The following is a 54,726-nucleotide window of genomic DNA, read 5'->3' on the forward strand; positions in this document are numbered from 1 at the left end:
CGGGCCATAGGCGCGCGGGCCGTCATAGCGCCGCTCTTCCCGATATTCGCGGCCCAGCGCCCGGCCATGGCCGCGCCCCGGCCCGTCCCAGTCACGCCGGGCTCCGCGTTCCTCGCGCCGCTGCTCTGCTCGTTCCCATCGGCCACGACCCTGCGCGGTCGCAGAGGTCGGCAACGAGCCGGCGACGGTGAGGGCGATAGCGATGGCGATGAGCGGGCGTTTCATGGCGACGGCGGTTTCCGACCTGATCTCCTAAATGGACCGCGCCAACATGCGCCGCGGCGTCTGAACCGGTTCTGAACGCTAATCGCGGTCACTGTGACCGGGTTGCCGGAGCGCTATCGGCAACGCTCAGTTGCGCAATAAGTCTTAAGCGCCGCCTTGCCCGCCTTCTCTTGCGCCCCATCTAAGCGCCTTGCCCGTGCGCGTGAAAGGATTTCCCCCGTGCCGCAGCCGATCGACGTGTGGTTCTGGCCCACCCCTAACGGCCATAAGATCACCATCGCGCTGGAGGAGATGGGGCTCCCCTACGAGCTCAAGCCGGTGAACATCGGTCGCGGCGACCAGTTTAGGCCCGAGTTCCTGGCCATCAGCCCTAATAACCGCATGCCGGCCATCGTCGATCCGGACGGGCCGGGCGGCGCACCGATCTCGATCTTCGAATCCGGGGCCATCCTCCAGTACCTCGGCCGCAAGTCCGGCCGCCTCTACCCGGAGGACGCCCGCGTCCGCGTCGCTGTCGACGAATGGCTGTTCTGGCAGGTCGCCGGCCTCGGGCCGATGAGCGGCCAGGCCAACCACTTCCGCAACTACGCCCCGGCCGTGACCGCCGACCAGCGTCAGATCGCTTATGGGGCGATCCGATATACCAACGAGGTCCATCGCCTGTTCGGCGTCCTCGATCGCCGGCTGGCGGACCGCGAGTTCGTCGCGGGCGACTACTCCATCGCCGACATCGCGATCTGGCCCTGGGTCAAGCCGTGGCGCGGCTTCGGGGTCGACATTGCCGAATTCCCCAACCTTGCGGCCTGGTTCGCCCGGATCGAGACGAGGGAAGCGGTGCAGCGCGCACTGGAAAAGGGCGAGGCGGTCCGCAGCGGCCCCGCGCTCGGGGACAGCGGGGCCGACGCCGAAGCGGCCCGCAGGCTGCTGTTCGGCCAGCGCGCCCGCTGACGGCAACTCCCTTCGAAGATGAAGGGCCGGCAACAACGTCCTTAACCATGTGTTCAGTCGAACCCTGGTCTTCTGCGCTCCAGAAATCCGGATCAGGTCTTTGCGGGCCGTCCGGGATTGAAGGGACAGAGACATGCTGATGAGCATGCAAGCCGAAGGCCTTCCTCTGCCGACCCCGAACGCGACGGGCGACGAGCTCTTCCGTCTGGGCCTGCTCTATTCGACCGGGCAGGGCGGTGCGCCGCTCGACTATGTGTCGGCCCATATGCTGTTCAACCTCGCGGCCATGCGCGGATCGCTCGAGGCCAAGGTCTACCGCAAGGAGTTGTCCGAGGAGATGGCCTCCGACGACGTCGCCGAGGCCCAGCGCCAGGCGCGCGAGTGGCTGGCCCAGGGCTGACCCGCCGCGGTTGAACCGTTGAGGCGATCTGCGGGCGGTGAAAGCGCCGCCCGCTGTTGCCCGTCACCGACGCTTTCGCTATGCAGTGCGTCCGCCCCGCGCGGCCGGGAGACAACCCGACAAATCACTGGTGACGTGGCCGAGTGGCTGAAGGCAACGGTTTGCTAAATCGTCATACTCGAAAGGGTATCGAGGGTTCGAATCCCTCCGTCACCGCCACTTCCTTCTGAAGCGGTTAAAGGCCGACGCGTCTCACCAGGACACTGTCTCAGCCTTCCCCCGGTTTTCCAGAGAGCTCTGTAACCACGCCCGGCTTATCGAGCCGCTCTCGTATCCTATCTTCGTAACCACCAGGCCAGCGGTGAGGGGGGACCCTTGGGATAAACATTAGGTCCGGATGATCGACGCCGTCGCGCAGATAGCGTTCCGCGATTTGAAGGCGTCGAAGACCTTTCGCCAGCGCTTCCGCCATTCTCCTTCGACGAGGAACGGGCCAGAGCAACCCCCACAGCAAAAGCCAGGGCTTTCGATAGCGCGCGAAATCCCAGCAGTCCCCAGCCTTGAAGGACGTGCAGACACCTCCTTCGCCCGTCCAGACGGCGACTGAGACCCAAACGTCGGGCTTGCTGCCATAGCGGAAGTCGAACCCAATGTGCTCGATGCGGTTAGGACCGAGACGTTCGAACTCGAACTGAGAGTACTGGCACCCACCTCGTCGGGTGGGCTTGCATTTCCGAGAAACCCAGCTGAGCGCGAGTGCAGCTGGCACGAGTTGCGCCCGAACTGCTGCCGACATCGCCTTTGGCGACGCGTAGCCCGGAGGGTGTTTCCCTTGTCTCATCCAGGTTTGCGACCGCGCAGCGCATCTTGCACGCCATCCGCAACGTGCCCAATCCCCTGTTGGAGGCCGACCGCAGCGCCACCGGCCAACCGCCCGACGTCGTCGAAACTCCAGTGGTCGTACCTATAGCGCTTCCCCAGCTCCGCCTGCGCTTGGCGTTGGCGGTCTGAGAGCCTGGCCGTTGGACCCAGCTTGGCCTCTACGACCTTGCCGCGAGCCGTCTGATGATCGGCGAAGGTGTGCCCGTCTCCATCTAGTTTGAATTTCTTGCCATGCAATTTTGGCCAATCCCCCGACAGCAGCGTCCGGCCATCGGAAAGCCGCTCGCCGATCTTCCCTTTAGCTTCCTTCGGAAGACCGCTCACCGTCTTTGCTGCCGACTTGGCGACGCCGCCGAACGTCAACGCCGTCATCCCAACTTCTCCAGCGACAGCTGAGATCGGCCTATGCGCGCGATTGAAGTGGTCGATCTGTCGTTCCTGACCATGCAAGCGACCATACCTCTCAGCGAGTGTGCCTGCGCCGCCCCCTCCTGCCAGCGCGTTGACTCCCGCGGATATCTCGTCAGCGAAACCGAAGGTCGCTGTGTCTGCAGCGGCTCGAACCACCGCGTCGGTGATCTCCACCCCCTCCGCAAGCCCGGTCCTCACTTTGGCTCCCAAGGCCCTGAGGTCGGCGGTCGTCGGGGCTGATAGGTTCAATCCGCTCCTCGTCGAACTAGACCAAGCTGTTCGTCCGAGTTCCTCGTCCTGCTGCCGTCTCAGATGCTGCTCTTCCGCACTCAGCCTATGTAGTGGTCGTCTGTCGGTAGCTCCCATGATCCGCCTTCCTGTTGAGGTCAGACCATAACCCAGAAATCGGAGTTATGCGAACAAAAAGAGAACAGCGGCGGCTGAGCTGGGCGCTGGAGAAAATCAGCGCGCGCCAAACAGCCGGGCGAGCAGGCCCCGCTTCCGAGGCGGATCCACCGGGTAGCGGCCGCCCGGATCCTTCATGGCGCTGGCGAGGGGCTGGTCGCCCATCTTCAGCAGATCGCGCCGAACCACCTTGAGTTCGACGAGGTCGACCTCGCTGTCGAAGCTGTTGGGGTTAAAGCCGCAAACTGTGGCTGCAAGCTCCGTCGGGACGTCGAACATGAAATCGACCTCTGGGTCGTCCTCTTGGGCCGCGAGGAGCTTCGCCTTGATGCCAGGCAACACGGACGGCGGTTCTCCCCAAACATCCAGATGTTCCTCGCCGAACTCCGGATCGTGCTGGGCCGACCACAAGAGGCGTCCGTCTGACGCGGCGAACGCACCGCTGACCATCACATGCTCTTCAAGGTAGGCGCCGACGGCCGCGCCGCTCTGGGAAACGGCGGCGATGCGTTCCCGGCTTGCAAAGCCGCAACTGGACGACACCACGAAGAGCCAGCCATCCTGCTCGAAGGCCGCGAACTTCGTCGGCGGCGGGACAGGGACGGCCGGCTCAGGCTCACCGGCGTCCGCCAGGCCCAACCGTTCGAGCATGGCTGCACGGTCGACGCCCTTCGACGCGATCCACGACAGCGAAAATCCCATTGTAAGCCCTCCCTCGGCTCGAACCGTGACTAGAGAGAACCCTGGCGCTCTGCGTTGATCAAGAACAAACACAGAATACGGACTTCTGAACTCGCGCGGCGGCTCTGAGCGGGCGCTTCGAACCCTTGCGCCGCCTGGCGACCGGTCGGGGCCGGCGCGAGACAAGGGCCACCGGGTCCTGCTAGGCGTCAACGCAGTCAAGTCTTCGCAAACCGAGAGCCGATGAGCCGCTACTGGAGCGACCTGACCCGCACCCTGACGCCCTATGTCCCGGGCGAGCAGCCGCGCGTGGCCGACCTGGTCAAGCTCAACACCAACGAGAGCCCCTACGGCCCGTCGCCCCGCGCCGCGGAGGCTGTTCGCGCCGCCGCGTCCGAGGATCTGCGCCTCTACCCCGATCCCCAGTCTCTCGCCTTGCGCGAGGCCCTGGCCCGCCGTCACGGCGTCGGCGTCGACCAGGTGTTCGTCGGCAACGGGTCGGACGAGGTGCTGGCCCACGCCTTCGTGGCGCTGCTGAAGCGCGATGCGCCGCTGCTGTTCCCGGACGTCACCTACAGCTTCTATCCGGTCTACTGCGGCCTGTTCGGCATCACCTTCGAGACCGTGCCGCTGGACGACGCCTTCCGGGTTCGACTGGTCGACTATCGGCGGCCCGCGGGAGGCATCATCCTCGCCAATCCGAACGCCCCGACCGGCGTCGCCCTGTCGCGCGCGGAAATCGCCGCCCTCCTCGCCCAGCACGCCGACATTCCGCTGGTGATCGACGAGGCCTATGTCGACTTCGGCGGCGAAAGCGCCGCGCCGCTGATCGCCGACCACCCGAATCTGCTGGTCGTTCAGACTATGTCGAAGTCCCGGGCCCTGGCGGGCCTGCGGGTCGGTTACGCCTTGGGTGATGCCGGCCTCATCGAAGGGCTGATGCGGGTCAAGGACAGCTTCAACTCCTATCCGCTCGGCCGCCCGGCTCAGGCCGGCGCCATCGCCTCGGTGGAGGACGAGACTTTCTTCCGCCAGTCCTGCCAGGCGGTGGTCGCCGAACGTGGCCGCCTGACCGCCGGGCTCGAGCGGCTGGGCTTCGAGGTTCTGCCTTCCAGCGCCAACTTCGTCTTCGCGCGCCACACGACGGCGGCCGGGGCGGGGCTTGCGGCCGGTCTGCGGGAGCGGGCGGTGCTCGTACGTCGCTTCCAGGCCCCGCGCATCGCCGACCACCTGCGCATCACTGTCGGAACGCCGGCCCAGACCGACCGGCTGCTGGCGGCTCTAGCGGAGATCCTGGGCGCGCGCTGAGCCGGAACCGCCTCCGGCGCCGGCTGTTTATGGGCGGAACCTCTGGAAAGGCGCCGTCATGCGCACGCTCATTCTGTCCACGGCCCTGACCCTGGCGCTCGCGCCGGCCGTCCAGGCTCAGATCATCCGCAATCCGAGCGCACAGGAAGCCGCGCGCGACACCGCCGAGGCGGTCGCTCCGGCGCCCGCCAAGATCACCCCCGACGGCAAGACCGTCACGGTGAACGGCAAGAAGGTGAAGGCCAAGGTCAAGCCGGGCGCCGCGAGCAACCCGATCGAGCCGCCGCAGGCCCTCGACTCCGCCGCCGCCAACGTGCCCGCCCCGAAAAGGGCCGAGCAGTCGACGCGCGGCATGACCGGGGTCGCCAACTAGGCGTCGCGACCTAAGGCCTGCTGCAAGGCCTTCGCGATCGGCAGCTTGCGCACGCGCTTGCCGGTGGCGGCGAACACGGCGTTGGCCAGGGCCGGACCGATCGCCGCCGTCGGCGGCTCGCCCATGCCGCCGGGGTTGGCGGTGCTGGCGATCAGGTGGGTCTCGACGGCCGGCGCTTCCGACATCCGCACGACTCGATAGTCGTGGAAGTTCGACTGCTCGACCCGGCCGTTGGCGATGGTGATCTCACCGTGCAGGGCGCCGGAGATGCCGAAGATCACCCCGCCTTCGATCTGGGCGCGGACGCCCATCGGGTTGATCGCCTGGCCGCAGTCGACGGCGCAGACTACCCGCTTGACGACCGGCAGGCCGTCTTCGCCGATCTCGATCTCGGCCACCGTGCCGAGATAGGTGTTCCAGGCGTTCATCACCGACACGCCCTGGAACCGGCCGCGGGGCAGGGGCTTGCCCCAGCCCGCCTTCTCGGCCGCCAGCCTCAGCACAGCCTTGGCGCGGTCCTCGCGCAGCAGTTCCAGCCGGTAGGCGACCGGATCGGCCTTGGCCGCATGGGCCAGTTCGTCGATGAAGCTCTCGACCACGAAGATGCTGCGCAGCGGGCCGACGCCGCGCCACCAGCTGGTGGTCACCGGGCTTTCGGTACGCGCGTATTCGACCCGGTTGTCGGTCAGGTTGTAGGGCGTCTCGACCGCGCACTCGACGGCGTCGGCGTCGACGCCCTTGAAGTACTGCGGATACAGCCGCGCCATGATCGACGAGCCGGCGATGCGATGCTCCCAGGCGACGGGCCGGCCATTGGCGTCGACGCCGGCGGCGATCTGGTCGACGTAGTACGGGCGGAAGAGGTCATGCTGGATGTCCTCTTCGCGCGACCAGATGACCTTAACCGGGGCCGACACCTGCTTGCCGATCAGGATCGCGCGCTCGACCATGTCCGCCTCGAGCCTCCGGCCGAAGCCGCCGCCCATCAGGAAGTTGTGGACGGTGACCTTCTCCTTGGGCAGGCCCGAGACCTTCACCGCGACTTCCTTGGCATCGTCCGGGACCTGCGAGCCCAGCCACACCTCGCAGGCGTCGGCCCGGACGTGGACGGTGCAGTTGGTCGGCTCCATGGTGGCGTGCGCCAGGTAGGGCTGTTCGTAGTTCGCCTCGATGGTGCGGACGGCGCGTTTCTTGGCGGCCTCGACGTCCCCGGCCTTGCCGGCCTCGGCAGCGCCGGCCTTCTTCGAGGCGGCGACCAGTTCGGCGACGATGTCGGCCTGGTTCAGCTTGGCGTTGGCGCCTTCGTCCCACTGTGCGTCGAGCGCCTCCAGGCCCTTTTTGGCGGCCCAGTAGTTGGTGGCGACCACGGCCACGGCGTCGGGCATCCGGGCGACCTGGCGCACGCCCGGAATGGCCTTGGCGGCCGCTTCGTTCACTTGGCCGAGCTTGCCGCCGATCACCGGGGTGATCGCCACGGCGGCGACCAGCATGCCGGGCAGCTTGACGTCGATGCCGTAGACGGCCGTGCCGTTGACCTTGCCGGGCGAGTCCAGCCGGCGCGCGGGCTTGCCGATCACCTTGTAGGCGGCGGCGTCCTTCAGGACCGGCTTCTCCGGCGGCTTCAGGGCCGATGCGGCGGTGACGAGGGCGCCATAGCCCAGCTCGCGCTTGCTGGCCGCGTGGATGACCTTGCCGGAGCCGGTGGTGCAGGACGCCGCATCGACGCCCCACTGCTTGGCGGCCGCTTCGACCAGCATGGCGCGGGCGCCGGCGCCCGCGTTGCGCACAGGGTTCCAGATCTCGCGCGTCGAGGTCGAGCCGCCGGTGCCTTGCGAGACCTTGCCGAACAGACCGGGCTCGCCGTTCGGGATTTCGACCTTCACCTGCGACAGGTCGACGTCCAGTTCCTCGGCGAGGACCATGGTGATCGAGGTGTAGACCCCTTGGCCCATCTCGGTCTTGGGCAGGATCAAGGTTGTCTCGCCGGTCGGGGCGATGCGGACGAAGGCGTTCGGCGTAAAGGCCGCGGCTTGCGCCTTGGCGCTTTCGAACTGGAAGCCGATCAGCAGGCCGCCGCCGGCGGCGGCGCCGGCCGTCAGGAAGCCGCGGCGGTTGAGGGCGGCCTTGCCGGCCTTCGGACGGTTCAGGGTCTCGGACATCTGCTCCCCCTCAGGCGCTGGCGGCTTTGTGGATCGCGGCGCGGATCCGCGGATAGGTGCCGCAGCGGCAGATGTTGCCGCTCATGGCCTCGTCGATCTGGGCGTCGGTCGGCTTCTTGTTGGCCGTCAGCAGCGCCGTGGCGGCGACGATCTGGCCGCTCTGGCAATAGCCGCACTGGACGACATCGAGGTCGAGCCAGGCGGCCTGGACCTTGCGGCCCACGGCCGTGCTGGCCACCGCCTCGATGGTGGTGATCGCGCCGTTCCCGACCTCGCTGATCGGCGTCACGCACGAGCGGATCGCCTCGCCGTTCAGCATCACCGTGCAAGCGCCGCATTGCGCGACGCCGCAGCCGAACTTGGTGCCGTTCATGCCGAGCAAATCGCGCAGGACCCAGAGAACGGGCATGTCTTCCGGAGCGTCGACCTGATGGGTCTTGCCGTTGACTTTGATTCGATAGGCCATTGACCGAGTTCCATTAGCGCCAGCGGGCGACGTGTGATCACGATTGGTAGAACGCGTGTCGCCCTTCGGCAACCAGGACCGACTCTCAGATACGGTCGCGGAACGCGTACCAAAGCATCCCCAGGACGTGCAGCGGCGCGCGCAGCGCCGCCCCGCCCGGGAAGGCCGGCGGCCGCAGGTCGGCGAGCGCCTGGAACGCCCTGTCATCCCCCAGAATGGCCTGGACCAGCACCTTGCCGGTGTAGGTCGACAGAATCGCCCCCTGACCGGAGTAGCCGTGGGCGAAATGGATCGAGCCGTCGCGGCCGACGTGGGGCATCCGCGTCATGGTGATCGAAACCAACCCGCCCCAGGCATGGTCGATGCGCACGCCCCTCAGTTGCGGGAAGACGCCCTCCACGTAGGGCCGGACGAACGACGCCATGTCGCGCGGCGGGTTCGGGGTGTAGCGCTCGCCGCCGCCGAACAGCAGGCGCCCGTCGGCGGTCATCCGGTAGTAGTTCAGCACGAACCGGGTGTCGGCGACCGCGACGTCGTGGGGGATCAGCTCCCGGGCGTTCGCCAGCGGCTCGGTCGCCACCACATAGTTGGCCACCGGCATGATGTGACCGGCGATCTTCGGCTCCAGCCGGCCCATCAGCGCATCGCCCGCCAGGACGGCATGCCGCGCGAGCACCTGGCCGCCGGCGGTGCGTACCAGAACCCTCGCGCCCTTCTCCAGGGCGATCGCCGTCGACCCCTCGAAGATCTGAACCCCCGCATCCTGCGCCGCCGTCGCAAGCCCCAACGTATAGTTCAGCGGGTGGAAATGGCCGCCCAGGCGGTCGAGGAGGCCGCCTTCATACGGGCTGTCGACCTCGCGCCGGGCCTCTTCCGCCGACAGCAGCTCGGCGTGCGGATAGCCCATCACCGTGTTCAGGCACTCGACCTCTTCGGCGAGGTCGCGCATGTCCGCCGGCTTCACCGCGGCCGACAAGTGCCCGGTCAGCTTCAGGTCGCAGTCGATCCCGTGTCGGGCGATCAGGTCGACCATGAGCGAGCGGGCCTCCAGCGCCAACTCGAACAGCTCGCGGGCCCGCTCGACGCCGAAGGTCTTGACCAGGGTCGGCGCCGACAGCCGCATGCCGGGGATCAGGTGGCCACCGTTGCGGCCCGACGCGCCCCAGCCGATCCGTCCGCCTTCCAGCAGCACCACCGACAGGCCGCGCTCGGCAGCGTGCAGCGCCGCCGACAGGCCGGTCGCGCCGCCGCCGACCACCACCAGGTCGGCCTCGATCGACCCGTCAAGCTTGGGGAACGACGGCGCGGGCCGGGCGGTGGCGGCATAGTACGAGTTGGCCATGGCGAGGCCGTCGTTGAATCCTCTCCGCTGGTCGCTGGCCATGCTTCCACCTCCGCCTTGGCGCGGACCTACGACGGAAGCGGCGGCGGCTTCAAGCCGGCCGCCTAGACCTTCAGCAGCAGGTGATCCCGCTCCCAGGAGCTGATCACGCCTTCGAAGGCGCTGAGCTCGTGGGACTTGATCCGACCGAACGCCTCGACGAACGCGGGGCCAAGCAGCTCGGCGGCCGGCGCGCATGCCAGGAACCGCTCGAGCGCCTCGTCGAGTGTCCGGGGCAGGGTGCGCGGATAGCGATAGGCGTTGCCCTGCACCAGCGGCGTCGGCTCCAGCTTGTCGCGCAGGCCGATGTAGCCGCAGATCAGCGATGCGGCGACGGCCAGATAGGGGTTGGAATCCGCCCCTGGCAGGCGGTTCTCGATCCTCTTGTTGGCCGGATCGCTGATCGGCACGCGCAGGCCGCAGGAGCGGTTGTCGTAGCCCCATTGCAGGTTGATCGGCGCCGAATGGCCGGGCCGCATCCGCCGGAACGAGTTCACGTTCGGGGCGAACAACGGCGCGACGTCCGGCAGCAGGGTCTGCAGGCCGCCAACGAAGTGACGGCAGGCGTCGGTCAGCTCGCCGTCCTTGGTCGCGAACAGGTTCTGGCCGGTCGCGATGTCGGCGGCCGAGATGTGCAGGTGCATCGCGCTGCCCGGCTGGCCCTCCATCGGCTTGGCCATGAAGGTCGCGTAGACGCCGCGCGCCAGCGCCACCTGGCGGACGATCCGCTTGAAGACCATTACCTGGTCGCACAGGTGGATGGGCTCGCCGTGGTTGAAGTTGATCTCCAGCTGGGCGGTGCCGGACTCGTGGATCATGGTGTCGAGGTGCAGCGAGGCCGTCTCGGCGCTCTCGTAGATGTCCTCAATGATGTCCTCGAACTCGGTCACCGCCTCCAGGCCGTAGGGCTGCGGCGCGGTCTCGGAGCGGCCGGAGCGGCCGAGCGGCGGGATCAGCGGCAGGTCGGGGTCGCTGTTGACCTGCGTCAGGTAGAACTCCAGCTCCGGCGCGATGGTCAGTCGCCAGCCGATGTCCTCATAGAGCTTCAGCACCCGGCGCAGGACGTGCCGCGGCGCGATCTCCCAGGGCTCGCCCGCATGGTCGTAGGCGTCGGCGAACACAAAAGCGGTCGGCGTCTTGAAGCCAGGCGCCACGCACAGCGAGCTGATATCCGGCCGCAAGATGATGTCTGGGTCCCCGAAACTTTCCTCCGAATCCCCGTCCGCATAGTCGCCGGTCACGGTCAGGGTGAAGACGCTGCTCGGCAGCCGCAGCGATCCGGTCTCCGCCGACTGCAGGAATTTCTGCGCCGGCCACACCTTGCCGCGCAGCACCCCGTTCATGTCGGGCACGAGGCATTCGACCTCGCTGACGCCCTTGTCGCGAATCCACTTCCTGAACGCGTCGCTCATATGTCCTCCGGTGCGGCCAGCCGCCCCGGCTGCGGCCGACGCGGGACGCACCTGGAGGCGTCGGCGGCGTCGGCTCCGGCGCCCGCGGTCATGGCCAGCGGGTGCGGTTGCGGGCCGGAGGATGGTCGGCCCGGGGGCGTGACCGCGTAGGGTCACCCGCCTTTCGTGCCGCAATTCCAGCGCGAACTCAACGGGGCCGCACCGCTTGGCGAACAGGCTTGGCCGTGCGCTAGATCACCGCTGATTCCGGCGCAGGGAGGCGGGCCGAGGCAGTCGTGGTCTTCAGTTCGGTCGCCTTCATCTTCTATTTCCTGCCGGTGTTCCTGGTCGGCTACTACGCCTCCGGCTGGCGCGCCGGCGCGCTGCTGGTCGGCAGCGCCGCCTTCTACGTGTGGGGGGAGGGGCCCTACATCGCCCTGTTGGCCGGCCTGATCGCTCTCAACTACGCTGGCTCGCTGATGATCGCCGGCGCGCGCAGCGATCGGCTCCGGCTCGCCTGGCTGATCGCCCTGGTGGTCGCCGATTTCGCCGTGCTCGGCTGGTTCAAGTACGCCGGCTTCGTCGCCGGCAGCCTCAACCAGGTCCTGCCTGGCGACCCGCTGCCGGCTATCGAGACCACCCTGCCACTGGGGATTTCCTTCTTCACGTTCCAGCTGGTCAGCTATGTCGTCGACGTCCGCCGCGGGACGGTGCAGGTCGAGCGCGATCCGATCCGCTTCGCCGCCTACATCTTGATGTTCCCGCACCTGATCGCCGGCCCCATCGTCCGCTACGCCGATATCCGGGACGAGATGCACGCCGACCGCCGCAAGGCCGGGCACATCGGCCTTGGCGTCCAGTATTTCATCGTCGGCCTGGCCATGAAGGTGCTGGTCGCCAACACCGTCGCCGGCCTGGCCGACCACGCCTTCGGCCTGAACGGCGAGAGCCTTACCGCCACCACGGCCTGGCTGGGCGCCTGGGCCTATGCCCTGCAGATCTACTTCGATTTCTGCGGCTACTCCTACATGGCGATCGGCCTGGCCTTCATGCTCGGCTTCACCTTCCCGAAGAACTTCGACTACCCCTACATCGCTCAGTCCGTGACGGAGTTCTGGCGGCGGTGGCACATCAGCCTGTCGTCCTGGTTCCGCGACTACGTCTACATCCCGCTCGGCGGCAATCGCGGGGGCACGGTCAAGACGGTCCGCAACCTGCTGATCGTCTTCTTCCTTACCGGCCTTTGGCATGGCGCCGCCTGGCAGTTCATCGTCTGGGGGCTGTTCCACGGCGCCTTCCTGATGCTGGAGCGCTTCGGGCTCGGCGCCCTGCTGGCCCGCGCGCCGCGCGTCGTGCGTCACGCCTACCTGCTGCTCGTGGTCACCGTCGGCTGGGTGTTCTTCCGGGCCGAGAATCTCCGCGCCGCGCTGGGCTACCTGAAGGCGATGTTCGACCCGTCGGGCTTTGCCGCGCCCGATCTGCCGCTGACCCTACTGCTGAACGCCCAGACGCTGACCGCCCTGGTCGCCGGGACCGCCTTCGCCGCGCCGCTGCTGCCCTGGCTGATGACGCGCTTGCGTGCCCCGCGCGCCGATGCGCCCTCGCCGGTGCTGGCGTCCCGCCTCGACACCCGGGCCGTCCACGCCCTGCCGGTGGTGCTGCTGGCGGCTGGCTTCGTCGTGTCGATCGCCGTCCTCGTGGGCTCCAGCCTCAACCCCTTCCTCTATTTCAGGTTCTGAGCCGTGCTGGCCTCGCGTCTCCACTGGCGGCTGCTGATCGGGACCATCGTCGTCCTGATGGCGGCGATGTTGCTCGCCCCACGGATCGTGCGCGGCCCTGACCTCGATGAGAACCGCGTCCTGGCTCAGCGACCGGCCTGGCCCGCTTCGGTCGGCGAACTCGGCGCCTTCCGCAAGGCGGCGGACGCTTGGGTTTCCGACCGCTTCCCGGCCCGGCCACACCTGATCGGCGCGCTCAATCGCGTGCGTATGCTGGCCGGCGTCTCTGGCTCCCCAAGGGTCGTCGTCGGCCGTCACGGCTGGCTGTTCTACGACGGCGGCGACCATCTGGCGTCGGCACAGGCCGCCGGTCCGACGGACTCGCAGGCCTTGCCCTGGCTCTTGAACCTCGCGGGCCGCACCGAGGCCCTCAAGGCCAAGGGCGTCACCTATCTGGTCCTCGCGCCGCCGCTGCAGGAGACGGTCTATCCAGAGTTCAGCCCCGGATGGTTCCACCTCAACCCGGAACGCCAGGCGGTGCGCCTGGCCGAGCTCGCCCAACGCACCGGTGCGGGCGAGGTGCTCTACCTCCACCCGACCCTGATGGCCGCCAAGGCGCGCGGTGTGCCCATGTACACCCGCCACGACACCCACTGGACCGGGCAGGGGGCCTGGGAAGGCTATGCGGCCATGATGCGCCGGCTGAAGGCCATGGGGGCGGCGGTGGACGACCCGCGGCCGATGTCGGACTTCCGCGAGATCCGCCCCGGCCACGTGGTCAAGCCGCGCAACCTCGCCCTGATGCTCGGCGTCGCCAGCTTCGTCGGCGTCGATTACCTCGAGCTCGGCGATCCGGACGCCGAGGCGCGCGCCACGACGACCTGGCTCGATCCGCTCCACGACTGGACCAAGCCCCATGTCATCGAGACCGGCGCGGTCGGCAAGCCGGTGCTGATGCTGACCCGGGACTCCTTCTCGACGGCGCTCACGCCTTACCTCTACCGCCACTTCAGCCGGATCATCCTGTCGCACAATCAGGACGGGACCTGGCGCGAGGACCTGATGGCCGCCTACCGGCCAGATATCGTCGTGCTCGAGGTGCTGGAATCGGGCCTCGGCTACTCCCTCGACCCCGCGCCCGCGCCGTCCGAGGCGACGCGCCAGCGGATTCTGGAGCGCATGGCGCCCCGGCCGCCGCTGCTCGCGCCGACCGCCCAGCGGCTGGCCGCGGCGCTGGACGCGGCGCCGGCCGGCAAGTGCAATCTCGAACGCGCCGAATTGCGCGCCGGCCGTGACGGTCCCGAACTTCTGGTCAGCGGCTGGATTTCCGAGCTTGCCGCCGAGAACACCGCCCCGCTCGGCTGGGTGCGGCTGCGGGGTCCGGCCGTCGACGTCACCGCGCCGGTGCGGGTCGACTTCTCCAGGCCGGACGTCGCCGCCTACTTCAGGGCTCCGAAAGCGGCCGAGGCCAGTGGCTTTGCCGGCCTCTATCGCCTGCCGGCCGCGCCGGTCGACAGTCTCGCCATATACCGCCGCGCCGGCGCAGGTTGGATCGCCTGCGACGGCGGCCGGCTCAAGCCGGGCGGGTAAGGGTCTCCAGCGCTGCGATCAGGGCCGCCAGATCGGCGGGATCGGCCGCCCCGTCGGCCATCTGATCGTCGATCCGCCCCGCCAATGCGCCCACCTCGGCGAAACCAAGCGTCGCGGCCGTGCCGGCCATCCGGTGCGCCAGGAACCGCACATCCTCGCCGGCCCGGATCTTGTCCAGGTCCTCCCGGGCGCGTTCGACGAAACGAGCGCGTATGGGGGCCAGGGGATCGCTCATCGGGTCCCTCCGCAGCGGGGCAAGGGCCGACCCTAGCAGCGGCCGCCCAGCGGCGCCACGGCGCCTAGCCATCTCGCCCCTCGCCCGTTAAGCCCGCACCCATGCCGCCAGCTCCCACCACTCCTCCGCCGCCTCACGCGCGGCTGGCCGTGCCGGTGCTGCTGCTCGTCGTCTTCCTCAGCCTGATCGGCTTCGGCGTGGTCATCCCACTGCTGCCGTTCTACGCCAGCGTGTTCGACGCCTCGCCCTGGGAAGTCACCCTGATGTTCGCCGCCTTCTCCGGCGGCCAGTTTCTCGGCGAACTGACCTGGGGACGTCTGTCGGACCGGCTCGGCCGCCGGCCGGTGCTGATCGGCACCATTCTGGCGTCTAGCATCGGCTACGTCGCCCTGGCGTTCGCGCCGAGCATCTGGATCGCCATCCTGATCCGCGCGGTCGGCGGCGTGTTCAGCGGCAACATCGCGGTCATCCAGGGCTATATCGTCGACGTCACCCCGCCGGAGCGGATCGCCGGCCGCCTTGGCCTGATCGGCGGCGCCTTCGGGGTCGGCTTCGTGGTCGGCCCCTGGCTCGGCGGCGCCCTGGCCCGTCCGGAACTCGGCGCCGCTGGGTTCCATCCGCCGCTGCTGGTCGCCGCCGGCATGTGCCTGGTCGCCGCCGTCGGCGTCGCCGCGTTCGTTCGCGAGAGCCTTCGTCGCGATGCCCCGGCGGTCTCCAAGCCCGGCCCGCTCACCGCCATCCGCGAGGCGTGGGCCGACCCGGTTCTGCGCCGACTGACCAGCATGACCTTCGTGGCCTTCGTGTCCTTCTCGGCCATGTGGGCGATCCTTGGCCTGTGGGGCGAGGCGAGGTTCGGCTGGGGCCCGCGCGAGATCGGCTTCGTCATGGGCCTGACCGGCATCGCCGCCGCGGTCAGCCAGGGCCTGTTCTCCGGCATGCTGGTCCGCCGGATCGGCGAGGTGACGACCATCATCCTCGGCTTCACCGCCACCTGCATCTGCCTGTTGGTGCAGGCGGCCTCGCCCTACATCTGGCTGTGCGTCGCCGCCATGGTGGTGGCGACCAGCGGCCATACCATGGCCCAGCCGGCGACCAGCGCCCTGATCTCGCGGGCGGCGCCGCCGGGTCGACAGGGCGCCATCCTCGGGGCCAACAACGCCGCCGGCTCCGCCGCCCGGGTCGCGGGGCCGATGATCGCCGGAATGATGTTCTCGTCGGTCAGCCACTGGGCCCCGATCGCCTTCGCCGGCCTCGGCATGCTGCCCGCCGCTTGGCTCGCTTGGCGGTCAGGGCGCCAGCTCCGCCTGAAGGCCGAGGCCGCCTAGACCTCCAGCAGCGCGTATTCGATCCCGAGGTCGCGGTTCAACACCGGTCGGGCGACGTTGTAGACGGGCGCCCCGCGCGGCGTACGGCCCTCGTACGCGCCACGGTGCGCATGGCCGTGCAGCACGCAGGAAATGCCTTCGAAGCGGTCGATGGTCTCGCCCATCCGCGCCGAGCCGAGGAACGGGAAGATCTCCGGCGGCTCGCCCATCACTGTGTCCTGGACGGGCGAATAGTGCAGCACCACGACGATCCGCTCCGTGCGCAACATCCGCAGCGAGGTCTCGAGCTTCAGGTTCTCATCGATCGAGGCCTGGACGAAGGACTTGATCTCCGGCTCCCCGAATGCGCTCAGCATGTAGCGCCCGAAGCCGCCGATGAAGCCCTTGCAGCCGGCGAAACCGACGCCGTTCACCTCGTAGGATTGGCCGTCCAGGATCTTGACCCCCGCCTCGGTCAGGATGCGGGCGACCTCCTGCGGCTGTCCGCACTCATAGTCGTGGTTGCCGAGCACGCCGACCACCGGAATGGTGCAGACCCGCAGATCCTCGGCCAGGATCTCGACTTCCGGCGTCTTGCCATAGTTCGTCAGGTCGCCGCACAGCGCCAGGACGTCCGCCTCCTGGCTGATCCGGCTGAACAGGTCGCGATAAGGCTGCACGTGAGTCTCACCGACGTGGAGGTCGCCGATGGCTGCGAGCTTCAGGCGTCCCGGCGGCGCGGCGGAAACGGACGGGCCGTCAGGCAATAGGCTCATGCCGCTCCTCCAGACCCTTGCCGACGACGTCGGCGAAACCCCACTCGGTGATGTCGGTCACATAGTCCCGCGGGCTGAACAGCCGCCCGCGGCAGACCTTCACCCGCGCCGGCGGCAGGCCGACCTGCGCCTGCAGGCGGCTGGTCAGCTCCTCCATCACCCAGGTAGGGATGGCGTCACGCTCGGTCGGGTAGATGAAGCGGAAGTTCAGCAGGTGCGTCAGCAGCACCTCCCAATAGGGCTCCATGTAGCGGAGCAGATGCTTCCAATCGATCCGATGGTGCGCGCGGAGGATCACGTGCGCCACGTCCGCCCCGTCGTAGCGATAGCGGTCCTGGATGAACATCTTGGAGACGATCAGTTCGGTCGGCGGCGTGATCTTCGCCTCGCTGCCATAGACGTTGATCGTGTCGTTCTGCTCGAACCATTCGTCGGTGATCGGCGCGGTGCCGTTCGACATGGCGAAGATGACGTCGAAGAAGTGGTTCTCGCACCAGACTTTGGCGATCCACCGCTCGTCCTCGACATCGGTCCGGTAACCGCGGTCCTGGAAGTAGGCGAGGATCTTCGGGTAGTCGCCGGCCTTGCAGAAGACGTCGAGGTCCTTGGTCGGGCGCACGATGCCCGTATAGGCCGTCACCGCATAGGTGCCGGACAGCAGGAACGGAATGCCCGACTCCGAAAGCATCCTCAGGCTTTCGCGGTAGAAGGTTTCGGCCTCTGGGGGCGGCTCGAAGGCGGCGGCGTCGTGGGGCTGCGACATGCGTCCGTGGGTTTGAAGCGACAAAGAGGGGGACGATCCCGCCCGGTCGTTCAAACGGCGCCCTGTGACCCCGGTTCCGGCGGCTCTTCGGACAGATCGACCAGGCTGACCTCGCAGCCGTCGCGGCGGGCGCCGTCGACGAGGACTTCGGCTTCGTGCCGCGCGGTCGCCGAGTCGCGATGTTCCGACAGCAGGTCCGCCTCGACATTCACGGCCCAGCCGTTGCGCGATCTGGCCACGATATAATGAAGGGGTGGCATGCGAGGCCAACGAGCACGCGGACTCATGTGTTTCAGCTTAGCAACTGAAATCCCTTGTTTTGTTGGCCGTCGGTGGCAGACTCGCGGCTCATAGTCCGAAAATTTGTGCTGAAGCTGGAACCGAGTTCCGGGATCGGTCGTTCGGCCTAAGGGCGGGGGTGTGCCCGGCGTCTGTCACGCGCTGCGCGTGCCGGGTGCGAGCATGTCCCCGCGATAGCTTGCGCCTCCCGGGGGATCCATGGCCGCTACCGTGAAGACGTCGTCGAAGTCGGTGAAGACTGCTTCCAACGTTCGCGATCGACGGGACACCGTCGACGCCGCCGAACTGCTCGTCGCCCTACGCGCCTTCCGGCGCGGCGACTTCTCGGTTCGCCTGCCCCGGGGCCTGACCGGCGCCGCCGGCGAGATCGCCGAGGCGTTCAACGAGGTCGTCGAACTCAACGACCGCATGACCAAGGAATTCGAGCGGCTCGGCGAGACGGTCGGCCGTCAGGGCAAGATCAACCACCGCGCCCGCCTGCCGGCCGCCCAGGGGTCTTGGGCCGCCTCGGTGGACGCCGTGAACACCCTGATCGCCGACATGGTCCACCCGACCGCGGAAATGGCCCGCGTGATCGGCGCCGTGGCCAAGGGCGACCTGTCCCAGACCATGGACCTCGAGAACGAGGAGCGGCCCCTGCGCGGCGAATTCCTGCGCATCGGCAAGGTCGTGAACACCATGGTGGGCCAGCTCGGCTCCTTCGCCTCGGAAGTGACCCGCGTGGCGCGCGAAGTGGGTACGGAAGGCAAGCTCGGCGGTCAGGCCCAGGTCCGCGGCGTCGCGGGCACCTGGAAGGACCTCACCGACAACGTGAACTTCATGGCCGCCAACCTGACCGGTCAGGTGCGGAACATCGCCGAGGTGACCACCGCCGTCGCCAACGGCGACCTCTCGCGCAAGATCACCGTGGACGTGAAGGGCGAGGTGCTGGAGCTGAAGAACACCATCAACACCATGGTGGACCAGCTGAACGCCTTCGCCTCGGAAGTGACCCGCGTGGCGCGCGAGGTGGGTACGGAAGGCAAGCTCGGCGGCCAGGCCCAGGTGAAGGGCGTCGCCGGCACCTGGAAGGAGCTGACCGACAACGTGAACCTCATGGCCGGCAACCTGACCGGCCAGGTGCGGAACATCGCCGAAGTGACCACCGCCGTGGCCCGCGGCGACCTGTCGAAGAAGATCACCGTGGAGGTGCGCGGGGAGATCCTCGAGCTGAAGAACACCATCAACATCATGGTGGACCAGCTGAACGCCTTCGCCTCGGAAGTGACCCGCGTGGCCCGCGAAGTGGGTACGGAAGGCAAGCTCGGCGGTCAGGCCCGAGTGGAAGGCGTCACCGGCGCCTGGAAGGACCTCACCGACAACGTGAACTTCATGGCCGCCAACCTGACCGGCCAGGTGCGGAACATCGCCGAGGTGACCACGGCCGTGGCCAACGGCGACCTCTCCAAGAAGATCACCGTGGAGGTGCGCGGCGAAATTCTCGAGCTGAAGAACACCATCAACACCATGGTGGACCAGCTGAACGCCTTCGCCTCGGAAGTGACCCGCGTGGCCCGCGAAGTGGGCACCGAAGGCAAGCTCGGCGGCCAGGCCAACGTGAAGGGCGTCGGCGGCACCTGGAAGGACCTGACCGACAACGTGAACCTCATGGCCGCCAACCTGACCGGCCAGGTGCGGAACATCGCCGAAGTGACCACCGCCGTGGCCATGGGCGACCTGTCGAAGAAGATCACCGTCGACGTGCGCGGTGAAATCCTCGAGCTGAAGAACACCATCAACACCATGGTGGACCAGCTCAACTCGTTCTCGTCCGAAGTGACCCGCGTGGCCCGCGAGGTGGGTACGGAAGGCAAGCTCGGCGGTCAGGCCCAGGTGAAGGGCGTCGCCGGCACCTGGAAGGACCTGACGGACAACGTGAACCTGATGGCCGCCAACCTGACCGGCCAGGTGCGGAACATCGCCGAGGTGACCACCGCCGTCGCCAACGGCGACCTCTCCAAGAAGATCACCGTCGACGTGAAGGGCGAGATCCTCGAGCTGAAGAACACCATCAACACCATGGTGGACCAGCTGAACGCCTTCGCCTCGGAAGTGACCCGCGTGGCCCGCGAAGTGGGTACGGAGGGCAAGCTCGGCGGTCAGGCCCAGGTGAAGGGCGTCGCCGGCACCTGGAAGGACCTGACCGACAACGTGAACTTCATGGCCGCCAACCTGACCGGCCAGGTGCGGAACATCGCCGAAGTGACCACCGCCGTGGCCATGGGCGACCTCTCGAAGAAGATCACCGTCGACGTGCGCGGCGAAATCCTCGAGCTGAAGAACACCATCAACACCATGGTGGACCAGCTGAACTCCTTCGCCTCGGAAGTGACCCGCGTGGCGCGCGAGGTGGGTACGGAAGGCAAGCTCGGCGGTCAGGCCCAGGTGAAGGGCGTCGCCGGCACCTGGAAAGACCTGACGGACAACGTGAACCTGATGGCCGCCAACCTGACCGGCCAGGTGCGGAACATCGCCGACGTGACCACCGCCGTCGCCAAGGGCGACCTGTCCAAGAAGATCACCGTGGAGGTGCGCGGGGAGATCCTCGAGCTGAAGAACACCATCAACATCATGGTGGACCAGCTGAACTCCTTCGCCTCGGAAGTGACCCGCGTGGCGCGCGAGGTGGGTACGGAAGGCAAGCTGGGCGGCCAGGCGCAGGTGCCCGGCGTCGCCGGCACCTGGAAGGACCTGACCGACAACGTGAACATGATGGCCGCCAACCTGACGGGTCAGGTGCGGAACATCGCCGACGTCGTGACCTCCGTCGCCATGGGCGACCTGAAGCGCAAGCTGACCCTGGACGCCAAGGGCGAAATCGCCGCCCTGGCCGACACCATCAACGGCATGATCGAGACCCTGGCGACCTTCGCCGACCAGGTGACCAACGTGGCCCGCGAGGTGGGCTCGGAAGGCAAACTCGGCGGCCAGGCCCGGGTGCCCGGCGCCGCCGGCCTGTGGCGCGACCTGACCGACAACGTGAACGAACTGGCCGCCAACCTGACCACCCAGGTGCGCGCCATCGCCGAGGTGTCGACCGCCGTGACCAAGGGCGACCTGACGCGCTCGATCACCGTCGAAGCCTCGGGCGAAGTCGAGGAACTCAAGAACAACATCAACGAGATGATCCGCAATCTTAAGGATCAGACTCTGAAGAACACCGAGCAGGACTGGCTGAAGACGAACCTCGCCCGGTTCACCCGCATGCTGCAGGGCGAACGCGACCTGTCGACGGTGTCGAACTTGGTGCTGTCCGAACTCGCGCCGCTGATCAACGCCCAGCACGCGGTGTTCTACGTCACCGACCGCGACGAGGAGAGCCAGATGGTTCTCAACCTCGCCGCCTCCTACGCCTTCAACAACCGCAAGCACCTGGCCAGCCAGTTCAAGCTGCGCGAGGGCCTGATCGGCCAGTGCGCCTATGAGAAGTCGCGCATCCTGCTGACCAACGTGCCCAAGGACTATGTCCAGGTCTCGTCCGGCCTCGGTGAGGCGCCGCCGGCCAACATCATCGTCCTTCCGGCCCTGTTCGAAGGCGAGGTGAAGGCGGTCATGGAGCTCGCCACCTTCGGCGAGTTCAACGAGACTCAGCAGCAGTTCCTCGACCAGCTGATGGAATCCATCGGCATCGTGTTGAACACCATCGCCGCCAACATGCGGACCGAGGGCCTGCTGAAGCAGTCCCAGCTCCTGACCTCGGAACTTCAGGCCCAGCAAGAAGAGCTGAAGAAGACCAACGACCGGCTGGAGCAGCAGGCCGCCTCGCTCCGCCAGTCGGAAGAGCTGCTGCGCTCCAAGCAGGACGAACTGCAGCAGACCAACGCGGAACTGCAGGAGAAGGCGCACCTGCTGTCCGTCCAGAACCAACAGGTGGAAGCCAAGAACCGCGAGGTCGAACAGGCCAAGCTCGCCCTGGAAGACAAGGCCGAGCAGTTGGCCCTGACCTCGAAGTACAAGTCCGAGTTCCTGGCCAACATGAGCCACGAGCTGCGGACGCCGCTGAACAGCCTGCTGATCCTGTCGAAGCTGCTGGCCGACAACAGCCAGGGCAACCTGACCGACAAGCAGGTTGAGTTCGCCTCCAACATCCACGACGCCGGCACCGACCTGCTCGGCCTGATCAACGACATCCTCGACCTGTCGAAGATCGAATCCGGCACCGTCACCCTGGACATCGGCGAGATGTCCTTCGCCAGCCTGCGCGACCAGGTCGACCGGACCTTCAGCCAGATCGCCGCCGACAAGAAGCTCGACTTCCAGGTCGAACTCGATCCGGCGCTGTCGCGCTCGATGTACACCGACGACAAGCGCCTGCAGCAGATCATCAAGAACCTGCTCTCCAACGCCTTCAAGTTCACCGAGAAGGGCTCGGTGAAGCTGACGGTGGCCCGGGCGCACGCCGGCTGGAGCCCGTCCAACGACCACCTCAACACCGCCGGCCAGGTGCTGGCGATCTCGGTCGAGGACACCGGCATCGGCATTCCCGAGGACAAGCAGCGGATCATCTTCGAGGCCTTCCAGCAGGCCGACGGCACCACCAGCCGCAAGTACGGCGGCACGGGCCTCGGACTGTCGATCAGCCGCGAGATCACTCGCCTGCTCGGCGGCGAACTGAAGGTCGCCTCGACGCCCGGCAAGGGCTCGACCTTCACCCTCTACCTGCCGCTGAACTTCAGCCCGGCGGCCCAGCCGGCCGCCACCCCGCGCGCCTCGGCCCAGCCGGCCTTCGCCCGGCCGATGCTGATGCCCTCGGCCTTCTCTGAAGAGCCGGTGGAAGCGGTCGCCGACGACCGCGACACCATCGCCTCCACCGACAGCGTCGTGCTGATCGTCGAGGACGACCCGCGCTTCGCCTCGATCCTGCTCAGCCTGGTGCACGAGAGCGGCTTCAAGGGCGTCGTGACGGGCGAGGGGGCCGCCGCCCCGTCGCTGGCCCGCCGCTTCGGCCCGGACGCCATCATGCTCGACATCGGCTTGCCGGACATGGACGGCCTGGCCCTGCTCGACCTGCTGAAGCGCACCCCGGAAACGCGGCACATCCCGGTCCACGTCATCTCGGCCGACGACCAGAAGGGCCTCGGCCTCTCCATGGGCGCCTTCGGCTTCACCCATAAGCCGGTGGAGCGCGAGGTCGTCGTCTCGACCCTCCAGGGCGTGAAGAGCTTCGTCGACAAAGCCGAGCGCCGCATCGTGCTGGTCGGCGAGGAGGGCGAGGCGGCCGAGACGCTCCGCCAGTGCTTCACCCAGGTCGAGGTCGTCGCCGACCTCTCCGAGGTGCTGAACCGGTCCGCCGCCGATCGCCCCGACGGCCTGATGATCGAGGCGCCGCAGATCCCCGTGCAAGACCTGGTCGATCAGCTGAAGCACAGCGACGGCCGCATGACGCCGGCGGTGGTCTATGCCCCCGTGGAGCTCGAAGCCGACGACGACCGGCGCCTGCGCCTGGCGGTGTTCGGCGGCCTCGTCCGCATGGCCCGCACCCCGGACCAGCTCGTCGATCAGGCCAGCCTGCTGCTCCACGAGCCGCTTGAGCGGATGAGCGCCCCGGCCAAGGCCAAGCTGCAGCAGAACAAGCACGACGACGCCGTGCTGACCGGTCGCAAGGTGGTTGTCATCGACGACGACATCCGCAACATCTTCTCGCTCGCCTCGGCCCTCGAGGAGTACGGCATCGAGCTCAGCTACGCCGAAAGCGGCCGGGCCGGGTTGGAGGTGCTCGACGCCAAGCCTGATGTGGATGTTGTGCTCGTGGACATCATGATGCCCGACATGGACGGCTACGAGACGATCCGCGAGATTCGCTCGCGTCCCGGCCTCGCCGACCTTCCTGTCGTCGCGGTCACCGCCAAGGCCATGAAGGGCGACCGCCAGAAATGTATCCAGGCCGGCGCGTCGGACTACGTGTCGAAACCCGTCGACATCGACCACCTGGTCTCGGTGCTGCGCGTCTCGATCCAGCGCGCGGACGCCATTAAGCTCGCCAGCGATGGCGTCGTGCCCCTGATCCCGCAAGCGAGCTGATGTGACCTTGGCCGATCCCGGCGCCTCCTCTGCACGCCCAGGTCGGGCGGAACCCTCTGCCCCGCCCGACCTGACGCGGCCACTCCAGGCCCGCGTGCTGATTGTCGACGACGACGAACGCAACGCCTTCGCCGCCGCCCAGGCGCTGGAGGGCCTTGGCCATGAGCTGGTGGTGGCCCGCTCGGGGGAGGAGGCGCTGCGCCGCCTGCTCACCGAAGAGTTCGCCCTTATTCTCCTCGACCTCCACATGCCCGGCATGGACGGCTACGAGACCGCCGCCCTGATCCGCTCGCGCAAGCGAACCCGCGACACGCCGATCGTTTTCCTGACGGCGATTTTCCGCGACGAGGCGCATGTCTTCCAGGCCTACTCGGCGGGAGCGGTCGACGTCGTGTTCAAGCCGGTCGACCCGTTCATCCTGAAGTCGAAGGTGACGGTGCTCACCGACCTCTATCTGAAGACGGAGGAGGTCAAGCGGCAGTCCGCCTACCAGCAGTGGCTGCTTGACGAACACGCGCGCGTCCGGGCCGAGAAGGAACTCGCGGAACGCGCCCTGCGCCGCACCGAGGCGCGCCAGGAGGCGATCCTGCAGTCCCTGCCGCTGGTGTTCTCCGCCCGTTCGGCCGAGCCGCCTTTCGCCCCGCACTTCGTCTCCGAGACGGTCAAGGACATCACCGGCTTCTCCGCCAGCCGCTTCGTCGAGGAGGCGGAGTTTGGCTTCGACCGCATCCATCCGGACGATGTCAGTCGGGTCCGCGAAGCCCTGGAGCGCGCCGTGCGCACCGGCCGCTACTCGGTGGAATTCCGGTGGCTGTGCGCCGACGGCCAGTATCGCGTGCTGCAGGACCAGGGCGTTGTCGCCGCCGGGCAGGACGGCGAGCCGCGCGAGCTGTTCGGCGTGATGATGGACGCCACCGAGCGCCGCAGCCTGGAAGAGCAGCTGACCCAGGCGCGCAAGATGGAGGCCGTCGGCCAGCTTACCGGCGGCGTCGCCCACGACTTCAACAACCTGCTGACGGTTGTGCTCGGCAATGTCGACATGATGGCCCGCCGGGCCGAAGACGATGGCCGCCGGATGCGCCGCATCGAGGCCATCCGCACCGCCGCGGAGCGCGGCCGCGACCTGACGCGCCAGCTTCTCGCTTTCTCGCGTCGCCAGCACCTCACGCCGGTCACCCTGGACGTCAACGCCTTGATTCAGGACTTCTCGCCCCTGCTGCGCCAGGCGGTGGGCGAGGCGGTGACGGTCGACCTCGGCTTTGCCGACGGGCCGGTCTGCGCCCACGTCGACGCGACCCAGCTCGAAACCGCTTTGCTCAATCTCGCGGTCAACGCCCGCGACGCCATGCCGGAGGGCGGCCTGCTGACTATCGCCACCCGGCTCGACGAAGGCCGCGTCGTCATCGACGTGCGCGACAACGGCGTCGGAATGCCGCGCGACGTCTGCGAGCGGGTCTTCGAGCCGTTCTTCACCACCAAGGAAGTCGGCAAGGGCTCGGGCCTGGGTCTCAGCCAGGTCTACGGCTTCGTCAAACAGTCCGAGGGCGAGGTCCGTGTGGAAAGCGCGCCGGGGGAGGGGACCACCTTCCAGCTGCGCCTGCCAGCTTCCAGCAACGCTCCGGAATCGGTCAGGCCCGAGGATCGCACCCCGACCATCGAAGGCGGCCACGAGAAGATCCTGCTAGTCGAGGACGATCCCACGGTCCTGGCCCTGACGCTCGATATGCTGACCTCGCTCGGCTACACGGTGACGACAGCGACCAACGCGGCTGAGGCGCTCGACGTCGTCCATTCCGCCGCCGACATCGACCTGCTGTTCACCGACGTTGTCATGCCGGGCGGCGTCAGCGGCGTGACCCTGGCCCGCACCGCCCGCGAGATCCGCCCACACCTGCGGGTCCTGTTGACCTCAGGGTTCGTCGGCGAAGGCGCGGTGATCGAGAACGCCGAGTTCCCGCTGCTCGATAAGCCCTACGAGACCGCGCTTCTGGCCGCCAAACTCCGCAAGTTGCTTGACGCCAAGCCCGCGGCCCGTCGGCGCAAGCGCGACCCGGCCGAGGGCATCGCGGCCGCGGAATAGGCTGCTATGCGCCGGCCCCCCGGCTGAGGGCGCGCAACGCCGCGGCCAGCCTTCGGGCCCGGGCCCGGCTCATCTCCTGGTCACGATTGCCGGACTGAAGCGCGCGGGCCATCGCTTCGATCCGGTTGGCGCGTCCGTCCGGGGCGAAGGCTCCGGCCAGCATGGCCGCTTCGGCCATCAGCTCCGCCCGCATCTCCGGCGGGCAAGCGGCCAGCAGCGCCTCGTCGAAATCGATGATCTCGGCGCCGGTCTGCGGAGGTTGGGGCCTTCGGGCGTGTCGCATGACGCCGAAAAGCGCCGCCCTTCCACCGGTTCCTAGGGCCAAGGCGCCCGATCCTCGCCATCATCTGCAAATGGTTTGGAACGCTGAGCCTTAAGGCGGATTATGCAGCCATGGATCGGGGATCGAAGCCCGCCGTCCTCGTGACGGGCGGAGCCGGCTACATCGGCGCACACACGGCAAAGGCTCTGTCGGAGCAGGGGTTCTTCCCCGTCGTCTATGACAGTCTCAGTTCCGGTTACCGCGAAGCGGTGCGCTGGGGCGCCTTCGTGCATGGCGACATCCGCGACGCCGGAGCCCTGGCCGACGCCATCGACGCCCACGGCGTCAAGTCGGTGATCCACTTCGCCGGCCTGATCGAGGTCGGCCGGTCGGTGGTGAAGCCCGACTTGTTCTGGGAACACAACGTCGGCGGCACTGTCACGCTTCTGTCGGCGATGCGCGAGCGCGGCGTCGATCGACTGGTCTTCTCCTCCTCCGCCGCCGTGTACGGACAGGGTGGGCGAGGGGCTCTGGAGACTATTCCCGAGGACGCGCCAAAGGCCCCGGCCAGCCCCTATGGCGACACCAAGCTCGCCTGTGAATGGATGATCGAGGCGCAGTGCCGCGCCTATGGCCTGACCGCTGTCGCCCTGCGCTACTTCAACGCCGCCGGCGCCGACCCGTCGGGCCTGATCGGCGAGGCGCACGAGCCGGAAACCCATCTCATTCCCCTGGCCATGGCCGCCGCGCTTGGCGACGGCAAGCCGCTGACGGTGTTCGGCGCCGACTTCGACACCCCCGACGGCACCTGCCTGCGCGACTATATCCACGTCAGCGACCTCGCCGCCGCCCACGTTCGGGCCTTGCAGGTCGACCTGCCGGCCGGCGCTTACCAGGCGGTCAACGTCGGCACGGGCCAGGGCCATTCGGTGCTCGAGGTGGTCGAGGCCGTGAGCCGCGCGCTTGGCCGGCCGACGCCCTATGCCCTGGGCGCCCGTCGGGCCGGGGATCCGCCGAGCCTGGTGGCCGATCCCAGTCGGGCCCGCGAACTCCTCGGTTGGGCGCCGACCTGTTCGTCGCTGGAGCGCATCGTCGCCGACGCCCTGCGCTGGGAATCGGCGCCGAAATACGGCGCCGGCGTGCGCGGCGGCCGCCTGGGCGCCTCGGAACCCGTTTCAAGCTAAATCCCCCGGATTCAACCCACAGGCGTCGCCAGCTTCGCCTGCGCGTTCATCTGTGTTAACTGTGTCTAGCTTGAGCGTGGGGCGATATGGAACGAGGCATGGTCAGGACGGACGACCAGCGGGCGCGCCAGATCGCGCAGAACCTCGTCGAGATGCTCTCCTCATATGAGGAAGAAATTATCGCGCTTGAGCAGCAGGCTCCGGACCTCGCCGCGCTTCGCCGCGCGGTGGGGATGGCCATCGCCGAGGCCTGCTATCTGATCTCCGATGGCGCGCCGCATTGAGACCGAGACGATCCGATGACCCGCAAGCCCGAAGCCCTCGCTGACCCGATCGACATCGCTGTCGGCGCGCGAATCCGCCTCCTGCGCAAGGTGCGCGGCATGTCGCAACAGGCCCTCGCCGAAGCGGCCGGGGTCACCTTCCAGCAGATCCAGAAGTACGAGCGCGGCGCCAACCGGGTCAGCGCCTCCATGCTCTCGCGCATCGCCGCCGCCCTCGATGCGCCGGTCGCCGAGATGTTCGGCGAAGGGGCCGCCGCCGGTCAGGGGGGCATCGACGAGGTCGCCGCCCTTCTCGCCGAACCCGGCGCCCTCGAGCTCCTGCGCGCCTACGCCCACCTGCCGAAAGGCCCGCAACGCATCACCCTCGTGGACTTCGTCCGCGCCCTCGCGCCGTCGGCGGCCTGAACCCGGAGCCGACCGGAACCGGAGCTGCGCCAACGGGTTGCCTTTGCAAAGCAACCTCGGAGGCGCGGACATGGCCAGCACGGCCTACAGCGACACCTATCCCACCCGACCGACCCTTCACCTTCCGACGAAAGCCCAGCCGGGCGTCGGCGTGACGGCGTTCCTCTGGCTCGCCTGGGCGGCGATCGCCGCCTTCTGGGGCTTCTCCCTCACCACGGGGATCGGGATCATAAGCGCGCTCGGCCACCCGGCCAACAGCGGGCCCGGGCCTGGCGAGGCCGACGTCGGCGGCGTTGGCTGGGGGCTGATGAACGTCGTCGGCGTGGCGATCCTCGGCGCGGCTCTCGCCTATGGGGCCTATCGTTATGCGACCCGCGATCGCGGCAAGGACGCGATGACCGAAGCCTCCACCGCGGCGCTCTACGACATCGTCGAAGAGCAAGGCGGCGAGGACCTGACGACCCGCTCGCCGGAGGCCCGCGAGCCGACGGAACGGGATGCCTATCAGGCTGCCGTCGCGCCGCCCCGCTGAGATCCGCGCCGACAGCGGCGTTGACAGCTTTGCCGCGACTCGCGCTTCTGGAGTGGCGCATGGGTCGCCGCCCCCATAGAGTACTGCAGCGACTCAGCCTCGCGAGCAGCGTGGGGGCGGCGCCTGAAACTTAGCTGGGGGAGCCCAAGATGGCCGACACCAAGAAAACCAACGCCCTGCAGAAGCCGCTGACGCCTTCGGCCGAACTCGCCGCCGTCGTCGGTTCCGCGCAACTGTCGCGCGGCGAAGTGGTCTCCAAGATCTGGGACTACATCAAGAAGAACAACCTGCAGAACCCGGCGAACAAGCGCGAGATCGTCGCCGACGCCAAGCTGAAGCCGGTCTTCGACGGCAAGGACCGCGTGTCCATGTTCGAGATGAACAAGCACCTGGCCAAGCACCTCAAGTAAGGTGTGCGGCGCGGCCCGACGGCCGCCCCGACCAGATCAGAAGCCCCGCTGGCCTCCGCCGGCGGGGTTTTCTTTGCCTGCGACACGGATGCGGCAAGGCGCCACAGCAACCGGCCCGGTTTAGGCCCTGAAAGACTTGCCATCCACTCGTCGGACACCTGTCGCAAAAAGCCCCGCGACTCAGTGTAACGAATTGGAAAGGGACTCCCTGGATTTGCGTCTTAGGGGGATCTGCGCGCCAGGGGAGCGGCGCGTATTTTCGCATTAACCATACTACGCAACTCTTCCGCTCATCGGCGTGGCCGAGATCTGGATAAGGTGGACAAATGGGTATCTCTAGCCTCTCGACCGCCCAGATCAGTGCGCTGTCGGCGACGACCATCCAGAACCTGTCGACGACCGACATCAGCCAGCTCTCCGCGAGCCAGCTGGGCGCGATCAGCACCACGGGCATTGGGGCGCTCACCTCCACCCAGGTCAGCGCGATCTCCTCGACCACGGTCAAGGGGCTCACCGCCAACCAAATTCCCTACTTCCAGAACGCGGTGGTGTTCGACGCCACCCAGCTCGGCGTCTTCAACATCGGCCAGATGGGGGCCCTGACGACCACCCAGGTCGTCGGTCTCGAAACCACTCAGCTCGGCGTGCTCAAGGCGACCCAGCTCGCCTCGCTCTCCACGGCCAGCCTGGCGGCCCTAGACAGCGGCCAGATCCAGAGCCTGACCACCACGCAGGTCAAAGGCCTGACGACCACCCAGATCCGGGCCCTCGACGCCTCGGATATGACCGAGTTCAGCTCGACGCAGCTCGGCGCCCTGGCCAACACCCAGATCCAGGCGCTGAACACCACCCAGGTCGGCGCACTGACGACGACCCAGCTGGGCGGCCTGACCGCCACCCAGGTCGGCGCGCTGTCGACGACCAACCTCGCCGCGCTCGACGCCGCCCAGGTCGTGGAACTGACCTCGACGCAGCTGGCGGGCCTGACCACGACCCAGCTTAAGACGATCGGCGGCTCGGACTTCGCCGAGTTCACCTCGACCCAGGTCGGCAAGCTCAGCGCCACCCAGCTCGGCGCCCTGACGACCACCAACCTGAACTCGCTGGACAGCGCGACCTTCGAGACGCTGACCACCACCCAGATCAAGGGCCTGACCGCCACCCAGATGGCCGGCCTGACGGCGACCGACGTCGAGGAGTTCACGACGACTCAGATCGGCGCCCTGGGGAACACTCAGGTCGCCGCTCTGACTTCCACCGGCCTTGCGGCCATGACCTCGACGCAGATCCAGGCTCTCGACGAGACCCGTGTCAAGGCGCTGACCGCCACCCAGCTGCGCTCGCTCAGCGATACCGACGTCGCCGAATTCAGCTCGACCCAGATCGGCGCCTTGACGGCGACGCAGCTCGGGGCCCTGACCACCACCAGCTTCTCGGCGCTGGACGAGACCCAGATGGGCGCCCTGACCGCGACCCAGCTCAAGGGCGTCACCAGCAGCCAACTCGCCAATCTGACGACCACCGACGTCGGCGAGTTCACCACCACCCAGCTTCAGGCCCTCGCCGCCACCCAGGTCGCCGCATTCGGCGCGACCAACCTCGGCGCGATGGACTCGACTCAGCTCCAGTCGCTGACCACCACCCAGGTCAAAGCGCTGACCGCCTCGCAGCTGTCGGGCATCGCCACCACCGACGTGGCGGAGTTCACCACCACCCAGATCCAGGCGCTGACCCCGACCCAGCTTTCGGGCATGGGGGCCACCAACTTCTCGGCCCTCGACGAGACCCAGGTCCAGTCGCTGACCACGACCCAGGTCAAGGGCCTCAGCCTGCCGCAGCTGCAGGGTCTCAGCTCCACCGATGTCAGCGAGCTCAGCTCGACCCAGCTCGGCGCGCTCACTGCCGCCCAGCTCGGCGCGGTGACCACCACCAATCTCGCCGAACTGACCACCACCCAGCTCGGCGGTCTGACCTCGACCCAGCTCGGCGCCCTGTCGACGACGGCGATCACCGGCTTCGACACCGATCAGCTCTCGTCGCTGACCACCACCCAGATCAAGGGCCTGACCACCGCCCAGATGCGGGCCCTCGACTCCACCGCCTTCGGCAAGCTGACCACGACCCAGCTCGGCGCCCTCTCTTCGCTCCAGCTCGGCGCCCTCAGCTCGACCAACGTCGCGGCGATGGACGAGACCCAGGTCCGTCAGTTCGACGCCACCCAACTCAAGGGTCTGTCGACCAGCCAGTTGGCCGGCCTTGGCGCCACCGACATCGCCGAGTTCACCTCGACGCAGATCTCGAACCTGGCCGCGACCCAGATCGCCGGCCTTGGCGCGACCAACTTCTCGGCCCTCGACACCACCCAGTCGCAGGCGCTGACCACCACCCAGATCAAGGGGCTGACCACCGCCCAGCTTTCCGGCCTCAACGCCACCGACGTCGGCGACCTGACCTCGACCCAGCTGCAGGCGCTCGGCGCGACCCAGCTGGCGGCGCTCGGCACGACCAACTTCGGTGAACTGACCTCGACCCAGGTCCAGGCTCTGACCACCACCCAGGTGAAGGCGCTGACCACCAGCCAGCTCGCCAACCTGGCGGCCACCGACATGGTCGAGTTTACCTCGACCCAGATCCAGGCGCTGACGGCGGCGCAGGTCGCCGGCCTCGGCTCGACCAACCTCTCGGCCCTCGATGAAACCCAGACCGCGGCCTTGACCACGACTCAGATCAAGGCGGTCACCACCACTCAGATCGGCGGCCTGTCGACCACGGACATGGGCGAGCTGACCTCGACCCAGCTTGGCGCCCTCAGCGTTGCCCAGCTCAACGCGATCAACGCCACCAACATCGTCGAGCTGACCACGACCCAGCTGGGCGGCCTCACCGCGGCCCAGGTCGGCGGCCTGACCACCACCAATGTCGCCAACCTCACCACGGACCAGCTCTCCGGCCTGACTACGACGCAGGTGAAGGGGCTCTCCAGCACCCAGGTCCGCGCGCTGGACGCCGCGACCTTCGCCAAGCTGACCACGACCCAGCTCGGCGCCCTGACCGCCACCCAGCTCGGGGCCCTGTCGACGACCAACCTCTCGACCATGGACGAGACCCAGGTCCGTCAGTTCGACGCCACTCAGCTCAAGGGCCTGACCAGCAGCCAGCTGGTCAACCTGACCACCACCGACATCGCCGAGTTCACCTCGACGCAGATCTCGGGCCTCGCGGCGACCCAGGTCGCCGGCCTCGGCTCGACCAACCTCTCGGCCCTCGACACCACCCAGTCGCAGGCCCTGACCTCGACCCAGATCAAGGGCCTGACCACCAGCCAGCTCGCCAACCTGACGACGACCGACGTCGGTGATCTGACGACCACCCAGCTGCAGGCCCTGGCCGCCACCCAGGTCGCCGGCCTCGGCGCCACCAACTTCGCAGCTCTGACCTCGACCCAGGTCCAGTCGCTCAGCACCACCCAGATCAAGAGCGTCACCAACGCCCAGCTGGCCGGCCTCGCGGCCGCCGACGTGGCCGACCTCACCTCGACGCAGGTCCAGGCGCTTTCGGCCGCCCAGGTCGCGGCCATGGGCTCGACCAACTTCTCGGCCCTCGACGGAACCCAGATGGCCGCGCTGACGACGACCCAGATCAAGGGCGTCAGCAACACCCAGCTCGGCGGCCTGACGGCCACCGACATGGGCGAACTCACCTCGACTCAGCTCAACGCCCTGTCGCCGGCCCAATTCCTCCAGATTTCGTCGACGAACCTGGCGGAACTGACGACCACCCAGATCGGCGGCATCACTTCGACCCAGCTCGGCGGCCTGACGACGACAACCCTGGCCGGCTTCGACGCCACCCAGATCGGCTCGCTCAGCACCACCCAGGTCAAGGGCCTCACCGGCACGCAGCTGCGCGGCCTCGACTCGACCGAATTCGCCAAGCTGACGACCACCCAGCTCAACGCGCTGACGGCGGTCCAGCTCGGCGCCCTGTCGTCGACCAACGTCGCAGCGATGGACGAGACCCAGGTGCGCGGCTTCGACGGCACGCAGCTCAAGGGCCTGACCACCAGCCAGCTCGCGGGACTCGCCACCGCCGACATCGCCGAGTTTACTTCGACCCAGATCCAGGCCCTGACCGCTACCCAGGTCGGCGGCATGGGGGCGACGAACCTCTCGGCCCTCGACACCACCCAGGCCCAGGCGCTGACCGCGACGCAGGTCAAGGGGCTCACCACGGCACAGCTCGCCGGGCTCAACGCCACCGACGTTGGCGACCTGACGACCACCCAGCTCCAGGCGCTCGCGGCCACTCAGCTTGCCGGGATGGGGGCGACCAACTTCGGTGAGCTGACCTCGACCCAGGTTCAGTCGCTGACCACCACCCAGGTCAAGGGGCTGACGACCAGCCAGCTGGCGAACCTGTCGACGACCGATGTCGCCGACTTCACCTCGACCCAGATCCAGGCGCTCAGCACCGCCCAACTCGTCGCCCTCGGCGCCACGAACTTCTCGGCGCTGACCGAGACCCAGGTCCAGGCGCTCAGCACGACCCAGATCAAGGGGGTCACCACGACCCAGCTGGCCGGTCTCACCGAGACCGACGTCGGCGAACTGACCTCGACCCAGCTTGGCGCGCTCAGCGCCGCGCAGCTGCTGTCGATCACCACCACCAACCTCGGCGAGCTGACCACGACCCAGCTTGGCGGGATCAGCGCCACCCAGCTCGGCGGGCTGACCAACACCGCCCTGGCGGCTCTCGACGGGACCCAGGTCGGCTCTCTGACCACCACCCAGGTCAAGGGCCTGACGACCACCCAGCTGCGCGGCCTCGACACCACCGAGTTCGGCAAGCTGACGACGACCCAGATCACCTCGCTGAGCTCGGCGCAGCTCGGGGCCTTGTCGGCCACCAACGTCGCCGGCCTTGACGAAACCCAGGTTCAGGGCCTCGACGGCACGCAGCTCAAGGGGCTGACGACGACCCAGTTGTCGAACCTCGGCTCCACGGACATGGCCGAGTTCACCTCGACCCAGATCCAGGCGCTGACGGCGACCCAGCTCGCGGGCATGGGGGCGACGAACCTCTCGGCCCTCGACACCACCCAGGCCCAGGCGCTGACCACGACCCAGGTGAAAGGTCTGACCGCCACCCAGATGGCCGGTCTGACGACCACCGACGTCGGCGACCTGACCACCACCCAGCTGCAGGCGCTGTCCGCCACCCAGCTGTTGGCCATGGGTTCGACCAACTTCAACGAGCTGACCTCGACCCAGCTGCAGTCCCTGACCACCACCCAGGTCAAGGGCCTGACGACCAGCGTGCTCGCGAACCTGACGACGACCGATGTCGGCGAGTTCACCACCACCCAGATCGAGGCGCTGACCGCGACCCAGGTCGCCGGCATGGGCGCGACCAACTTCTCGGCCCTGACCCAGACCCAGGTCGGATCGCTGTCGACCACTCAGGCCAAGGCCCTCACCACGGCTCAACTCGGCGGCCTGACCGCGACGGACGTGGGCGAGCTGACCTCGACCCAACTCGGCGCGCTCACCGCCGCGCAGCTGTTGGCGATCACCACCACCAACCTTGGCGAGCTGACGACGACCCAGCTCGGCGGTCTGACCTCGACCCAGATCGGCGGCCTTACGAACACGGCGCTGGCCGCCTTCGACGCCGCCCAGACGGAATCGCTGACCACGACCCAGGTCGCCGGCCTGACCGCGGCTCAGGTGCGCGGACTCGACGCCACCGAGTTCGGCAAGCTGACGACCACCCAGCTGACCTCGCTTTCGGCGACCCAGCTCGGCGCGCTCTCGGCCACCAACGTCTCGGCGATGGACGAGACCCAGGTCCAGGGGCTCAACACGACCCAGCTGCGCGGCCTGACCGCCACCCAGCTCTCGAACCTCACCGAAACCGACATGGGCGAGTTCACATCGACCCAGATCGCGGGCCTGACGGCGGCTCAGGTCGGTGCGCTGGGGGCGACCAACCTGTCGGCCCTGAACACCACCCAGGCCCAGGCGCTCGACGCCACCCAGATGAAGTCGGTGACCACGACCCAGCTGTCGGGCCTGACCACCACCGACGTCGGCGACCTGACCACCACCCAGCTGCAGGCGCTCTCCGCCACCCAGCTGGCCGGCATGGGCGCGACCAACTTCACCGAGCTCACCTCGACCCAGGTCCAGACCCTGACCACCACCCAGGTCAAGGGGCTGACGACGACCCAGCTCGGCAACCTGGCGACCGCCGACATGGCCGACTTCACGTCGACCCAGGTCCAGGCGCTTTCGGGGACGCAGGTGGCGGCCCTCGGCGCCGCCAACCTGTCGGCGCTCGACGAGACCCAAACCGCCGCCCTGAGCACGACCCAGATCAAGGCGGTGACCTCGACCCAGCTTGGCGGCCTAACCGAGACCGACATGGGCGAGCTGACCTCGACCCAGCTGAACGCCATGACCGCGGCCCAGCTGCTGGCGATCACCACCACCAACCTCGGTGAGCTGACGACCACCCAGCTCGGCGGTCTGACCTCGACCCAGCTCGGCGGCCTGACCAACACCGCGATCAGCGCCTTCGATACGGCGCAGCTCAGTTCGCTGACCACCACCCAGCTCGGCGGCCTCACGGCCACCCAGCTGCGTAACCTCGACGCGACCGACTTCGACAAGCTGACCTCGACGCAGATCGACGGGCTCACGGCCACCCAGCTGGGCGCTCTGTCGACCACCAACATCTCGTCGCTCGACGAGACCGAGGTGCAGGGCCTCGACGGGACCCAGCTGCGCGGCTTCACCGCCACGCAGATGACCAACCTGACCGAGACCGACATCGGCGAATTCACGGCCGCTCAGATCGGCGAGTTCACCGCCACCCAGGTGGCCGGTCTGACCTCGACCAACCTCTCGGCCTTGACGACAACCCAGTCGCAAGCCCTGACCACGACCCAGGTGAAGGGCCTTACCACGGCCCAGCTCCAGGGTCTGACCAGCACCGACGTTGGCGACTTGACCACCACCCAGCTGCAGGCCCTCGCGCCGACCCAGGTGGCCGGGCTCGGCTCGACCAACTTCGGCCTTCTGACCTCGACCCAGGTCCAGGCGCTCTCGACCACCCAGGTCAAGGCGCTGACGACCACCCAGGTGGGCGCGCTCGACGCCGCCGGCTTCGACGAGTTCAGCTCGACCCAGCTCGCCACGCTCACCACCCAACAGGTGGCGGCGCTGACGACGACGGTGATCGATGCCCTGACAACCACCCAGGTGGACTCGCTGACCGGCGCCCAGATCGCCGCCTTGACGACCACCCAGATCGACAACCTGACGACCACCAACATCCAGTCTATGACCACCACCCAGACGGCGGCCTTCACCGTCACCCAGGTACAGAGCTTCGATAACGACCAGGTCGACGCTTACCTGAGCGTCAACTAAGCGGACGCAAGGCTTTCCTCTCCCGTTCCGCGGGAGAGGGGGGACCGCCCGCTGCAGAGGGGGTGGTCGAGGGGGCACAAGCTCCGGACCGGCCGCTTGCCCTTTCCGCCCTCCGCTCCTCAGTCGGCGTGGACCGACTTCGGCCTCAGGTCCCCGTTTCCCGTAAACGGGAAGGACGGTTTCCCCTGTGGACAGGTGCGGCGTGATGGCGCTGGCGCCGCCTCCGGCGATTGCCCGGCCGCCTCGGCGTGCGATGCTTTGTTAACTCGAATCACTCGCGGAACGCCGCTCGGCGTCTGCACGGCCCAAGGCCCGAACCCCGATGTCGGAAAACGTCTTTCTCGCCGCAATGCAGAAGATCACCGGCGGCGAGCTTGGGGTGGGGGAGCTGATCGAGGCCGCCACCAGCCTCGTTTCCGCTGGCCAGTCGCCGGCCGCCCAGCAGCTCTACCAAGTCTGGGCCAAGTTCAACGATGGCCATCCCCAGCTCAGCGTCGCCCATTTCAACTGTGCGGTGCTGCAGAGCGACGGGGGTGATCTGCCCGGCGCGGCGCGGTCGCTGCAGGCGGCGATCGAGATCAACCCTGACTTCCTGCCGGCCTACATCAACCTCGGGGGCGTCCTCGAGCGCGGCGGCCAGCCGGACAAGGCTATCGACACCTGGCGCGCGGCGGCCCAGCGGCCCGGTCCGATCACCGGCAAGGTCGTAGGCTATGTCGTCACCGCCCTGAAACAGCTCGCCCGTGTCGCGTCCGACCAGCAGCGCGCCGATGTCGCCGAGGCCGCCCTGCGCGCCGCGCTGGAGATCGATCCCGACCAACGCGACGTCATCGAGCAGTACGTCGCCCTGCGCCTTGGCCAGGTCGAATGGCCGATCCTCAGCCCGTGGGAGAACGTCGAGCGCAAGACCCTGGCGGGCAACATCAATCCGCTGTCGCTCGCCGCCTACACTGACGATCCGATGCTGCAGCTGGCCAATGCGGCCCGCTTCGTCGAGGCGGCGGTTCCGGATCCGGAGGACAACCCCAACGACCGCCGCGACGCCGCCCTCGACCTCGCCGGCCGGCGCATCCGGATCGGCTATGTCTCGTCCGACCTGCGCGACCACGCCATCGGCTACCTGATGGCCGAGCTCTTCGAGCTGCATGACCGCAGCAAAATCGAGGTCTTCGCCTACTACTGCGGCGTCGCGCCCTTCGGCGCCCTGCACGAGCGCATCAAGGGCGCGGTCGAGCACTTCGTGGACATCCGCGGCCTCACGGACGACCAGGCCGCCGCCCGCATCGCCGCCGACGGCATCGACATCCTTGTCGACGTCAACGGTCACACCCGCGACGCCCGCAGCGCCGTCTTCGCCCGCCGACCGGCCCCGATCCTCGTCAACTGGCTTGGCTTCCCAGGAACGATGGGCTCGCCGTACCACCACTACGTCATCGCCGACCCGTTCATCATCCCGCCGGAGGCCGAGCTCTACTACTCGGAAAAGGTCCTGCGGCTGCCCTGCTACCAGCCGAACGACCGCAAGCGCCTCGTCGCCGAGCAACGTCCGACCCGCGCCGAGTTCGGCCTGCCCGACGACGCCTTCGTCTTCTGCTCGTTCAACGGCGTCCAGAAATTCACCCGCTTCAACGTCCAGCGCTGGGTGCAAATCCTCCAGCGCGTCCCGAACAGTGTCCTTTGGCTGCTCGACAGCCTGCCCTCGACCCAGCAGCGGCTCCGCGACTTCGTGGCTGCGCATGGGGTCGATCCCGAGCGGCTGATATTCGCGCCGAAGCTGATCAACCAACTTCACCTGGCCCGTTATCCGCTTGCCGACCTCTTCCTCGACACCACCCCGTACGGCGCGCACACCACCGCTTCGGACGCCCTGTGGATGGGCGTGCCGGTGCTGACTGCACCAGGGCGCAGCTTCGCCTCCCGCGTCTGCGGCAGCCTGGTCACCGCCGCGGGCCTGCAGGAGCTGGTCTGCGACAGCCTCGACGAGTACGTCGAGCGCGCCGTCGAACTGGCGAACGACCCCGCCCAACTCGCCGCCCTCCGCGCGCGTCTGGAGGCGGGCAGGGGGACCTGCACCCTCTTCGACATGGACCTGCTGACCGATCGGCTGGAGGCGCTCTACGCCGGCATGTGCGAGGACTACGTCCAGGGCCGCCTGCCGCGCCCCGACCTCGCCGGCCTCAAGCCCTACCTCGACATCGGCGTCGCTCACGACCACGAGGCGACCGAGATGCAAGGCCTCGCCGACTACCACGGCTGGTGGGTCGAGCGCCTCGCGCGCGCTCATCGTCGCCGCCCGATCCCGGCCGATAACCGGTTGTGGACCAAGGCGCAGATCGCAGCCCTCGACCCCCCCGCCATTTCTGCCGAACCGGCCCGCGCGCGTCGCGCAGCGGCCCTCGCGTGACTTTCGAAAGCCCTCGTATGACCATCCTGCCGAAGCTGCACGCGATCTACAATTCGGCGGGCCTCAAGCCGCTGACCGGCCATTCCACCGGCCACATGTTCGACTGGATGGACGCCCCTTTCACCCGCTTCTTCGACGGCAAGGGCATCGTCGGCTGCGCCGGCCTGTCGCTGTTCGAAATCATGTTCCTCGAGCACCTGGCGGGGTACCTGACGCCGAAGAACATCCTGGTCATCGGCAACGCCCACGGCTGGTCGACGCTCGCCGCGGCGCTTACCTTCCCCGAGGCGAAGATCGTCGCCATCGACCCGTATGAGCCGGGCATCGCCCTGACCAACAGGCTGGCCCAGGAGAACGGGCTGAAGATCACCGCGGTCGAGGCCTATTCCCCCGACGGCATCAAGCCGGCCTGCGCTGAGCACCTCGACGGCCCCGTCGACTTCGTCCTGATCGACGCGGTCCACACCAACGAGGCGATCATCACCGACTTCGCAGCCGCCCGCGAGGTCGCCGCCGACGACTGCTTCTACCTTTTCCACGACGTCGTGAACTGGAAGATGACCGAGGGGCTGAAGCACAACCAGACCACCTCCGGCCTCGATGGCCGCCTGCTGACCCGCACCCCCTCCGGCATGGCGGTGCTGTTCAAGGGCGCGAGCCCCGACCTCGTCGCCTACCTCGACTGCTTCTCCGACAATCCCCAGCTCCTCCAGGCCTACCGCGACCTCGTCCGTCAGACGATGGTCAAGGACAGCTTCGGCGAGGCGATCGCGGCGCTCTGAAAGGTCCCGCCATGTTCGTCATCGACAGACCGGGCGCGAGCCTTCAGCCGACCCATCGCCGAGCCATTGTCTCGGTGGTCATAGGCGAGGAGTACAAGGCCATCTGGTCGACCATGTCTCAAGCCAGCTGGCAGGCCTACTGCGCGCGTCACGGCTACGACCTGATCATCGTCACCGAACCTCTCGACACCTCGGGCCGCGCCGCCGGCCGCTCGCCCGCCTGGCAGAAGCTGCTGGTCCTGAACGAGCCATGGTCGGCCCTCTACGACCGCATCGTCTGGATCGACGCCGACATCGTCATCTCTCCGACCGCGCCCGACATCGTCGCCGCCTCGCCCGACCCGGCCAAGGTCGGCGTCTGCATCTCCGGCGACCAGATGTCCGAGGCCGACAAGCACGTCTATTTCGAGCGCCTCTACAACATGCAGGTCGATCCTCTGCAGGCCGCCCGCGCCTGGGAGATCCATGAGGCCAACCGCCTGGCCGAGGATGGCATAACCGAAGCCGGCGCGCCGATGCTGAACACCGGCGTCATGGTCCTGACCCCGGCGCTGCACAACGACCTCTTCCTCGAGACCTACGCCCTCGACGGCAAGAGCCGCCTCTATGAACAGCCGCAGCTCTCGTACCAGCTCTGGAAGCGCGGTCTGATCCACCGGCTGTCCGCCCGCTTCAACTGGATCGTCCAGGAGGTTCTGACCCTGCAGTTCCACGAGGCCAGCGCCGTCGCCTCCGAGAAGGACCTCGTCGAGATCGTCGCCTACATGCGCAAGGAACTCGGCCGCTGCTACTTCCTGCACTTCGCCGGCAGCATGACCCTGCTGCGCTACATGGCCGGCCTGGCCCGACAATCCGGCGAAGCCTTCGCCCCCGCTGCCTGAGGCACAGATGAAACGCATCCTCGTCACCGGCGGCGCCGGCTTCATCGGCTCGCACCTATGCGAACGACTGCTTGATCAGGGCCACGAGGTGCTCTGCGTCGACAATTTCTACACCGGCGCGCGGCGCAACGTGGCGCACCTGTTGCAGAACCCGAACTTCGAGCTGATGCGCCACGACGTGACCTTCCCGCTCTTCGTGGAGGTCGACGAGATCTACAACCTGGCCTGCCCGGCCTCGCCGATCCACTACCAGTACGACCCGGTGCAGACGACCAAGACGTCCGTGCACGGCGCGATCAACATGCTGGGCCTCGCGAAGCGGCGGCGCGCCAAGATCTTCCAGGCCTCGACCAGCGAGGTCTACGGCGACCCCACCGTTCATCCGCAGCCGGAAGAATACTGGGGCAACGTCAACCCGATCGGCTTCCGCTCCTGCTACGACGAGGGCAAGCGCTGCGCCGAGACCCTGTTCTTCGACTACCGCCGCCAGCACGGCCTGCGGATCAAGGTGGCGCGGATCTTCAACACCTACGGCCCGCGCATGCACCCGAACGATGGCCGGGTGGTCTCCAACTTCATTGTCCAAGCGCTGAAGGGCGAGCCGATCACCCTCTATGGCGAGGGGACCCAGACCCGCTCGTTCTGCTACGTCGACGACCTGGTCGAAGGCTTCCTGCGCCTGATGGCGACCGGCGACGACGTCACGGGGCCGATCAACCTCGGAAACCCCGGCGAGTTCACCATCCGGGCCCTGGCCGAAAAGGTCGTCGCCCTGACCGGCTCGCGGTCCGCCATCGAATACCGACCCCTGCCGCAGGACGACCCCCAGCAGCGCCAGCCGAACATCGAAAAGGCCAAGGCCGTGCTCGATTGGTCCCCGACCGTCGCCCTCGATGAGGGTCTCACGAAGACCATTGCGTACTTTGACGGTCTCCTCCGCGCCGACGCGGCGTAACCTTTGGCCACATCGCGGAACTTGACGGCGACGCTTTCGTTGCGCTGATCGCCGGGTGCTGCGCCGGTTTGGGGAATCGCAGTCATCACGCACGGGGAAAAGATGCCGCTGACGCTCGACCAGTTTCTGAACTCAGGCGCCGAGCCGGGCCTCGCCCAGCTTATCGCCACCACGGTCGACGCCTGCGCCGGCATCGCGAACCTGGTCCGCCGCGGCGCCGTCGGCGAGATCATGGGCGCGCTCGAGAGCGAGAACGTCCAGGGCGAGGTCCAGAAGAAGCTCGACGTCATTTCCAACGACATGCTGCTGGCCGCCTGCGCGAAGGCGCCGGCCCTGGCCGCCATGGCCTCGGAGGAGATGGACGACGTCCACCCGGTCAGACCGATCGACGCCGAGGCCCGCTACCTGCTGCTGTTCGACCCCCTCGACGGCTCCAGCAACATCGACGTCAACGTCTCGATCGGCACCATCTTCTCGATCCTGCCGGCGAAGGTCGACGCCGCGCGCGACGCCACCGCCGCCGACTTCCTCCAGCCGGGCCGGAACCAGGTCGCCGCCGGCTATGTGGTCTACGGCCCGCAGACGACCCTCGTTCTCACCCTCGGGCAGGGGGTCGCCGCCTTCACCCTGGACCCGGCCTCCGACCAGTGGCTGCAGACCGCGGAAAAGGTCGCTGTCCCGCGTGAGACCAAGGAATTCGCGATCAACGCCTCGAACATGCGCCACTGGGCCCCGCCGGTGCAGCGCTACATCGACGAGTGCCTGGCCGGCGACACCGGCTGCCGGGGCAAGAACTTCAACATGCGCTGGATCGCCTCGATGGTGGCCGACGTCCACCGGATCATGGTCCGCGGCGGGGTCTTCCTCTATCCGTGGGACAAGCGCGAGCCCGACCGCGCCGGTAAACTGCGCCTGATGTACGAGGCCAACCCGATGTCCCTGCTGGTCGAACAGGCCGGCGGCGCGTCCTTCGCCGGGACAGGACGCATGCTCGACATCCAGCCGACCGGGCTGCACCAGCGGGTCTCGGTCATGCTCGGCTCCGCCGCCGAGGTCGAACGCCTCCAGGCCCTGCACGAAGAGGCCCTGGCGACGGCCTGATCAGCCGATCAATACCTTCGCCCTCCGGAACACATCCTCGAACATCGCCGCGGTCAACCGACCGGTGTTCGTGTTCAGCCGCGAGCAGTGGTAGCTGTTCAGCACGACATAGGGTCCGGCCGTGAACTCCGACCCGTGGCCGGGGATCCCCGCCGAGGCCTTCAGGCCGAGCGCCCGCAGCACGTTGCGCCGCGAGACGTCCCCGAGGGTGACGATCACCTTCAGCCGGGGCAGGGCGGCGATCCGCGAGGTCAGGAACGGCCGGCAGTTGGCCTCTTCGCTGGTCTCCGGCTTGTTGCCGGGCGGGGCGCAGCGGACGGCGTTGGTGATCATGCAATCGTGCAGCCGCAGCCCGTCGTCCGGCCGCGCCTGGTAGACGCCGCTGGCGAAGCCGAGCTTGAGCAGGGTCTCGTAGAGCAGCACCCCGGCATAGTCGCCGGTGAACGGCCGGCCGGTGCGGTTCGCCCCCATCCGTCCGGGCGCCAGACCGACCACCAGCAACCGCGCCTGTTCGTCGCCGAACGAGGCCGGAGCGCCGTTGAACCACTCCGGATGCGCCGCGGCATTGGCCGCGCGATAGGCCACCAGCCGCGGGCAGATCGGGCAATCGCGCGGCGGCTCCGGCGGTGCGGCCACGACCTTCGCCTCAGCGCTCGGCATTCGGCCCTCCGCGCGTGTAGGAAAGCGGGGTGCAAGACGTCATCGGCGCGACAATCCCAGCTTTGCAGGCGGACGACGCCGCGGTGGTGGCCCTCGGGTGCAACCTGCCGGGCGGTTACGCCTCGTGCGAGGCGCTGCTGGAGGCGGCCTTGGCGCGGTTGCCCGCCCTTGGCCTGCCGGTCCTGGCGCGCTCGCGCTGGTGGCGTTCGGCCGCCTGGCCCGACCCGATGCAGCCTGAGTACCGCAACGGAATCGCCCTTGTCGAGGCGAGGGGCGAGCCGCAAGCGTTGCTCGACACCCTGCTCGCGCTGGAGGCCGAGCTCGGCCGCGAGCGTGGGGCCCGCAACGCCGCCCGCACGCTCGATCTCGACCTCGTCGCCTTCGGCCGCCGCGTGCTGGACCGCCCGGGCCTGACCCTGCCGCATCCGCGGGCGCACGAGCGGCGGTTCGTCATGGGGCCGCTCGCCGAGGTCGCGCCCGGCTGGCGCCATCCGGTGCTCGACCGCACCGCCCTCGACCTTGCCGCCGCCGCCGCCGTCGGCCCCGACGCCCATCCGACCTGAACACCCGCCTGAAGAAAAAATGTCGGGCCTGTCGGGCGCCTCGCGTCCTAGGCTCGGGGCGCCGCATCGGGGCCCGATGCAAGGAGATTGGCCATGCGCTTCATGATCATCCGCAAGGCGGACCCGGACACCGAGGCCGGGATGGCCCCGACCGAGGAACTCGCCGCCGCCATGATGCAGTACCACGAGGAGATGGGCCGAGAGCTCAAGATCCTCGGCGGCGACGGCCTGCGTCCCAGCCGCGATGGCGCGCGGGTCAGCTTCAAGGGCGGCAAGCCCCTGGTCACGGACGGCCCCTTCGCCGAGACCAAGGAGCTGATCGCCGGCTACACCCTCGTCGAGGCCGACAGCCTCGAACAGGTCCTCGCCTGGGCGCAGCGCTGGCCCGCTCACTGCGACGGCGGCGACCAGCTCCAACTGGAGGTCCGCCGCCTCTACGAGATCGAGGACTTCGGCGACGCCTTCACCCCCGAGCTGAAGGCCCAGCACGATCGGGTGCTCGGCAAGAGATGAGCGTCCTCGACGCGCCCGTCTGGCTCCAGGTCATCGTCGCCGCCGAGTGCTTGGCCCTGGCCTGGCTCACCTTCCGGTTCGGCTTGCCAGGCGTTCTCGTCGGCCTCGCGGCGGCGGGCGCGTCGTGGTTCGTCGTCGCCTTCGGCGCCTCCTGGCTGGTGGGCCGGCTGGAAGGCGCTGGCCCGCTCGGCCCCCGGGACCTGGTCGTCGGCTCCGCCCTGGCCACCCTCCGCCTCGCCGAGGCGGCCGGCCCGGGGCTGGCCCTCGCCGCCGTCGCCGGGCGCCTCGCCCGCCGCATCATCTCCTCGGCCCCCGCGCGGCGGAGAGGATAGGGGGAGGGCTGGCTTGGCCTGCGCCGGGCTTCCGCAGATCGGCCGCACCTCATGCGGCGTTGCACAATCGGGCTCAACCCTCTATTTTCCCCGGTTCTATCCTCCCCCCAGAGAGACTCCATGGCTCGCGTCACCGTCGAAGACTGCATCGAAAAGGTCCCGAACCGCTTCTCGCTCGTGCTGCTGTCGGCGCACCGGGCCCGCGCGGTGTCGGCTGGCGCCCAGATCCTGGTCGACCGCGACAACGACAAGAACCCCGTCGTCGCCCTGCGCGAGATCGCCGAGGACGTGGTCGACGCCGAGGAACTGCGCGAGACGCTGATCGGCACCCTGCAACGCGTCGACGAGCGTTCGGAAGCCGAGGAAGAGGCCGAGACCCTCGCCCTGCTCGCCGATCCAACCCACATGCAGATGAGCGAGCTTGAGCTGGTTCGCGCCCTGCAGAGCGACCGTGACGGCGGTCAGGAGGAGCGGTACTGAGCCCCGACGGCGCAGACCCTCTGATTGCCCCTGCGGCGCCCGAACCCGCCGCACCGACCAAGGACGCCCAGACCAAGGACGCAGGCTCGCCCGCGGCGAAGCCTGCGACTACGCGTCCGAAATTCCTTCGCCAGTTCGAGCTGATCGAGAAGGTCCGCTCCTACGACCCGACCGCCGACGAGGCGCTGCTCAACCGCGCCTACGTCTACGCAATGCGCATGCACGGCGCGCAGAAGCGGGCGTCCGGCGACCCCTACTTCGCCCACCCGATCGAGGTGGCGGGCATCCTCACCGACTACCGGCTCGACACCGAGACCATCGTCACGGCCCTGCTGCATGACGTGATCGAGGACACGCCGGTCACCCGCGCCGAGATCGAACAGCTGTTCGGCGCCGAGATCGGCGAACTGGTCGAGGGGGTCACCAAGCTCTCCAAGCTCGAGCTTTCCTCCGAGCACCTGCGCCAGGCGGAAAACCTGCGCAAGTTCATCCTCGCCATCTCCCGTGACGTCCGCGTCCTGCTGGTGAAGCTGGCCGACCGCCTGCACAACATGCGGACGCTGCACTTCATCAAGAGCCCGGCCAAGCGCGAGCGCATTGCTCGTGAGACGCTGGACATCTATGCGCCGCTGGCCCGTTCGATCGGCGTCAACCGCATCTGTTCGGAGCTGGAGGAGCTCGCCTTCGAGCACCTGAACCCGGTCGCCCGCAACGCCATCTACCGCCGCCTCGAGGTGCTGCGGAAAGAGCAGGGCGGGGCGGTCTCCCTGGTCAGCCAGGAGGTCGCCGACAAGCTGGAGCAGGCGGGAGTCCCGGCCCGGGTCTTCGGACGCGAGAAGCATCCCTATTCGATCTGGCGAAAGCTCCAGCGCAAGTCGATCGGCTTCTCCCAGCTCTCCGACATCTACGCCTTCCGCGTCGTGGTCGATACGGAGGACGATTGTTACCGCGCGCTCGGCGTCATCCACCGCGCCTGGCCCAGCGTGCCCGAGCGGTTCAAGGACTTCATCTCGACGCCGAAGCGGAACAACTACCGCTCCCTGCACACCACCGTCGTCGGCCCCAAGGGCATGCGCATCGAGATGCAGATCCGCACCGAGGCCATGCACCGCGTGGCCGAGGAGGGCGTCGCCGCTCACTGGCGCTACAAGGACCAGTCCTACGGCTTCGACGAAGAGGCCCAGCGCGAAGCCGGCGGTCGCGACCCGCTGGTCAACCTGCGCCACCTCGTCCAGGTGCTCGAGCACGGCGGCGACGTGGAGGAACTGGTCGAGCACGCCAAGCTCGAGATGTTCCTCGACCAGGTCTTCGTCTTCACCCCGAAGGGTCAGCTGGTCAGTCTGCCGAGCGGCGCGATGCCGCTCGACTTCGCCTACGCCGTCCACACCGACATCGGCGACACGTGCATCGGCGTGAAGATCAACGGCGAGCTGCGGCCCCTGCGCACCACCTTGTCGAACGGCGACGTGGTCGAGGTGGTCAGAGGCGGCATGCCGGTGGTGCCCCCTGACTGGCGCTCGCTCACCGTCACCGGCCGGGCGCGTTCCGCCATCCGCCGGCACATCCGCCAGACCGAGAAGGAAGAGTTCACCCGCCTCGGCCGCGCCACTGTCGACCAGACCTTCGCCGCCGCCGGCAAGGCGCTCAAGGACGTCTCCTTGCGACCCGCCCTCGAACGCGTCGCCCTGACGACTGAGGAAGAGCTGTTCGAGGCGGTCGGCCGCGGCCGCATCCTGCCGCCGCAGGTGTTGGAGGCGGTGTTCCCCGGCCTGAAGGCCGCCGAGCGCGAGGCCGCCACCGCCCGCCAGCGCATCGAAGAGGGCAAGGCCGCCAAGCTCTATGTCCGCGGCGGCGGCCTCACCCCGGGCGTAAGCATCCACTTCGGCGAATGCTGCTCGCCGGTGCCGGGCGACCGCATCGTCGGCATCCTGGAGACCGACGGCCGTGGCCTGACGGTCCACACCATCGATTGCGAGCGGCTGGCCGAATACGAAGAGGACGAGACCCTCTGGCGCGACCTGCAGTGGACGCCGGAGGCCGAGCGCAACTCCATTGCCCGCGCCCGGCTGACCGCCACGATTCGCAACGCCCCGGGCGTCCTTGGCCAGGTGTGCACCATCGTCGGCGACGCCGGCGGCAACATCGTTGGCCTCTCGATGCACTACAAGCACGGCGACTTCTTCGACGTCGATTTCGAGGTCGACGTCAATGACGCCCGCCACCTGACCAACATCTCCGCCGCCCTGCGCGCGAACCCCAGCGTCGAGACCGTGGATCGCGTGCGGGGGTAGCTAGCGGCGCCACAAAAAGCCGCCTATTCACATCCCATGAATAGTGAAGACGTCCTCGAAGAATTCCGCGCCGCCGGCGCCCTGCGCGAAGGCCATTTCATCCTGGCCTCCGGCCGGCACTCGCCGATGTTCCTGCAGAAGAACCTCGTCTTCCAGTACGCCGACCGCACCGAGCGCCTCTGCCGCGCCCTGGCCGAGAAGATCGAGGCGCAGTTCGGCAGGCCCGACGTCATCGTCGCCCCAGCCGTCGGCGCGATCATCCCCGGCTACGAAGTCGCCCGCGCCCTTGGCGTGCCGTCGATCTACGTCGAGCGCGAGGAGGGCAAGTTCAGGCTCCGCCGCGCCTTCAAGATCGCCCCGGGCGCCAAGGTCGTCGTCGTCGAGGACGTGATCACCACCGGCGGCTCGTTCCGCGAGGCGGTCGAGCCGATCGAGGCGGCCGGCGGCCAGGTCGTCTGCTGCGCCTGCATCGTCGACCGCTCCGGCGGCCGCGCCGAGGTCGGCTGGCCGCTGGTGGCCCTGGCCACGGTCGACGTGCCCTCCTACGCCACGGACGAGATCCCGCCGGAACTTGCCGCCCTGCCGCCGGAGGAGCCGGGCTCCAAGAGGCTCGGCAAATGAGCCGCCTGCGGCTAGGCGTCAACATCGACCACGTCGCCACGGTGCGGAACGCCCGCGGCGAGGGATATCCCGATCCGGTCCGCGCCGCTGAGGCCGCCCTGGCCGTCGGCGCTGACGGCATCACCGCCCACCTGCGCGAAGACCGCCGTCACATCTCCGACGCCGACATCGACGCCTTGGCCGCCATCTGTCGCCGCCGGGGCCGGCCGCTCAACTTCGAGTGCGCCGTCACGCCGGAGATGGAATCCATCGCGCTCGCCCACCGCCCGCACGCCGCCTGCCTGGTCCCGGAGCGGCGTGAAGAGCGCACCACCGAAGGCGGTCTCGACGTGGTCCGTGGCCAGGCCACGATCGCGCCCGTCGTCGCCCGCATGACCGAGGCCGGCATCCGCGTCTCCTGTTTCATCGAACCCGACGCGGCCCAGGTTGCCGCCGCCCGGGCCGTCGGCGCCCAGGTCGTCGAGCTACACACCGGCGCCTACTGCCAGGCCGTGCGCGAGGGCCAGCCTGGGGCCGCCGCCATCCTCGAGCGCCTGAAGACGGCCGCCGCCGAGGCCCACTGCCTCGGCCTGGAGGTCCACGCGGGCCACGGCATCGACTACGAGACGGTCAAGCCGGTCGCCGCCATCCCCGAATTGCGCGAGCTCAACATCGGCCACTTTCTGATCGGCGAGGCCATCTTCATCGGCCTCGGCCCCGCCATCCAGCGGATGCGCGAGCTGATGGATGAGGCGCGCGGGGCGTGATTCTCGGCATCGGCTCCGACCTGTCCGACATCCGCCGCATCCAGGCCAGCCTCGACCGCTTCGGCGACCGGTTCCGCGAACGGGTCTTCACCGACCTCGAGCGCCGCAAGGCCGAGCGCAAGCAGGACCCGGCCTCGACCTACGCCAAGCGCTTCGCCGCCAAGGAAGCCTGCGCCAAGGCGCTCGGCACCGGCATGCGGGCGGGCGTCTTCTGGCGCGACATGGGGGTGGTGAACCTGCCCTCCGGCCAACCGACCCTGGCCCTCACCGGCGGCGCGCTGGCGCGGCTCCAGGCGATGACCCCGCCCGGCATGGCGGCGCACATCCATCTGTCGCTGACCGATGACCATCCCTACGCCCAGGCCTTCGTGATCATCGAGGCGCTCCCCGCGCCCGCCGCTTGACCTTGCCGCGTGACACCGAGTTCACGGGCGCCAACCTTGCCGATGGTCTATGCAGCGCGTAACCAAGGCCACCCCAAGGGCCTGGCAGGCCCAACCTAGGGACGACCATGAGCGAGAACGTGCAGGCCCATAATCCTGAGAAGACCGGCGCACTCGCCGAGACCGTCGAGGTCATCAAGACGGTCGTCTATGCCCTGCTTATCGCGCTCGTCCTGCGCGTTCTGTTCTTCCAGCCCTTCACCATCCCGTCGGCATCGATGGAGCCGAACCTCTACGAGGGCGACTACATCATCGTCTCGAAGTACTCCTACGGTTACTCGCGACACTCCGCGCCTTTCAGCCCGCCCCTGTTCGAGGGCCGGATCCTGGAGCGCAAGGCCCAGCGCGGCGACGTCGTGGTCTTCAAGCTGCCGAGCGACGGTCGCACCGACTACATCAAGCGCGTCGTCGGCCTGCCGGGCGACCGGATCCAGATGCAGAACGGCCTGCTGTACCTCAACGGCCAGCAAGTGAAGCGCGACAAGGTCGGCAACTACCGTGAGGACTCCGGCTTCGGCTTCGCCCGGGACATCGTCCGCTACCGCGAAACCCTGCCCGGCGGCCGCACCTACCTGACCGACGACTTCGGCCCGGCCCACGACCTCGACCAGACCGAGGTCTACGTCGTCCCGGAAGGCCACTACTTCATGATGGGCGACAACCGCGACAACTCGCAGGACAGCCGCGTGCCGATGGAGGCCGGCGGCGTCGGCTACGTGCCGGCCGAGAACCTCGTCGGCAAGGCGCAGATCATCCTCCTGTCCTGGCACCGCGGCGCTTCGATCTTCAAGCCATGGACCTGGGTGTTGTCCGCCCGCCCGAGCCGCTTCTTCCATCCGCTGAAGTAGCATGAACGCCCGCAACGCCGCGGTCGCCGAGCTCGAGGAACTCGTCGGCTACACCTTCCGCGACCGCGACCTGCTGGAACGCGCGCTGACCCACGCCAGTGTCGGCGACGGCGCCAGGTCGGTGCGTCACAACGAGCGGCTGGAATTCCTCGGCGACCGGGTCCTGAACCTGTGCGCCGCCGAACGGCTGATGGCCCTCGATCCCGACGCGCGGGAAGGCGAAATGAGCCGTCTCCTCGCCAGCCTGGTGAACTACCATGCCTGCGCCAGGGCGGCGAAGCGGTGCGGCTTGCCCGACGCTCTGCGGATGAGCGCCTCCGCCACCAAGGTCGGGGCCCGCACCTCCGACGCCGTACTCGGCGACGCCTGCGAGGCGCTAATCGCCGCCCTCTATATCGACGGCGGCCTGGAATGCGCCCGGGCCTTTTTCCTGCGTTTCTGGGACGAGGAGTTCGCACGCCTCGACGAGCCGCGCTCCAAGGACCCCAAGACCCAGCTCCAGGAGTGGGCGCAGGGGCAAGGGCTGCCCCTTCCGCGCTATGCCGTGGTTTCGCGCGATGGGCCGGATCATGCGCCCTGTTTCACCGTTTCGGTTGAGGTCGAGGGCTTTGCGCCGGAACACGGCGAGGGCCGCTCGCGCCAGGACGCTGAAAAGGCCGCCGCCCAGATGATGCTGCTCAAGCGCGAGGGCCCCGAGCCCGTCGGAGACGATCATTGACCACCCGCGCCGGCTTCTGCGCGATCATCGGCGCGCCCAATGCGGGCAAGTCGACCCTGACCAACCGGCTCGTCGGGGCCAAGGTCTCGATCGTCACCCAGAAGGTGCAGACCACCCGCTTCCCGGTGCGCGGCGTCGCCATGGCCGGCCAGACCCAGATCGTCCTCGTCGACACCCCTGGCATCTTCCAGCCCCGCCGCCGTCTGGACCGCGCCATGGTCCGCGCCGCCTGGGGTGGGACCGAGGACGCCGACGCCGTCGTCCACCTCGTCGACGCCGCCTCCGAACTCGCCGCCGCGACTCCCGAGGGCAAGCCCGCCGACCGTCGGGCGGCGCAGGACGTCGAGTCCATCGTCGAGGGCCTCAAGGCCGCCGGCCGCAAGGTCATCCTCGCCCTCAACAAGATTGACGAGGTCAAGCGCGAGAGTCTCCTCGCTCTGTCACAAAAGCTCTTTGAAACCGGCGTTTACGAGGAAGTCTTCATGATTTCCGCCGCCAACGGCTCCGGCGTCGAAGACCTCCGCGAACGCATCGCCGCCCTGATGCCGGAGGGCCCCTGGCTCTACCCCGAGGATCAGACCGCCGACCTCCCGGCCCGCCTCCTCGCCGCCGAGATCACCCGCGAGAAGGTCTATCTGCGCGTGCATGAGGAACTGCCCTATTCCGCCGCCGTCGAGACCACCAAGTTTGAGGAACGCAAGGACGGCTCGGCCCGTATCGAGCAGACCATCTACGTCGAGCGTGAAAGCCAGCGCCCCATCATCCTCGGCAAGGGCGGCCAGACCCTGAAGTGGATCGGCCAGAAATCCCGCGAGGAGCTGAACGTCATCTTCGACCGCCCCGTGCACCTCTTCCTGCACGTCCAGGTCGACGAACGATGGGCCGACAAGCGCGAGTTCTACGGCGACATCGGTCTCGACTACGACGCCTGACGCCCTGTTCCGGGGGTGCTAAGCCATCCCCATGGAATTCGAGGACGACGCCTTCGTGCTCTCCGCCCGCGCTCACGGCGAGTCGGGGGCGATCGTCGAGCTCCTCACCCAGCATCACGGCCGCTGGGCCGCCCACGTCGCGGGCGGCGGCTCGCGGCGCATCAAGCCCTTCCTCCAGCCGGGCGCCCAGGTTGTCGCCCGCTACCGCGCCCGGGTTTCCGACCAGCTGGGTTCGGCCAGCCTGGAGCCGGTGGGCGAGGGGCCGGCCGCGCTCTTCGACGACCGCATAGCCCTCGCCGGCCTCGCCGCCGCCGCCGCCGTCGCCGCCGGCGCCCTGCCCGAGCGCGAGCCCCACCCCGGCGCCTACCTCGCCTTTGAAGCCCTGACCCAGGCCCTGGTCCATCCGGACATCTGGCCGGCTGTGTTTGTCCGCTTCGAGGCTGGCCTGCTGCAGGACCTTGGCTTCGGCCTCGACCTCTCGAAATGCGCCGCCACGGGCGCCACCGACGACCTGGTCTACGTCAGCCCCCGCACCGGCCGCGCCGTCAGCCGGGCGGCCGGCGAGCCCTACAAGGACCGCATGCTCACCCTCCCGCCCTTCCTGCTCGGCGCCCAGGCGGGCCTGCGCGAAGGCGACGTGAAAGCCGGCCTCGACCTAACCGGCCACTTCCTCGAGGCCTTCATCTTCGGCCCCCTCAACCGCCCCCTGCCGCCCGCCCGCCTGTGGCTCGTCGACCGCCTGAGCGAGGCGGGGCGCTTGTGACCGAAGCCGAGATCGACCGCATCGGCGCCGGCCTGCGCGACCGGACCCTGCCCAAGGGCGAGTGGACCCATGCCGCCCATTTCGCCGCCGCCGTCTGGCTCATCACCCATCCCGACCTCGTCGCCGAGCGCGACATGCCGGGCCTGATCCGCGCCTACAACGAGGCCACCGGCGGCGTGAACTCCGACACCGAGGGCTATCACGAGACGATCACCCAGGCATCGATCCGCGCCGCTCGCGCCTGGCTGGCGGCTCGCCCGCGCCTGAGCCGCGCCGAGGCGCTGGAAGCGCTTCTCGCCGGGCCGTTCGGCCGATCCGACTGGCTGCTCGCCCACTGGTCCCGCACCCGGCTGTTCAGCGTCGAGGCCCGACGCGGCTGGCTGGATCCGGACCTTTCGCCGCTTCCGTTCTGATCGGCATTCCCGCTGCTTCACGCTAAGCTCGACGCGTCCAATCGAAGTTGATTCCGCCTATGCCCCTCGACATCCCGCCCGGCTCCGACGACGCACCCGGCCCCGGCTCCGACCGCATCATCGACGAGCCGCTGTCCGAGGCGCTGTCGCGGCGCTATCTCGCCTATGCGCTCAGCGTCATCACCGACCGCGCCCTGCCGGACGTCCGCGACGGGCTGAAGCCGGTCCAGCGCCGGGTGCTCTACGCCATGCGCGAGATGCGCCTGAACCCCGAGGCCGCGGCCCGCAAGTGCGCCAAGGTCGTCGGCGAGGTGATGGGCGGCTATCACCCGCACGGCGACCAATCGATCTACGACACCCTGGTCCGCATGGCTCAGGCCTTCGCCCAGCGCTATCCCCAGGTCGACGGCCAGGGCAACTTCGGCAACATCGACGGCGATAACCCGGCCGCCATGCGCTACACCGAGGCCAAGCTGACGGTGGCGGCCATGCTGCTGCTCGACGGCATCGACGAGGACGCCGTCGACTTCAAGCCGACCTACGACGGCGCCGACGAGGAGCCGGTGGTCCTGCCAACCGGCTTTCCCAATCTCCTGGCCAATGGCTCGACGGGCATCGCCGTCGGCATGGCGACCTCGATCCCCCCGCACAACGCCGGCGAGCTGATCGACGCCTGCCTGCTGCTGCTCGACAGGCCAGAGTCTTCGGTCGAGGCGCTGATGGCGCACGTCCATGGCCCGGACTTCCCCACCGGCGGCGTCATCGTCGAACCGCGGGCCAGCCTCCAGGAGACCTACGAAACCGGCCGCGGGGGCATCCGCGTCCGCGCCCGCTGGGAGAAGGAGGACCTCGGCAAGGGGACCTATCAGATCGTCGTCACCGAGGTGCCTTACCAGGTCAAGAAAGCCGATCTCGTCGAACAACTGGCCGGCCTGATCGACGCCAAGAAGGCGCCGCTGCTCGGCGACGTGCGCGACGAGAGCGCCGAGGACGTTCGCCTGGTGCTGGAGCCCAAGAGCCGCAACGTCGAGCCGGAAGTGCTGATGGAGAGCCTGTTCAAGCTCTCCGACCTCGAGACCCGTTTCAGCGTCAACCTGAACGTCCTCGACGCCCGCGGCACCCCGGGCGTGATGAACCTCAAGCAGGCGCTGCAGGCCTTCCTCGACCACCGGCGCGAGGTCCTGGTCCGCCGCGCCCGCCACCGCCTGGCCAAGATCGAGGCCCGGCTGCACATCCTCGACGGCCTCTTGATCGCCTACCTCAATCTCGACGAGGTGATCCGCATCGTCCGCTATGAAGACGAGCCGAAGGCCAAGCTGATCGAGGCCTTCGCCCTCACCGAGATTCAGGCCGAGGCCATCCTCAACACCCGCCTGCGCCAGCTCGCCCGCCTGGAGGAGATGGAGCTGCGCCGCGAGCACGCCGAACTGGCCGAGGAGCGCGACGGCATCCAGGCCATGCTCGCCTCCGACAAGGCGCAGTGGAAACTCGTCGGCCAGGGCCTGAAGGACACCAAGGTTCAGCTTGGCAAGCTCAACGACCGCCGCACGATCTTCGCGGACGCGCCGCAGGTCGACGCCGACGCCGCCATCGAGGCGATGATCGTCCGCGAGCCGATCACCGTCATCCTCTCCGAGCGCGGTTGGATCCGCGCCGCCAAGGGCCGTGTCGAGGATCCCTCGGAGCTGAAGTTCAAGGAGGGCGACAAGCTCGCCTTCCTGGTCCCGGCGGAGACCACCGACAAGCTGCTGATCTTCGCCTCCGACGGCCGGTTCTTCACCCTCGGCTGCGACAAGCTGCCGGGCGCCCGCGGCCACGGCGAGCCGCTGCGCCTGATGATCGACCTCGACGACAAGGTCGGCATCATCGACGTCTTCCCGCACAAGCCGGGCGTCAAACGCCTGCTGGCTTCGA

At 68.3% G+C, this 54,726-nt stretch carries 47 protein-coding genes and 1 tRNA gene; 35 read left to right on the top strand and 13 right to left on the bottom strand.

Features of this window, described 5'->3' with window-relative positions; translation table 11 throughout:
- Positions 1 to 225: hypothetical protein (locus ACILRF_RS00600; RefSeq protein ID WP_395670318.1), on the bottom strand; the 225-nt coding region annotated here is incomplete at its 3' end.
- Positions 226 to 444: 219 nt separating this feature from the next.
- Between ACILRF_RS00600 and ACILRF_RS00605 the strand changes: the two genes are divergently transcribed.
- The 3 genes from ACILRF_RS00605 to ACILRF_RS00615 all read left to right on the top strand — a co-directional run bounded on the left by ACILRF_RS00605 (position 445) and on the right by ACILRF_RS00615 (position 1,792).
- Positions 445 to 1,173 (top strand): glutathione S-transferase N-terminal domain-containing protein, encoded by a 729-nt coding sequence (locus ACILRF_RS00605; protein ID WP_395670319.1) that lies wholly within the window; start codon positions 445 to 447, stop codon positions 1,171 to 1,173.
- A 133-nt stretch (positions 1,174 to 1,306) separates the two neighbouring features.
- Positions 1,307 to 1,573, top strand: a complete 267-nt coding sequence (locus tag ACILRF_RS00610; RefSeq protein WP_395670320.1) for a sel1 repeat family protein — start codon at positions 1,307 to 1,309, stop codon at positions 1,571 to 1,573.
- Positions 1,574 to 1,702: 129 nt separating this feature from the next.
- Positions 1,703 to 1,792 (top strand) — tRNA-Ser (locus tag ACILRF_RS00615).
- A gap of 618 nt (positions 1,793 to 2,410) precedes the next feature.
- Here the strand turns inward: ACILRF_RS00615 and ACILRF_RS00620 are convergent.
- Both ACILRF_RS00620 and ACILRF_RS00625 read right to left on the bottom strand, forming a co-directional pair.
- Positions 2,411 to 2,827, bottom strand: a complete 417-nt coding sequence (locus tag ACILRF_RS00620; RefSeq protein WP_395670321.1) for a hypothetical protein — start codon at positions 2,825 to 2,827, stop codon at positions 2,411 to 2,413.
- 501 nt (positions 2,828 to 3,328) lie between these two features.
- Complete coding sequence (locus ACILRF_RS00625) at positions 3,329 to 3,973, bottom strand: hypothetical protein (RefSeq protein ID WP_395670322.1); 645 nt, start codon at positions 3,971 to 3,973, stop codon at positions 3,329 to 3,331.
- Between the two features lie 222 nt (positions 3,974 to 4,195).
- Between ACILRF_RS00625 and hisC the strand changes: the two genes are divergently transcribed.
- Complete coding sequence (hisC, locus tag ACILRF_RS00630) at positions 4,196 to 5,260, top strand: histidinol-phosphate transaminase (RefSeq protein WP_395670323.1); 1,065 nt, start codon at positions 4,196 to 4,198, stop codon at positions 5,258 to 5,260.
- A gap of 58 nt (positions 5,261 to 5,318) precedes the next feature.
- A complete protein-coding gene (locus ACILRF_RS00635) occupies positions 5,319 to 5,633 on the top strand; it encodes a hypothetical protein (RefSeq protein WP_395670324.1) in 315 nt (104 codons plus the stop codon).
- Here ACILRF_RS00635 and ACILRF_RS00640 read toward each other — a convergent pair.
- The 4 genes from ACILRF_RS00640 to ACILRF_RS00655 form a co-directional block, all read right to left on the bottom strand.
- Positions 5,630 to 7,792, bottom strand: coding sequence for a molybdopterin cofactor-binding domain-containing protein (locus tag ACILRF_RS00640; RefSeq protein WP_395670325.1), 2,163 nt, complete (start codon positions 7,790 to 7,792; stop codon positions 5,630 to 5,632). The two genes, ACILRF_RS00635 and ACILRF_RS00640, sit on opposite strands and share 4 nt — an antisense overlap.
- Positions 7,793 to 7,802: 10 nt before the next feature.
- Positions 7,803 to 8,258, bottom strand: coding sequence for a (2Fe-2S)-binding protein (locus tag ACILRF_RS00645; protein ID WP_395670326.1), 456 nt, complete (start codon positions 8,256 to 8,258; stop codon positions 7,803 to 7,805).
- A gap of 85 nt (positions 8,259 to 8,343) precedes the next feature.
- Positions 8,344 to 9,642 carry an NAD(P)/FAD-dependent oxidoreductase gene (locus ACILRF_RS00650; protein ID WP_395670327.1) on the bottom strand — a complete coding sequence of 433 codons (1,299 nt, stop codon included), beginning with the start codon at positions 9,640 to 9,642 and terminating at the stop codon, positions 8,344 to 8,346.
- A 62-nt stretch (positions 9,643 to 9,704) separates the two neighbouring features.
- The gene (locus ACILRF_RS00655) at positions 9,705 to 11,051 is read right to left on the bottom strand and encodes a glutamine synthetase family protein (RefSeq protein WP_395670328.1); all 1,347 of its coding nucleotides are present in this window, start codon (positions 11,049 to 11,051) and stop codon (positions 9,705 to 9,707) included.
- A 275-nt stretch (positions 11,052 to 11,326) separates the two neighbouring features.
- Here ACILRF_RS00655 and ACILRF_RS00660 point away from each other — a divergent pair, with 275 nt between their 5' ends.
- Both ACILRF_RS00660 and ACILRF_RS00665 read left to right on the top strand, forming a co-directional pair.
- Complete coding sequence (locus tag ACILRF_RS00660; RefSeq protein WP_395670329.1) at positions 11,327 to 12,769, top strand: MBOAT family O-acyltransferase; 1,443 nt, start codon at positions 11,327 to 11,329, stop codon at positions 12,767 to 12,769.
- A 3-nt stretch (positions 12,770 to 12,772) separates the two neighbouring features.
- Positions 12,773 to 14,338: a hypothetical protein gene (locus ACILRF_RS00665; RefSeq protein ID WP_395670330.1), complete on the top strand. Its 1,566-nt coding sequence runs from the start codon at positions 12,773 to 12,775 to the stop codon at positions 14,336 to 14,338.
- Here the strand turns inward: ACILRF_RS00665 and ACILRF_RS00670 are convergent.
- On the bottom strand, positions 14,322 to 14,573 hold the full coding sequence (locus tag ACILRF_RS00670) for an Hpt domain-containing protein (protein ID WP_395670331.1): 252 nt from the start codon (positions 14,571 to 14,573) through the stop codon (positions 14,322 to 14,324). The genes ACILRF_RS00665 and ACILRF_RS00670 overlap by 17 nt on opposite strands.
- Positions 14,574 to 14,674: 101 nt before the next feature.
- On the opposite strand from ACILRF_RS00670, the gene ACILRF_RS00675 reads away from it, so the two are divergent.
- The gene (locus ACILRF_RS00675) at positions 14,675 to 15,898 is read left to right on the top strand and encodes an MFS transporter (protein ID WP_395670332.1); all 1,224 of its coding nucleotides are present in this window, start codon (positions 14,675 to 14,677) and stop codon (positions 15,896 to 15,898) included.
- On the opposite strand, the gene ACILRF_RS00680 is transcribed toward ACILRF_RS00675, so the two are convergent.
- The 3 genes from ACILRF_RS00680 to ACILRF_RS00690 are packed head-to-tail and all read right to left on the bottom strand — an operon-like array spanning position 15,895 to position 17,655.
- Positions 15,895 to 16,653: a metallophosphoesterase gene (locus tag ACILRF_RS00680; protein ID WP_395670333.1), complete on the bottom strand. Its 759-nt coding sequence runs from the start codon at positions 16,651 to 16,653 to the stop codon at positions 15,895 to 15,897. The two genes, ACILRF_RS00675 and ACILRF_RS00680, sit on opposite strands and share 4 nt — an antisense overlap.
- Positions 16,637 to 17,416: a nucleotidyltransferase gene (locus tag ACILRF_RS00685; protein WP_395670334.1), complete on the bottom strand. Its 780-nt coding sequence runs from the start codon at positions 17,414 to 17,416 to the stop codon at positions 16,637 to 16,639. The genes ACILRF_RS00680 and ACILRF_RS00685 overlap by 17 nt, the downstream gene beginning before the upstream one ends.
- A 50-nt stretch (positions 17,417 to 17,466) precedes the next feature.
- Entirely contained in the window at positions 17,467 to 17,655 is a 189-nt protein-coding gene (locus ACILRF_RS00690) for a hypothetical protein (protein ID WP_395670335.1), read from the bottom strand.
- Positions 17,656 to 17,914: 259 nt separating this feature from the next.
- Between ACILRF_RS00690 and ACILRF_RS00695 the strand changes: the two genes are divergently transcribed.
- Entirely contained in the window at positions 17,915 to 23,776 is a 5,862-nt protein-coding gene (locus ACILRF_RS00695; protein ID WP_395670336.1) for a HAMP domain-containing protein, read from the top strand.
- A 94-nt stretch (positions 23,777 to 23,870) separates the two neighbouring features.
- A complete protein-coding gene (locus tag ACILRF_RS00700; RefSeq protein WP_395670337.1) occupies positions 23,871 to 25,856 on the top strand; it encodes a response regulator in 1,986 nt (661 codons plus the stop codon).
- Between the two features lie 4 nt (positions 25,857 to 25,860).
- Here ACILRF_RS00700 and ACILRF_RS00705 read toward each other — a convergent pair whose 3' ends face one another.
- Entirely contained in the window at positions 25,861 to 26,139 is a 279-nt protein-coding gene (locus ACILRF_RS00705; protein WP_395670338.1) for a hypothetical protein, read from the bottom strand.
- A gap of 110 nt (positions 26,140 to 26,249) precedes the next feature.
- Here ACILRF_RS00705 and galE point away from each other — a divergent pair, with 110 nt between their 5' ends.
- The 11 genes from galE to ACILRF_RS00760 all read left to right on the top strand — a co-directional run bounded on the left by galE (position 26,250) and on the right by ACILRF_RS00760 (position 42,489).
- Positions 26,250 to 27,302, top strand: coding sequence for a UDP-glucose 4-epimerase GalE (gene galE / locus ACILRF_RS00710; protein ID WP_395670339.1), 1,053 nt, complete (start codon positions 26,250 to 26,252; stop codon positions 27,300 to 27,302).
- 98 nt (positions 27,303 to 27,400) lie between these two features.
- Complete coding sequence (locus ACILRF_RS00715) at positions 27,401 to 27,586, top strand: hypothetical protein (protein WP_395670340.1); 186 nt, start codon at positions 27,401 to 27,403, stop codon at positions 27,584 to 27,586.
- 15 nt (positions 27,587 to 27,601) lie between these two features.
- Positions 27,602 to 27,991, top strand: coding sequence for a helix-turn-helix domain-containing protein (locus tag ACILRF_RS00720; protein WP_395670341.1), 390 nt, complete (start codon positions 27,602 to 27,604; stop codon positions 27,989 to 27,991).
- Positions 27,992 to 28,061: 70 nt separating this feature from the next.
- Positions 28,062 to 28,523, top strand: a complete 462-nt coding sequence (locus ACILRF_RS00725; RefSeq protein ID WP_395670342.1) for a hypothetical protein — start codon at positions 28,062 to 28,064, stop codon at positions 28,521 to 28,523.
- 149 nt (positions 28,524 to 28,672) lie between these two features.
- The gene (locus tag ACILRF_RS00730; protein ID WP_395670343.1) at positions 28,673 to 28,933 is read left to right on the top strand and encodes an SWIB/MDM2 domain-containing protein; all 261 of its coding nucleotides are present in this window, start codon (positions 28,673 to 28,675) and stop codon (positions 28,931 to 28,933) included.
- Between the two features lie 326 nt (positions 28,934 to 29,259).
- Entirely contained in the window at positions 29,260 to 36,366 is a 7,107-nt protein-coding gene (locus tag ACILRF_RS00735) for a beta strand repeat-containing protein (RefSeq protein ID WP_395670344.1), read from the top strand.
- A gap of 322 nt (positions 36,367 to 36,688) precedes the next feature.
- Positions 36,689 to 38,770: an N-acetylglucosamine transferase gene (locus ACILRF_RS00740; protein ID WP_395670345.1), complete on the top strand. Its 2,082-nt coding sequence runs from the start codon at positions 36,689 to 36,691 to the stop codon at positions 38,768 to 38,770.
- Between the two features lie 17 nt (positions 38,771 to 38,787).
- Positions 38,788 to 39,552 (top strand): class I SAM-dependent methyltransferase, encoded by a 765-nt coding sequence (locus ACILRF_RS00745; protein ID WP_395670346.1) that lies wholly within the window; start codon positions 38,788 to 38,790, stop codon positions 39,550 to 39,552.
- A gap of 11 nt (positions 39,553 to 39,563) precedes the next feature.
- Positions 39,564 to 40,433, top strand: a complete 870-nt coding sequence (locus tag ACILRF_RS00750) for a hypothetical protein (protein ID WP_395670347.1) — start codon at positions 39,564 to 39,566, stop codon at positions 40,431 to 40,433.
- A 7-nt stretch (positions 40,434 to 40,440) separates the two neighbouring features.
- Entirely contained in the window at positions 40,441 to 41,388 is a 948-nt protein-coding gene (locus ACILRF_RS00755) for a UDP-glucuronic acid decarboxylase family protein (RefSeq protein ID WP_395670348.1), read from the top strand.
- A gap of 102 nt (positions 41,389 to 41,490) precedes the next feature.
- Positions 41,491 to 42,489, top strand: a complete 999-nt coding sequence (locus tag ACILRF_RS00760; RefSeq protein WP_395670349.1) for a class 1 fructose-bisphosphatase — start codon at positions 41,491 to 41,493, stop codon at positions 42,487 to 42,489.
- On the opposite strand, the gene ACILRF_RS00765 is transcribed toward ACILRF_RS00760, so the two are convergent.
- A complete protein-coding gene (locus ACILRF_RS00765; RefSeq protein WP_395670350.1) occupies positions 42,490 to 43,149 on the bottom strand; it encodes a uracil-DNA glycosylase in 660 nt (219 codons plus the stop codon). It abuts the gene before it with no gap.
- Between the two features lie 29 nt (positions 43,150 to 43,178).
- On the opposite strand from ACILRF_RS00765, the gene folK reads away from it, so the two are divergent.
- The 14 genes from folK to parC all read left to right on the top strand — a co-directional run.
- Positions 43,179 to 43,712 carry a 2-amino-4-hydroxy-6-hydroxymethyldihydropteridine diphosphokinase gene (gene folK, locus ACILRF_RS00770; protein WP_395670351.1) on the top strand — a complete coding sequence of 178 codons (534 nt, stop codon included), beginning with the start codon at positions 43,179 to 43,181 and terminating at the stop codon, positions 43,710 to 43,712.
- 93 nt (positions 43,713 to 43,805) lie between these two features.
- Entirely contained in the window at positions 43,806 to 44,225 is a 420-nt protein-coding gene (locus tag ACILRF_RS00775) for a YciI family protein (RefSeq protein ID WP_395670352.1), read from the top strand.
- On the top strand, positions 44,222 to 44,557 hold the full coding sequence (locus tag ACILRF_RS00780; protein ID WP_395670353.1) for a hypothetical protein: 336 nt from the start codon (positions 44,222 to 44,224) through the stop codon (positions 44,555 to 44,557). The genes ACILRF_RS00775 and ACILRF_RS00780 overlap by 4 nt, the downstream gene beginning before the upstream one ends.
- Positions 44,558 to 44,677: 120 nt before the next feature.
- Complete coding sequence (gene rpoZ, locus ACILRF_RS00785) at positions 44,678 to 45,037, top strand: DNA-directed RNA polymerase subunit omega (RefSeq protein ID WP_395670354.1); 360 nt, start codon at positions 44,678 to 44,680, stop codon at positions 45,035 to 45,037.
- 140 nt (positions 45,038 to 45,177) lie between these two features.
- Positions 45,178 to 47,328, top strand: coding sequence for a RelA/SpoT family protein (locus ACILRF_RS00790; RefSeq protein WP_395670364.1), 2,151 nt, complete (start codon positions 45,178 to 45,180; stop codon positions 47,326 to 47,328).
- 36 nt (positions 47,329 to 47,364) lie between these two features.
- Complete coding sequence (gene pyrE / locus ACILRF_RS00795; RefSeq protein ID WP_395670355.1) at positions 47,365 to 47,949, top strand: orotate phosphoribosyltransferase; 585 nt, start codon at positions 47,365 to 47,367, stop codon at positions 47,947 to 47,949.
- Complete coding sequence (locus ACILRF_RS00800; RefSeq protein WP_395670356.1) at positions 47,946 to 48,695, top strand: pyridoxine 5'-phosphate synthase; 750 nt, start codon at positions 47,946 to 47,948, stop codon at positions 48,693 to 48,695. The genes pyrE and ACILRF_RS00800 overlap by 4 nt, the downstream gene beginning before the upstream one ends.
- Entirely contained in the window at positions 48,692 to 49,099 is a 408-nt protein-coding gene (acpS, locus tag ACILRF_RS00805; protein WP_395670357.1) for a holo-ACP synthase, read from the top strand. The genes ACILRF_RS00800 and acpS overlap by 4 nt, the downstream gene beginning before the upstream one ends.
- Before the next feature lie 107 nt (positions 49,100 to 49,206).
- On the top strand, positions 49,207 to 49,986 hold the full coding sequence (gene lepB / locus ACILRF_RS00810; RefSeq protein ID WP_395670358.1) for a signal peptidase I: 780 nt from the start codon (positions 49,207 to 49,209) through the stop codon (positions 49,984 to 49,986).
- Position 49,987: 1 nt separating this feature from the next.
- Positions 49,988 to 50,704 carry a ribonuclease III gene (gene rnc, locus ACILRF_RS00815; RefSeq protein ID WP_395670359.1) on the top strand — a complete coding sequence of 239 codons (717 nt, stop codon included), beginning with the start codon at positions 49,988 to 49,990 and terminating at the stop codon, positions 50,702 to 50,704.
- Positions 50,701 to 51,636, top strand: a complete 936-nt coding sequence (era, locus tag ACILRF_RS00820) for a GTPase Era (RefSeq protein WP_395670360.1) — start codon at positions 50,701 to 50,703, stop codon at positions 51,634 to 51,636. Before rnc ends, era begins: the two co-directional genes overlap by 4 nt.
- 31 nt (positions 51,637 to 51,667) lie before the next feature.
- Positions 51,668 to 52,399 (top strand): DNA repair protein RecO, encoded by a 732-nt coding sequence (gene recO, locus ACILRF_RS00825; RefSeq protein ID WP_395670361.1) that lies wholly within the window; start codon positions 51,668 to 51,670, stop codon positions 52,397 to 52,399.
- Entirely contained in the window at positions 52,396 to 52,812 is a 417-nt protein-coding gene (locus tag ACILRF_RS00830) for a hypothetical protein (RefSeq protein ID WP_395670362.1), read from the top strand. The genes recO and ACILRF_RS00830 overlap by 4 nt, the downstream gene beginning before the upstream one ends.
- A 59-nt stretch (positions 52,813 to 52,871) precedes the next feature.
- On the top strand, positions 52,872 to 54,726 hold a 1,855-nt coding region (parC, locus tag ACILRF_RS00835), incomplete at its 3' end, for a DNA topoisomerase IV subunit A (RefSeq protein ID WP_395670363.1).

Origin of the sequence: Phenylobacterium sp. (assembly GCF_044236515.1) — a bacterium.
Classification (GTDB): Bacteria; Pseudomonadota; Alphaproteobacteria; order Caulobacterales; family Caulobacteraceae; genus Phenylobacterium.

What these genes read in the sequence shown, in the direction of transcription:
- galE (WP_395670339.1), top strand. Translation starts at nt 26,250, where the DNA reads ATGGATCGGGGATCGAAGCCCGCCGTCCTCGTGACGGGCGGAGCCGGC.
- hisC (WP_395670323.1), top strand. Translation starts at nt 4,196, where the DNA reads ATGAGCCGCTACTGGAGCGACCTGACCCGCACCCTGACGCCCTATGTC.
- ACILRF_RS00715 (WP_395670340.1), top strand. Translation starts at nt 27,401, where the DNA reads ATGGTCAGGACGGACGACCAGCGGGCGCGCCAGATCGCGCAGAACCTC.
- rnc (WP_395670359.1), top strand. Translation starts at nt 49,988, where the DNA reads ATGAACGCCCGCAACGCCGCGGTCGCCGAGCTCGAGGAACTCGTCGGC.
- ACILRF_RS00725 (WP_395670342.1), top strand. Translation starts at nt 28,062, where the DNA reads ATGGCCAGCACGGCCTACAGCGACACCTATCCCACCCGACCGACCCTT.
- pyrE (WP_395670355.1), top strand. Translation starts at nt 47,365, where the DNA reads ATGAATAGTGAAGACGTCCTCGAAGAATTCCGCGCCGCCGGCGCCCTG.
- ACILRF_RS00685 (WP_395670334.1), bottom strand. Translation starts at nt 17,416, where the DNA reads ATGTCGCAGCCCCACGACGCCGCCGCCTTCGAGCCGCCCCCAGAGGCC.
- ACILRF_RS00800 (WP_395670356.1), top strand. Translation starts at nt 47,946, where the DNA reads ATGAGCCGCCTGCGGCTAGGCGTCAACATCGACCACGTCGCCACGGTG.
- ACILRF_RS00745 (WP_395670346.1), top strand. Translation starts at nt 38,788, where the DNA reads ATGACCATCCTGCCGAAGCTGCACGCGATCTACAATTCGGCGGGCCTC.
- ACILRF_RS00740 (WP_395670345.1), top strand. Translation starts at nt 36,689, where the DNA reads ATGTCGGAAAACGTCTTTCTCGCCGCAATGCAGAAGATCACCGGCGGC.
- recO (WP_395670361.1), top strand. Translation starts at nt 51,668, where the DNA reads ATGGAATTCGAGGACGACGCCTTCGTGCTCTCCGCCCGCGCTCACGGC.
- ACILRF_RS00655 (WP_395670328.1), bottom strand. Translation starts at nt 11,051, where the DNA reads ATGAGCGACGCGTTCAGGAAGTGGATTCGCGACAAGGGCGTCAGCGAG.
- rpoZ (WP_395670354.1), top strand. Translation starts at nt 44,678, where the DNA reads ATGGCTCGCGTCACCGTCGAAGACTGCATCGAAAAGGTCCCGAACCGC.
- ACILRF_RS00780 (WP_395670353.1), top strand. Translation starts at nt 44,222, where the DNA reads ATGAGCGTCCTCGACGCGCCCGTCTGGCTCCAGGTCATCGTCGCCGCC.
- lepB (WP_395670358.1), top strand. Translation starts at nt 49,207, where the DNA reads ATGAGCGAGAACGTGCAGGCCCATAATCCTGAGAAGACCGGCGCACTC.
- ACILRF_RS00680 (WP_395670333.1), bottom strand. Translation starts at nt 16,653, where the DNA reads ATGAGCCTATTGCCTGACGGCCCGTCCGTTTCCGCCGCGCCGCCGGGA.
- ACILRF_RS00625 (WP_395670322.1), bottom strand. Translation starts at nt 3,973, where the DNA reads ATGGGATTTTCGCTGTCGTGGATCGCGTCGAAGGGCGTCGACCGTGCA.
- ACILRF_RS00730 (WP_395670343.1), top strand. Translation starts at nt 28,673, where the DNA reads ATGGCCGACACCAAGAAAACCAACGCCCTGCAGAAGCCGCTGACGCCT.
- ACILRF_RS00765 (WP_395670350.1), bottom strand. Translation starts at nt 43,149, where the DNA reads ATGCCGAGCGCTGAGGCGAAGGTCGTGGCCGCACCGCCGGAGCCGCCG.
- ACILRF_RS00760 (WP_395670349.1), top strand. Translation starts at nt 41,491, where the DNA reads ATGCCGCTGACGCTCGACCAGTTTCTGAACTCAGGCGCCGAGCCGGGC.
- ACILRF_RS00775 (WP_395670352.1), top strand. Translation starts at nt 43,806, where the DNA reads ATGCGCTTCATGATCATCCGCAAGGCGGACCCGGACACCGAGGCCGGG.
- ACILRF_RS00755 (WP_395670348.1), top strand. Translation starts at nt 40,441, where the DNA reads ATGAAACGCATCCTCGTCACCGGCGGCGCCGGCTTCATCGGCTCGCAC.
- ACILRF_RS00750 (WP_395670347.1), top strand. Translation starts at nt 39,564, where the DNA reads ATGTTCGTCATCGACAGACCGGGCGCGAGCCTTCAGCCGACCCATCGC.
- ACILRF_RS00645 (WP_395670326.1), bottom strand. Translation starts at nt 8,258, where the DNA reads ATGGCCTATCGAATCAAAGTCAACGGCAAGACCCATCAGGTCGACGCT.
- ACILRF_RS00670 (WP_395670331.1), bottom strand. Translation starts at nt 14,573, where the DNA reads ATGAGCGATCCCCTGGCCCCCATACGCGCTCGTTTCGTCGAACGCGCC.
- ACILRF_RS00735 (WP_395670344.1), top strand. Translation starts at nt 29,260, where the DNA reads ATGGGTATCTCTAGCCTCTCGACCGCCCAGATCAGTGCGCTGTCGGCG.
- ACILRF_RS00650 (WP_395670327.1), bottom strand. Translation starts at nt 9,642, where the DNA reads ATGGCCAGCGACCAGCGGAGAGGATTCAACGACGGCCTCGCCATGGCC.
- ACILRF_RS00640 (WP_395670325.1), bottom strand. Translation starts at nt 7,792, where the DNA reads ATGTCCGAGACCCTGAACCGTCCGAAGGCCGGCAAGGCCGCCCTCAAC.
- ACILRF_RS00720 (WP_395670341.1), top strand. Translation starts at nt 27,602, where the DNA reads ATGACCCGCAAGCCCGAAGCCCTCGCTGACCCGATCGACATCGCTGTC.
- ACILRF_RS00620 (WP_395670321.1), bottom strand. Translation starts at nt 2,827, where the DNA reads ATGACGGCGTTGACGTTCGGCGGCGTCGCCAAGTCGGCAGCAAAGACG.
- ACILRF_RS00705 (WP_395670338.1), bottom strand. Translation starts at nt 26,139, where the DNA reads ATGCGACACGCCCGAAGGCCCCAACCTCCGCAGACCGGCGCCGAGATC.
- ACILRF_RS00610 (WP_395670320.1), top strand. Translation starts at nt 1,307, where the DNA reads ATGCTGATGAGCATGCAAGCCGAAGGCCTTCCTCTGCCGACCCCGAAC.
- ACILRF_RS00675 (WP_395670332.1), top strand. Translation starts at nt 14,675, where the DNA reads ATGCCGCCAGCTCCCACCACTCCTCCGCCGCCTCACGCGCGGCTGGCC.
- ACILRF_RS00635 (WP_395670324.1), top strand. Translation starts at nt 5,319, where the DNA reads ATGCGCACGCTCATTCTGTCCACGGCCCTGACCCTGGCGCTCGCGCCG.
- ACILRF_RS00695 (WP_395670336.1), top strand. Translation starts at nt 17,915, where the DNA reads ATGGCCGCTACCGTGAAGACGTCGTCGAAGTCGGTGAAGACTGCTTCC.